At 57.9% G+C, this 56,449-nt stretch carries 56 protein-coding genes, 4 tRNA genes and 1 pseudogene (1 of these 61 cut by a window edge); 32 read left to right on the top strand and 29 right to left on the bottom strand.

The annotated features are described in order from the left end of the window. The 4 genes in view from hypD to hypA are tightly spaced (at most 3 nt apart) and all read right to left on the bottom strand, a layout consistent with a single transcriptional unit that may run on beyond the window. Positions 1-933, bottom strand: partial view of a hydrogenase formation protein HypD gene (gene hypD / locus ACQG03_RS16670; RefSeq protein ID WP_038416594.1) — the 5' portion only. Its footprint begins 189 nt before the window's first position; the window shows 933 of its 1,122 coding nt (coding positions 1-933); its start codon is at positions 931-933; its stop codon lies off the left edge, out of view. Positions 934-936: 3 nt separating this feature from the next. Then, complete coding sequence (locus tag ACQG03_RS16665; protein ID WP_045308750.1) at positions 937-1,209, bottom strand: HypC/HybG/HupF family hydrogenase formation chaperone; 273 nt, start codon at positions 1,207-1,209, stop codon at positions 937-939. Beyond that, positions 1,200-2,063: a hydrogenase nickel incorporation protein HypB gene (gene hypB / locus ACQG03_RS16660; RefSeq protein WP_023298470.1), complete on the bottom strand. Its 864-nt coding sequence runs from the start codon at positions 2,061-2,063 to the stop codon at positions 1,200-1,202. The genes ACQG03_RS16665 and hypB overlap by 10 nt, the downstream gene beginning before the upstream one ends. A 3-nt stretch (positions 2,064-2,066) precedes the next feature. Further along, positions 2,067-2,417 (bottom strand): hydrogenase maturation nickel metallochaperone HypA, encoded by a 351-nt coding sequence (hypA, locus tag ACQG03_RS16655; protein ID WP_022649168.1) that lies wholly within the window; start codon positions 2,415-2,417, stop codon positions 2,067-2,069. 210 nt (positions 2,418-2,627) lie between these two features. Between hypA and hycA the strand changes: the two genes are divergently transcribed. From hycA to hycI, 9 genes are all read left to right on the top strand, one after another. Further along, positions 2,628-3,092 (top strand): formate hydrogenlyase regulator HycA, encoded by a 465-nt coding sequence (gene hycA, locus ACQG03_RS16650; protein WP_022649167.1) that lies wholly within the window; start codon positions 2,628-2,630, stop codon positions 3,090-3,092. 73 nt (positions 3,093-3,165) lie between these two features. After that, positions 3,166-3,774 (top strand): 4Fe-4S dicluster domain-containing protein, encoded by a 609-nt coding sequence (locus ACQG03_RS16645; RefSeq protein ID WP_063163531.1) that lies wholly within the window; start codon positions 3,166-3,168, stop codon positions 3,772-3,774. Next, on the top strand, positions 3,771-5,585 hold the full coding sequence (gene hycC / locus ACQG03_RS16640) for a formate hydrogenlyase subunit 3 (RefSeq protein WP_038416592.1): 1,815 nt from the start codon (positions 3,771-3,773) through the stop codon (positions 5,583-5,585). Before ACQG03_RS16645 ends, hycC begins: the two co-directional genes overlap by 4 nt. A 1-nt stretch (position 5,586) precedes the next feature. Continuing rightward, on the top strand, positions 5,587-6,510 hold the full coding sequence (locus ACQG03_RS16635; protein WP_063163530.1) for a respiratory chain complex I subunit 1 family protein: 924 nt from the start codon (positions 5,587-5,589) through the stop codon (positions 6,508-6,510). 15 nt (positions 6,511-6,525) lie between these two features. Further along, complete coding sequence (gene hycE / locus ACQG03_RS16630; protein WP_063163529.1) at positions 6,526-8,235, top strand: formate hydrogenlyase subunit HycE; 1,710 nt, start codon at positions 6,526-6,528, stop codon at positions 8,233-8,235. Between the two features lie 9 nt (positions 8,236-8,244). After that, positions 8,245-8,787 carry a formate hydrogenlyase complex iron-sulfur subunit gene (locus ACQG03_RS16625; protein WP_022649162.1) on the top strand — a complete coding sequence of 181 codons (543 nt, stop codon included), beginning with the start codon at positions 8,245-8,247 and terminating at the stop codon, positions 8,785-8,787. Next, positions 8,787-9,554, top strand: coding sequence for an NADH-quinone oxidoreductase subunit B family protein (locus tag ACQG03_RS16620; protein WP_022649161.1), 768 nt, complete (start codon positions 8,787-8,789; stop codon positions 9,552-9,554). Before ACQG03_RS16625 ends, ACQG03_RS16620 begins: the two co-directional genes overlap by 1 nt. Then, a complete protein-coding gene (locus ACQG03_RS16615) occupies positions 9,551-9,961 on the top strand; it encodes a formate hydrogenlyase maturation HycH family protein (RefSeq protein ID WP_063163528.1) in 411 nt (136 codons plus the stop codon). The genes ACQG03_RS16620 and ACQG03_RS16615 overlap by 4 nt, the downstream gene beginning before the upstream one ends. Further along, positions 9,954-10,439, top strand: coding sequence for a hydrogenase maturation peptidase HycI (gene hycI, locus ACQG03_RS16610; RefSeq protein ID WP_022649159.1), 486 nt, complete (start codon positions 9,954-9,956; stop codon positions 10,437-10,439). The genes ACQG03_RS16615 and hycI overlap by 8 nt, the downstream gene beginning before the upstream one ends. A gap of 59 nt (positions 10,440-10,498) precedes the next feature. Here the strand turns inward: hycI and ACQG03_RS16605 are convergent, their stop codons facing one another. Both ACQG03_RS16605 and ascF read right to left on the bottom strand, forming a co-directional pair. Beyond that, positions 10,499-11,923 carry a 6-phospho-beta-glucosidase gene (locus tag ACQG03_RS16605; RefSeq protein WP_023298466.1) on the bottom strand — a complete coding sequence of 475 codons (1,425 nt, stop codon included), beginning with the start codon at positions 11,921-11,923 and terminating at the stop codon, positions 10,499-10,501. 18 nt (positions 11,924-11,941) lie between these two features. Further along, on the bottom strand, positions 11,942-13,393 hold the full coding sequence (ascF, locus tag ACQG03_RS16600) for a PTS cellobiose/arbutin/salicin transporter subunit IIBC (protein WP_022649157.1): 1,452 nt from the start codon (positions 13,391-13,393) through the stop codon (positions 11,942-11,944). A gap of 214 nt (positions 13,394-13,607) precedes the next feature. Here ascF and ACQG03_RS16595 point away from each other — a divergent pair, with 214 nt between their 5' ends. From ACQG03_RS16595 to ACQG03_RS16580, 4 genes are all read left to right on the top strand, one after another. Next, a complete protein-coding gene (locus ACQG03_RS16595; RefSeq protein ID WP_063163527.1) occupies positions 13,608-14,621 on the top strand; it encodes a LacI family DNA-binding transcriptional regulator in 1,014 nt (337 codons plus the stop codon). Between the two features lie 133 nt (positions 14,622-14,754). Then, positions 14,755-15,300, top strand: a complete 546-nt coding sequence (gene hydN / locus ACQG03_RS16590; protein WP_017382793.1) for an electron transport protein HydN — start codon at positions 14,755-14,757, stop codon at positions 15,298-15,300. 6 nt (positions 15,301-15,306) lie between these two features. After that, the gene (gene hypF, locus ACQG03_RS16585; RefSeq protein ID WP_063163526.1) at positions 15,307-17,523 is read left to right on the top strand and encodes a carbamoyltransferase HypF; all 2,217 of its coding nucleotides are present in this window, start codon (positions 15,307-15,309) and stop codon (positions 17,521-17,523) included. Between the two features lies 1 nt (position 17,524). Then, positions 17,525-18,547: a HoxN/HupN/NixA family nickel/cobalt transporter gene (locus tag ACQG03_RS16580; protein WP_063163525.1), complete on the top strand. Its 1,023-nt coding sequence runs from the start codon at positions 17,525-17,527 to the stop codon at positions 18,545-18,547. A gap of 113 nt (positions 18,548-18,660) precedes the next feature. Here ACQG03_RS16580 and norW read toward each other — a convergent pair whose 3' ends face one another. Together norW and norV are read right to left on the bottom strand one after the other, a co-directional pair. Continuing rightward, positions 18,661-19,794: an NADH:flavorubredoxin reductase NorW gene (norW, locus tag ACQG03_RS16575; protein ID WP_063163524.1), complete on the bottom strand. Its 1,134-nt coding sequence runs from the start codon at positions 19,792-19,794 to the stop codon at positions 18,661-18,663. Continuing rightward, on the bottom strand, positions 19,791-21,239 hold the full coding sequence (gene norV, locus ACQG03_RS16570; protein WP_022649152.1) for an anaerobic nitric oxide reductase flavorubredoxin: 1,449 nt from the start codon (positions 21,237-21,239) through the stop codon (positions 19,791-19,793). The genes norW and norV overlap by 4 nt, the downstream gene beginning before the upstream one ends. A gap of 187 nt (positions 21,240-21,426) precedes the next feature. Between norV and norR the strand changes: the two genes are divergently transcribed. Further along, a complete protein-coding gene (norR, locus tag ACQG03_RS16565; RefSeq protein ID WP_023306813.1) occupies positions 21,427-22,941 on the top strand; it encodes a nitric oxide reductase transcriptional regulator NorR in 1,515 nt (504 codons plus the stop codon). On the opposite strand, the gene gutQ is transcribed toward norR, so the two are convergent. From gutQ to srlA, 7 genes are all read right to left on the bottom strand, one after another. After that, positions 22,938-23,903 carry an arabinose-5-phosphate isomerase GutQ gene (gutQ, locus tag ACQG03_RS16560; RefSeq protein WP_023298458.1) on the bottom strand — a complete coding sequence of 322 codons (966 nt, stop codon included), beginning with the start codon at positions 23,901-23,903 and terminating at the stop codon, positions 22,938-22,940. The genes norR and gutQ overlap by 4 nt on opposite strands. Next, positions 23,896-24,669: a glucitol operon DNA-binding transcriptional repressor SrlR gene (gene srlR / locus ACQG03_RS16555; RefSeq protein WP_015571676.1), complete on the bottom strand. Its 774-nt coding sequence runs from the start codon at positions 24,667-24,669 to the stop codon at positions 23,896-23,898. The genes gutQ and srlR overlap by 8 nt, the downstream gene beginning before the upstream one ends. A 63-nt stretch (positions 24,670-24,732) precedes the next feature. Further along, on the bottom strand, positions 24,733-25,092 hold the full coding sequence (gutM, locus tag ACQG03_RS16550; RefSeq protein ID WP_023298457.1) for a transcriptional regulator GutM: 360 nt from the start codon (positions 25,090-25,092) through the stop codon (positions 24,733-24,735). Between the two features lie 91 nt (positions 25,093-25,183). Next, entirely contained in the window at positions 25,184-25,963 is a 780-nt protein-coding gene (gene srlD, locus ACQG03_RS16545; RefSeq protein ID WP_048966173.1) for a sorbitol-6-phosphate dehydrogenase, read from the bottom strand. A gap of 14 nt (positions 25,964-25,977) precedes the next feature. After that, positions 25,978-26,340 (bottom strand): PTS glucitol/sorbitol transporter subunit IIA, encoded by a 363-nt coding sequence (srlB, locus tag ACQG03_RS16540; protein WP_063163523.1) that lies wholly within the window; start codon positions 26,338-26,340, stop codon positions 25,978-25,980. 12 nt (positions 26,341-26,352) lie between these two features. Beyond that, positions 26,353-27,312 carry a PTS glucitol/sorbitol transporter subunit IIB gene (srlE, locus tag ACQG03_RS16535; protein WP_022649146.1) on the bottom strand — a complete coding sequence of 320 codons (960 nt, stop codon included), beginning with the start codon at positions 27,310-27,312 and terminating at the stop codon, positions 26,353-26,355. Continuing rightward, positions 27,309-27,872, bottom strand: a complete 564-nt coding sequence (gene srlA / locus ACQG03_RS16530; protein ID WP_003862164.1) for a PTS glucitol/sorbitol transporter subunit IIC — start codon at positions 27,870-27,872, stop codon at positions 27,309-27,311. Before srlA ends, srlE begins: the two co-directional genes overlap by 4 nt. Positions 27,873-28,123: 251 nt before the next feature. On the opposite strand from srlA, the gene mltB reads away from it, so the two are divergent. The 17 genes from mltB (at position 28,124) to luxS (ending at position 41,681) form a co-directional block, all read left to right on the top strand. Then, positions 28,124-29,224 carry a lytic murein transglycosylase B gene (mltB, locus tag ACQG03_RS16525; RefSeq protein ID WP_022649145.1) on the top strand — a complete coding sequence of 367 codons (1,101 nt, stop codon included), beginning with the start codon at positions 28,124-28,126 and terminating at the stop codon, positions 29,222-29,224. 310 nt (positions 29,225-29,534) lie between these two features. Beyond that, a complete protein-coding gene (locus ACQG03_RS16520) occupies positions 29,535-30,188 on the top strand; it encodes a metal ABC transporter ATP-binding protein (RefSeq protein ID WP_063163522.1) in 654 nt (217 codons plus the stop codon). Next, a complete protein-coding gene (locus ACQG03_RS16515) occupies positions 30,185-31,045 on the top strand; it encodes a metal ABC transporter permease (protein WP_022649142.1) in 861 nt (286 codons plus the stop codon). Before ACQG03_RS16520 ends, ACQG03_RS16515 begins: the two co-directional genes overlap by 4 nt. Positions 31,046-31,059: 14 nt before the next feature. Then, complete coding sequence (locus tag ACQG03_RS16510) at positions 31,060-31,938, top strand: metal ABC transporter substrate-binding protein (protein WP_063163521.1); 879 nt, start codon at positions 31,060-31,062, stop codon at positions 31,936-31,938. 130 nt (positions 31,939-32,068) lie between these two features. Next, positions 32,069-32,566, top strand: coding sequence for a nicotinamide-nucleotide amidase (gene pncC, locus ACQG03_RS16505; RefSeq protein WP_003862172.1), 498 nt, complete (start codon positions 32,069-32,071; stop codon positions 32,564-32,566). A gap of 89 nt (positions 32,567-32,655) precedes the next feature. Beyond that, complete coding sequence (recA, locus tag ACQG03_RS16500) at positions 32,656-33,714, top strand: recombinase RecA (protein WP_022649140.1); 1,059 nt, start codon at positions 32,656-32,658, stop codon at positions 33,712-33,714. Between the two features lie 68 nt (positions 33,715-33,782). Next, entirely contained in the window at positions 33,783-34,283 is a 501-nt protein-coding gene (recX, locus tag ACQG03_RS16495; protein ID WP_017382782.1) for a recombination regulator RecX, read from the top strand. Between the two features lie 131 nt (positions 34,284-34,414). Next, complete coding sequence (gene alaS / locus ACQG03_RS16490; RefSeq protein WP_063163520.1) at positions 34,415-37,042, top strand: alanine--tRNA ligase; 2,628 nt, start codon at positions 34,415-34,417, stop codon at positions 37,040-37,042. A 241-nt stretch (positions 37,043-37,283) separates the two neighbouring features. After that, on the top strand, positions 37,284-37,469 hold the full coding sequence (gene csrA, locus ACQG03_RS16485) for a carbon storage regulator CsrA (protein WP_000906486.1): 186 nt from the start codon (positions 37,284-37,286) through the stop codon (positions 37,467-37,469). A 342-nt stretch (positions 37,470-37,811) separates the two neighbouring features. After that, positions 37,812-37,904 (top strand) — tRNA-Ser (locus ACQG03_RS16480). A 4-nt stretch (positions 37,905-37,908) separates the two neighbouring features. Beyond that, a tRNA-Arg gene (locus ACQG03_RS16475) sits at positions 37,909-37,985 on the top strand. 64 nt (positions 37,986-38,049) lie between these two features. Then, positions 38,050-38,126, top strand: a tRNA-Arg gene (locus ACQG03_RS16470). 64 nt (positions 38,127-38,190) lie between these two features. Continuing rightward, positions 38,191-38,267, top strand: a tRNA-Arg gene (locus ACQG03_RS16465). A 126-nt stretch (positions 38,268-38,393) separates the two neighbouring features. Further along, complete coding sequence (gene yqaB, locus ACQG03_RS16460; protein WP_022649138.1) at positions 38,394-38,960, top strand: fructose-1-phosphate/6-phosphogluconate phosphatase; 567 nt, start codon at positions 38,394-38,396, stop codon at positions 38,958-38,960. Beyond that, positions 38,957-39,385 (top strand): YqaA family protein, encoded by a 429-nt coding sequence (locus ACQG03_RS16455; RefSeq protein ID WP_017692791.1) that lies wholly within the window; start codon positions 38,957-38,959, stop codon positions 39,383-39,385. The genes yqaB and ACQG03_RS16455 overlap by 4 nt, the downstream gene beginning before the upstream one ends. Positions 39,386-39,468: 83 nt before the next feature. Next, positions 39,469-41,013 (top strand): glutamate--cysteine ligase, encoded by a 1,545-nt coding sequence (gene gshA / locus ACQG03_RS16450; protein ID WP_022649137.1) that lies wholly within the window; start codon positions 39,469-39,471, stop codon positions 41,011-41,013. Positions 41,014-41,165: 152 nt separating this feature from the next. Then, the gene (luxS, locus tag ACQG03_RS16445; RefSeq protein WP_003862180.1) at positions 41,166-41,681 is read left to right on the top strand and encodes an S-ribosylhomocysteine lyase; all 516 of its coding nucleotides are present in this window, start codon (positions 41,166-41,168) and stop codon (positions 41,679-41,681) included. Between the two features lie 61 nt (positions 41,682-41,742). Here the strand turns inward: luxS and ACQG03_RS16440 are convergent. From ACQG03_RS16440 to ACQG03_RS16380, 13 genes and pseudogenes are all read right to left on the bottom strand, one after another. Continuing rightward, positions 41,743-41,886: pseudogene (locus tag ACQG03_RS16440) on the bottom strand (hypothetical protein); the annotation flags it as partial. A 229-nt stretch (positions 41,887-42,115) separates the two neighbouring features. Then, positions 42,116-43,663, bottom strand: a complete 1,548-nt coding sequence (gene emrB / locus ACQG03_RS16435; RefSeq protein WP_022649134.1) for a multidrug efflux MFS transporter permease subunit EmrB — start codon at positions 43,661-43,663, stop codon at positions 42,116-42,118. Between the two features lie 16 nt (positions 43,664-43,679). Next, positions 43,680-44,852 (bottom strand): multidrug efflux MFS transporter periplasmic adaptor subunit EmrA, encoded by a 1,173-nt coding sequence (gene emrA / locus ACQG03_RS16430; RefSeq protein WP_022649133.1) that lies wholly within the window; start codon positions 44,850-44,852, stop codon positions 43,680-43,682. A 128-nt stretch (positions 44,853-44,980) separates the two neighbouring features. Beyond that, positions 44,981-45,511, bottom strand: a complete 531-nt coding sequence (emrR, locus tag ACQG03_RS16425; protein ID WP_017694792.1) for a multidrug efflux transporter EmrAB transcriptional repressor EmrR — start codon at positions 45,509-45,511, stop codon at positions 44,981-44,983. Between the two features lie 314 nt (positions 45,512-45,825). Beyond that, complete coding sequence (locus tag ACQG03_RS16420) at positions 45,826-47,010, bottom strand: MFS transporter (RefSeq protein WP_063163982.1); 1,185 nt, start codon at positions 47,008-47,010, stop codon at positions 45,826-45,828. 209 nt (positions 47,011-47,219) lie between these two features. Further along, a complete protein-coding gene (gene proX, locus ACQG03_RS16415; protein ID WP_058676732.1) occupies positions 47,220-48,215 on the bottom strand; it encodes a glycine betaine/L-proline ABC transporter substrate-binding protein ProX in 996 nt (331 codons plus the stop codon). A 9-nt stretch (positions 48,216-48,224) separates the two neighbouring features. Beyond that, positions 48,225-49,289 carry a glycine betaine/L-proline ABC transporter permease ProW gene (proW, locus tag ACQG03_RS16410; protein ID WP_023298447.1) on the bottom strand — a complete coding sequence of 355 codons (1,065 nt, stop codon included), beginning with the start codon at positions 49,287-49,289 and terminating at the stop codon, positions 48,225-48,227. Next, the gene (proV, locus tag ACQG03_RS16405) at positions 49,282-50,484 is read right to left on the bottom strand and encodes a glycine betaine/L-proline ABC transporter ATP-binding protein ProV (protein ID WP_023298446.1); all 1,203 of its coding nucleotides are present in this window, start codon (positions 50,482-50,484) and stop codon (positions 49,282-49,284) included. The genes proW and proV overlap by 8 nt, the downstream gene beginning before the upstream one ends. Positions 50,485-50,817: 333 nt before the next feature. After that, the gene (gene nrdF, locus ACQG03_RS16400) at positions 50,818-51,777 is read right to left on the bottom strand and encodes a class 1b ribonucleoside-diphosphate reductase subunit beta (protein ID WP_022649130.1); all 960 of its coding nucleotides are present in this window, start codon (positions 51,775-51,777) and stop codon (positions 50,818-50,820) included. 9 nt (positions 51,778-51,786) lie between these two features. Next, positions 51,787-53,931 (bottom strand): class 1b ribonucleoside-diphosphate reductase subunit alpha, encoded by a 2,145-nt coding sequence (nrdE, locus tag ACQG03_RS16395; protein WP_023298445.1) that lies wholly within the window; start codon positions 53,929-53,931, stop codon positions 51,787-51,789. Beyond that, complete coding sequence (gene nrdI / locus ACQG03_RS16390) at positions 53,904-54,314, bottom strand: class Ib ribonucleoside-diphosphate reductase assembly flavoprotein NrdI (protein ID WP_022649128.1); 411 nt, start codon at positions 54,312-54,314, stop codon at positions 53,904-53,906. The genes nrdE and nrdI overlap by 28 nt, the downstream gene beginning before the upstream one ends. Then, a complete protein-coding gene (gene nrdH / locus ACQG03_RS16385; protein WP_017382770.1) occupies positions 54,311-54,550 on the bottom strand; it encodes a glutaredoxin-like protein NrdH in 240 nt (79 codons plus the stop codon). Before nrdH ends, nrdI begins: the two co-directional genes overlap by 4 nt. Positions 54,551-54,793: 243 nt before the next feature. After that, positions 54,794-55,120 (bottom strand): DUF883 domain-containing protein, encoded by a 327-nt coding sequence (locus tag ACQG03_RS16380; protein WP_017382769.1) that lies wholly within the window; start codon positions 55,118-55,120, stop codon positions 54,794-54,796. A 158-nt stretch (positions 55,121-55,278) separates the two neighbouring features. Between ACQG03_RS16380 and ACQG03_RS16375 the strand changes: the two genes are divergently transcribed. Then, positions 55,279-55,623 carry a DUF2002 family protein gene (locus ACQG03_RS16375; RefSeq protein WP_006811693.1) on the top strand — a complete coding sequence of 115 codons (345 nt, stop codon included), beginning with the start codon at positions 55,279-55,281 and terminating at the stop codon, positions 55,621-55,623. A 32-nt stretch (positions 55,624-55,655) separates the two neighbouring features. Here ACQG03_RS16375 and alaE read toward each other — a convergent pair whose 3' ends face one another. Beyond that, the gene (gene alaE, locus ACQG03_RS16370; RefSeq protein ID WP_022649127.1) at positions 55,656-56,105 is read right to left on the bottom strand and encodes an L-alanine exporter AlaE; all 450 of its coding nucleotides are present in this window, start codon (positions 56,103-56,105) and stop codon (positions 55,656-55,658) included. Between the last annotated feature and the right edge of the window lie 344 nt (positions 56,106-56,449).

Genomic DNA, 56,449 nt, shown 5'->3' with positions numbered 1-56,449 from the left:
CTGCGGGCGGAAATGCGCTTCGGCGTCGAAGGCGCGATACGCGGGCGTCAGGTGTACGCCGGATTCGGCAATCAGCCCCAGTCCGCGCCACTCGCTGTCGCCTTCGACGCTAAACACGTCGGCTATCGCCTGCTGTGCCCGTCTGTTACCTGCATCGGGCACCACGCGGCGATACTGATTTTCCACCACACTCAGGGCCGCTATTTTCTGCTCAACCAGCATGGTCACGCCTTGCAGTAGATCAAGTGGCTCGAAACCAGCCACCACTAACGGACGATTGTACTGTTCAGCGATAAAACTGTAGGCTTCTGTGCCGATCACCATGCTGACGTGTCCTGGTGCCAGGAAGGCGTCGATGCCGTTGTCCGGCGCTTCAAGCAGGCTACGCAGCGTGGGAATAAGCGTGATGTGCTGGCAGAAAAAGTAAAAGTTAGTGACGTTGCGGGCTTTCGCCTGCTGGAGAGTGATAGCGGTGGCGGGCATGGTGGTTTCAAAACCCAGCCCGAAAAAGACCACCTTACGCTCAGGATTAGCCATCGCCAGCGTCAGGGCATCCATCGGTGAGTAGACGATCCGCACGTCCGCGCCGCGCGCCTTCGCCTGGAGCAGCGAGCCATTTTTTCCCGGTACGCGCATGGCGTCGCCAAAGGTGCAAAAAATCACACCGGGGCGGCTGGCGATGTCGAGACAGCTGTCGATGCGCCCCATCGGCAGCACGCACACCGGGCAGCCGGGGCCGTGGATAAATTCGATGTTCTCCGGCAGCAGCTGGTCGAGGCCAAATTTGAAGATGGCGTGGGTGTGTCCGCCGCACACCTCCATGATCCGCAGCGGTTTTTCTTTCGTGTAGTCCAGCAGGGACGCGCGGGTTTTCAGGCGATCGATAAGCTGCAACACCTGCTCAGGCGCGCGATATTCATCAACGTAACGCATGTGTTATCGTTCCTCACCATACAGCAGGGCACCCACGTCCGGCTCAACGTCGAACATATTCTGTAGCGCGTCCAGCGTGTCACGGGCTTCTTCCTCATTAATCACGCTCATGGCAAACCCCACGTGGACCAGCACCCACTGGCCGAGACGCGTTGCGCCGGTCTCATCGTGGCTGCCCACCAGCGTCAGATCGACATCGCGCAGGATGCCGCAGATCTCCACTTTGGCCTGATTGCCGTCGATCGAATGAATTTGTCCGGGGACGCCTATGCACATCGTTCGCTCTCCAGCCAGTTCAGCCAGGCGTCCATCCCGTCGCCGCGCGTGGCGGAAACCAGCAGGATCTCAATGTCCGGGTTCACTTCCCGGGCGTAAGCCAGGCACTTATCCACGTCGAAATTCAGGTACGGCAGCAGGTCGACTTTGTTCAGCAGCATGAGGGAGGCGGCGGCAAACATATGTGGATACTTCAGCGGCTTGTCTTCCCCTTCGGTCACGGAGAGCACCGCCACTTTATGCCGCTCGCCGAGGTCGAAGCTTGCCGGGCAGACCAGGTTGCCGACGTTTTCAATAAACAGGATGCCGTTGTTCGCCAGCGGCAGGCGCGGGGCGGCGTCGGCAATCATCTGCGCATCCAGGTGGCAGCCCTTGCCGGTGTTGACCTGAATCGCGGGCGTACCGGTTTCGCGGATGCGCGCCGCGTCGTTTACCGTTTGCTGATCGCCTTCGATAACGGCGCAGGAGACTCGTTTATTCAGTCGTTTGAGGGTTTCGGTCAGCAGGGTGGTTTTACCGGAGCCGGGGCTGGAGACCAGGTTCAGTACCAGCTGTTGACGGGCGGCAAAGCGGGCGCGATTGCGGGCGGCGAGCTGGTTATTTTTGTCCAGCACATTGATCTCCACCTCCAGCATCTCGCGCTGGCTGATGCCCGGCGCGTGGGTGCCTGCTTCGCCGTGGCCGTAATGCAGGTCGCCCGCGTCTGAACGCTGCGGCGCAAAGGTGATGCCGGTCAGTGCCGCCGCGGGACGCGGTGCAGGAGAAAAGGGTGCGGAGCGAAACGCGGAGTGGGGACGGTGTTCATCCCCTTCTATATACAGGTTGCCTTCAGCGCAACCGCAGGTACTACACATACATTACTCCTTCTCGATTTCGAGGCGTTGGATCTGCATACCGTCATCCGCCACGATGCGCAGCCCGCTGCTCTGGCACTGCGGACAGCGCTGTACCTTCGATGACAGCAGCGTGACGTACTGCTGACACTGCTCGCACCAGCACTCCGCCTGCTGCTCCTCGATATGCAGTGCGCAACCCTCCGCCAGCGTGCCGCGGCACACCAGCTCAAAACAGAAGGTGAGGGCGCTGGTCTCGACGCAGGAAAACGCCCCGACCTTCAGCCAGACGCCGGTCACGCGCTTCGCATGGTTCTGCACAGCCTGCTGTTCGATAAGTTCCAGTGCCCGCTGGCAGAGGGTGATTTCGTGCATGACGCCTCCTTAATGAATTGCCCCTTTAATGCAATAACAGTGCCAGCTTGATTTGCGTTACGGCGTGACGATGTCAACGCTGTCGAAATGACACGTCGACACCGCAGCGGTGACAGTGCGCATCTCTTTAAAATCCATATAAATCAATAAATTAAAAACTGGCACGAAATCTGCTTAACAGCCGCTAACTCCATTAACCGGATACCTTTTATGACTATTTGGGAAATTAGCGAAAAAGCGGATTACATCGCGCAACGTCATCAGCAGCTTCAGGATCAGTGGCACCTCTACTGCAACTCTCTGATTCAGGGGATCACCCTCTCAAAAGCCCGTCTGCACCATGCCATGAGCTGCGCGGCGCAGGGGGATATGCGCTTTGTGTTGTTTGGACACTTCACGATTTTTGTCACCCTGGCGGAGAGCTTCAACAGCCACACCATTGAGTATTACGTTGAGACAAAAGAGGGTGAAAAACAGTGTATTGCGAAAGCCCAACTGATGGCCGACGGCATGGTGGACGGTCACGTCAGCACCCGCGATCGCCAGCAGGTGCTGGAGCACTATCTGGAGAAAATCGCGCCGGTTTATAACGGCCTCTACGCTGCCGTTGAGCACGATCAGCCGATCAACCTGAAACAGCTGATCGACGGAAAATCCTCCGCGAACGTAGCCTGAAAAGCGAGTGTCGAGAAGTGTCGATAAGACAGTTTTTTTTCGTCAAAAATGACCATCACCAGAGGATGACCCGGTGAACCGTTTTGTAATTGCTGACTCGACGGTCTGTATTGGCTGTCGAACCTGTGAGGCGGCGTGCTCGGAAACGCACCGCCTGCACGGGCTACAGTCCATGCCGCGCCTGCGCGTCATGCGTAATGAGAAAGAGTCTGCCCCGCAGCTCTGTCACCACTGTGAAGACGCGCCATGCGCGGGCGTCTGTCCCGTCAATGCCATCACCCGCGTTGACGGCGCGGTACTGCTGAACGAAAGCTTGTGCGTGAGCTGCAAGCTGTGCGGCATCGCCTGTCCGTTTGGCGCCATTGAGTTTTCCGGCAGCCGTCCGCTGCATATTCCGGCGAATGCCAACACCCCGAAAGCGCCGCCTGCGCCACCGGCTCCGGCACGCGTGAGCACGCTGCTCGACTGGGTGCCGGGCATTCGTGCCGTTGCTGTGAAGTGCGACCTGTGCAGCTTCGATGAACAAGGTCCGGCCTGCGTGCGCACCTGTCCGACCAAAGCGTTAATTCTGGTTAATATTCGCGACATCGCCCGCACCAGCAAACGCAAGCGCGAGCTGACCATCAATACTGACGTCGGCGATCTTTCGCTGCTGCGGGCGCTTAACGAGGGGGCGAAATGAACGCGATAGTTATGATGACCAGCGGCGTGGCCTGGTTTGCCGCCGCCGCTGTCCTGGCGCTGCTCCTCTCCTTCCATAAAACGCTGAGCGGCTGGATCGCCGGTATCGGCGGGGCGGTCGGCAGCCTGATGACGCTGGCGGCGGGCGGCGTTGTCCTGATCGACGGCCAATCCGTCGACACCCTCATCCCGCTGATTCACCACGCCGTTGAGCTTACGCCGCTAAATGCCATCTGGCTGGTCACCTTTGGTCTGTGTGGGTTGTTTATCAGCCTGTTTAATATCGACTGGCACCGCCATCAGCACACCAACGCCAACGGCCTGCTGGTTAACCTGTTGATGGCCGCCGCGGTCTGCACTGTTGTCGCCAGCAACCTCGGCGCGCTGGTGGTGATGGCTGAAATCATGGCCCTGTGCGGCGTGTTCCTGACCGGATGCAGCGCCTCCGGCAAGCTGTGGTTTGCGCTCGGACGACTCGGCACGCTGCTGCTGGCGCTGGCCTGCTGGCTGGTGTGGCAGCGTTTCGGCACGCTGGACTTTGCCGTGCTTAACGGCCAGCCGCTGGGGAATGACGTCTGGCTGTTGGGCGTAGTCGGTTTTGGCCTGCTGGCCGGGATTATCCCGCTGCACGGCTGGGTGCCGCAGGCGCATGCCAATGCCTCGGCCCCGGCTGCCGCGCTGTTCTCCACCGTGGTGATGAAGGTCGGTCTGTTCGGCATCCTGACGATAACCCTGACGGGCGGCCAGCCGCCGCTGTGGTGGGGCGTGGCGCTGCTGATTGCGGGAATGATCACCGCATTTGTCGGCGGGCTGTACGCCCTGATGGAGCATAACATCCAGCGCCTGCTGGCGTACCACACCCTGGAGAATATCGGCATCATCCTGCTCGGCATGGGCGCGGGTGTCAGCGGGCTGGCGCTCAACCAGCCGGCGCTGATTGCCGCCGGGTTTATTGGCGGTCTGTATCACCTTATCAACCACAGCCTGTTTAAAAGCACCTTGTTCCTCGGCGCGGGCAGCGTCTGGTTTCGCACCGGGCACCGCGATATTGAAAAGCTCGGCGGGATTGGCAAAAAAATGCCCGTCATTTCGCTGGCGATGCTGGTCGGGCTGATGGCGATGGCCGCGCTGCCGCCGCTGAACGGCTTTGCCGGGGAGTGGGTGATCTATCAGTCCTTCTTCGCGCTCGGCCAGAGCGACGCGTTTATCGCGCGGCTGCTCGGCCCGCTGCTGGCGGTTGGGCTGGCGATTACCGGGGCGCTGGCGGTGATGTGTATGGCGAAGGTTTACGGCGTCACCTTCCTGGGCGCGCCGCGCACCCGCGAAGCGGAAAACGCCTGTTGCGCCCCGGTGCTGATGGCCACCAGCGTGGTCGCGCTGGCGCTGTGCTGTATCGCAGGTGGGGTTGCCGCGCCGTGGCTGCTGCCGCTTCTGGGCCACGCCATTCCGCTGCCGCTGGCTACGGCGCATACCGTCGTGTCCCAGCCGATGATGGCGCTGCTGCTGATTGCCGCGCCGCTCCTGCCGTTCGTGCTGATGCTGTTCTTCAGACGCGACCGTCTCGCCTCCCGCTCGCGCGGCGCGGCGTGGGCCTGCGGCTACGAACACGAGCAGTCGATGGTCATCACCGCCCACGGTTTCGCCATGCCGGTGAAGGAGAACTTCGCCGCCGTGCTGAAGCTGCGCCACTGGCTGAACCCGGTGGGCTGGGTGCCGGGCTGGCAGAGTGCCGCCGTGCCCGTGCTGTTCCGCCGCCTGGCGCTGATCGAGCTGGCGGTGCTGGTGGTGATTGTCATTTCACGAGGAGCCTGACATGAGTTTGTTACTGGCAATTCTTCAGGCGCTGGCGCTGTTTGCCGCCGCGCCGCTGCTGTCGGGCATCACGCGCGTGGCGCGCGCCCGGCTACACAACCGTCGCGGGCCTGGCGTGCTCCAGGAGTACCGCGATCTCTTCAAGCTGCTCTCCCGTCAGAGCGTCGCGCCGGATGCCTCAGGTTGGGTGTTCCGCCTGACGCCGTTCGTGATGGTCGGCGTGATGCTGACCATCGCCACCGCGCTGCCGGTAGTGACGGTGGGCTCGCCGCTGCCCGTGCTTGGCGATCTGATTACGCTGATCTACCTCTTCGCCATCGCGCGTTTCTTCTTTGCGATTGCGGGCCTGGACACCGGCAGCCCGTTTACGGGTATCGGCGCCAGTCGTGAGGCGATGCTCGGCGTGCTGGTTGAGCCAATTCTGCTGCTGGGGCTGTGGGTCGCCGCGCAGGTTGCTGGCTCGACCCACATCAGTTTCATCACCGACACCGTTTACCACTGGCCGGTTTCACGTTCGCTCCCGCTGGTGCTGGCGCTCTGCGCCTGCGCGTTCGCCACCTTTATCGAGATGGGCAAGCTGCCGTTCGATCTCGCGGAAGCGGAGCAGGAATTGCAGGAGGGGCCACTCACCGAGTACAGCGGCTACGGCTTTGCGGTGCTGAAGTGGGGCATCAGCCTCAAGCAGCTGGTGGTGTTGCAGATGTTCGTCGGCGTTTTCTTCCCGTGGGGGCAGATGACGCACTTCTCTGCGGGCGGCCTGCTGCTGGCCGTTGTGGTGGCTGCGCTCAAGCTGCTTATCGGCGTGCTGGTGATTGCCCTGTTTGAAAACAGCATGGCGCGCCTGCGTTTTGTCGAAACGTCACGCATTACCTGGGCTGGTTTTGGTTTTGCATTTTTAGCGTTCGTCTCCTTGCTGGTGGCGTGATTAAAGAGAGTGTTTATGTCTGAAGAAAAGAAAGGTCAGCAGTATCTCGCCGCGTTGCATCAGGCTTTCCCGGGCGTGGTGCTGGAGGAGTCCTGGCAAACCAAAGACCAGGTAACCGTCACCATTAAGGTGAACTATCTGCCGGAAGTGGTGGAGTTTCTCTACTACCAGCAGGGCGGCTGGCTGTCGGTGCTGTTCGGCAACGACGAGCGTCAGCTGTGCGGCAACTATGCGGTGTACTACGTGATGTCGATGGAGCAGGGCGAGAAGTGCTGGCTCACCGTGCGCGTCGAAGTTGACCCGAACAAGCCGGAGTACCCGTCCGTCACGCCGCGCGTACCCGCCGCCGTCTGGGGCGAGCGCGAAGTGCGCGACATGTACGGCCTGGTGCCGGTTGGTCTGCCTGACGAGCGTCGCCTGGTGCTGCCGGACGACTGGCCGGATGAACTCTATCCGCTGCGCAAGGACAGCATGGACTACCGCCAGCGTCCGGCCCCGACAACCGACAGCGAAACCTACGAGTTCATCAACGAGCTGGGCAGCAAGAAGAATAATGTGGTGCCGATCGGCCCGCTGCACGTCACCTCTGACGAACCGGGCCACTTCCGCCTGTTCGTCGACGGCGAAAACATTATCGACGCCGACTACCGCCTGTTCTACGTCCACCGCGGCATGGAGAAGCTGGCGGAGACCCGCATGGGCTACAACGAAGTCACGTTTCTTTCTGACCGCGTGTGCGGCATCTGCGGCTTTGCCCACAGCACCGCCTACACCACCTCGGTGGAGAACGGCATGGGGATCGTGGTGCCGGAACGCGCGCAGATGATCCGCGCCATTCTGCTGGAGGTGGAACGCCTGCACTCACACCTGCTGAACCTCGGCCTGGCCTGCCACTTCGTCGGCTTTGACTCCGGGTTTATGCAGTTCTTCCGCGTGCGTGAGGCATCAATGAAGATGGCGGAGATCCTCACCGGGGCGCGTAAAACCTACGGCCTGAACCTGATCGGCGGGATCCGCCGCGACCTGCTGAAAGACGACATGATCCAGACCCGCCAGCTGGCGCAGCAGATGCGCCGCGACGTGCAGGAGCTGGTGGACATGCTGCTCAGCACGCCAAACATCGAGCAGCGCACCGTCGGGATTGGTCGTCTTGACCCGGAAATCGCCCGCGACTTCAGCAACGTCGGTCCAATGGTGCGCGCCAGCGGCCACGCCCGCGACACCCGCGCCGATCACCCGTTCGTCGGCTACGGCCTGCTGCCGATGACCGTGCACAGCGAGCAGGGCTGCGACGTCATCTCCCGCCTGAAGGTGCGCATCAACGAGGTGTTTACTGCGCTGAACATGATCGACTACGGCCTCGATAACCTGCCGGGCGGCCCGCTGATGGTGGAAGGCTTCACCTACATTCCAAACCGCTTTGCCCTCGGATTCGCCGAAGCGCCGCGCGGGGATGACATTCACTGGAGCATGACCGGCGACAACCAGAAGCTCTACCGCTGGCGCTGCCGTGCGGCGACCTACGCCAACTGGCCAACCCTGCGCTACATGCTGCGCGGTAACACCGTCTCTGACGCGCCGCTGATCATCGGCAGCCTCGACCCGTGCTACTCCTGCACCGACCGCATGACCGTCGTGGACGTGCGCAAGAAGAAAAGCCAGATGGTGCCCTACAAAGAGCTTGAGCGCTACAGCATCGAGCGTAAGAACTCGCCGCTGAAATAAGGACTCGTCATGTTTACCTTTATCAAAAAAGTGATCAAAACCGGCGCGCAGACCAGCAGTTATCCGCTGGAGCCGATGCCGGTGGATAAAAACTTTCGCGGCAAGCCGGAGCACAACCCGCAGCAGTGCATCGGCTGCGCGGCCTGCGTCAACGCCTGCCCGTCGAATGCCTTAACGGTGGAAACGGACCTGAAAACCGGCGAGCTGGCCTGGCAGTTTAACCTCGGGCGCTGCATCTTCTGCGGCCGCTGCGAGGAGGTCTGCCCGACGGTAGCCATTCGCCTGTCTCAGGAGTACGAGCTGGCGGTGTGGAAAAAAGAGGATTTCCTCCAGCAGTCGCGCTTTGCGCTGTGCAACTGCCGCGTCTGCAAGCGTCCGTTCGCCGTGCAAAAAGAGATCGACTACGCCATCGCGCTGCTGAAGCACAACGGCGACGTGCGTGCGGAGCATCACCGTGAAAGCTTCGAAACCTGCCCGGAGTGCAAACGTCAGAAATGCCTGCTGCCGTCTGACCGCATCGATTTAACCCGTCATATGAGAGAGGCCAGCTGATGGAAAACTTACTCGGCCCGCGCGACGCTAACGGCATTCCGGTGCCGCTGACGGTGGAGGAGTCCATCGCCAGCATGAAGGCGTCGTTGCTGAAAAAAATCAAACGCTCGGCCTACGTCTATCGCGTGGACTGCGGCGGCTGCAACGGCTGTGAGATCGAAATCTTCGCCACCCTGTCACCGCTGTTTGACGCCGAACGCTTCGGCATCAAAGTGGTGCCGTCCCCGCGCCACGCGGATATCCTGCTGTTCACCGGCGCGGTCACCCGCGCGATGCGCTCGCCTGCGCTGCGCGCCTGGCAGTCTGCGCCGGATCCGAAAATCTGCATCTCCTACGGCGCCTGCGGCAACAGCGGCGGCATCTTCCACGATCTTTACTGCGTCTGGGGCGGCACCGACAAAATCGTGCCGGTGGACGTCTACATTCCGGGCTGCCCGCCGACGCCCGCCGCCACGCTGTACGGTTTTGCCATGGCGCTCGGCCTGCTGGAGCAGAAGATCCACGCCCGCGAGCCGGGCGAGCTGGACAACCAGCCAGCCACTCTCCTGCACCCGGATATGGTGCAGCCGCTGCGGGTGAAGATCGACCGCACGGCGCGCAGGCTGGCGGGTTACCGCTATGGCCGTCAGATTGCAGACGATTATCTGCGTCTGCTGAGCCAGGGCGACCATCAGGTGGCGCGCTGGCTGGAGGCGGAAAACGATCCGCGTCTCAATGAGATCGTGGCAAACCTGAACAGTATTGTGGATGAGGCGCGTATCCGATGAGTGAAACGGTGGTGTTCAGCCAGCTGAGCCGTAAGTTTATTGATGAGAACGATGCCACGCCGGATGCGGCGCAGCAGGTGGTCTATTACAGCCTGGCTATTGGGCACCACCTCGGGGTGATCGACTGCCTTGAAACGGCGCTAAGCTGCCCGTGGCCCGAGTACCTGGCGTGGATCGCCACGCTGGAGGAGGGCAGCACGGCGCGGCGCAAAATGGAGGGCGTGCCGAAGTACGGTGAGATCGTTATCGACGCCAACCACATTGCGATGCTCGCCAACGCCTTTGACGCGGCGCTGAGCGTACAAACCCCGGCGCAGCAGGCGTGGAGCAAAACGCTGCTCGGCATGCTGCACGATATTCATCAGGAGAGCGCCATCTACCTGATGGTGAGGAGATTACGTGACTGACGTTTTACTGTGTGTCGGCAACAGCATGATGGGCGACGACGGCGCGGGCCCGCTGCTGGCGGAGATGTGCGCCGCGAACCCGCCGGGCAACTGGGTGGTGATTGACGGCGGCAGCGCGCCGGAAAACGACGTGGTGGCCATTCGCGAGCTGCGCCCGGACAGGTTGTTAATCGTCGATGCCACCGATATGGGGCTCAACCCCGGCGAGATCCGCCTGATTGACCCGGACGACATCGCCGAGATGTTTATGATGACCACCCACAACATGCCGCTGAACTACCTGGTGGATCAGATTAAAGACGACGTGGGTGAGGTGCTGTTTCTGGGCATTCAGCCGGACATCGTCGGGTTTTATTATCCGATGACGCCGCCGGTGAAAGAGGCGGTGGACGTGGTGTATTCACGGCTTGCCGGGTGGGTTGGGGACGGGGGTTTTCAGCCCCTCACCCCGGCCCTCTCCCCAGAGGGGAGAGGGTGAAAACCGCATCGAGCAGTTTGTAGGCCGGGTAAGGCAACGCCGCCACCCGGCAAAACAGGCTACGCCAGATCCGCCCCGTTACTCGCAATCACCTTCTTATACCACCAGAACGATTTCTTGCGCTTGCGGTCCAGCGTGCCGTTCCCGGCGTCGTCGCGGTCGACGTAGACAAACCCGTAGCGCTTACTCATCTCCCCGGTTGAGGCCGAGACCAGGTCAATGCAGCCCCAGGTGGTGTAGCCCATCAGCGGGACGCCGTCCTCAATCGCGTCACCCATCGCACGGATATGCTCGCGCAGGTAGCTGATGCGGTAGTCGTCGTTGATCTCGCCGTTTTCATCAATGACGTCCTTCGCCCCGAGGCCGTTTTCCACCAGGAACAGCGGCTTCTGGTAGCGGTCATACATCATGTTCATGGTGATGCGCAGCCCGAGCGGGTCGATGCCCCAGCCCCACTCGCTCACCTGAATATGCGGGTTGCGCAGGGACTTCACGATGTTCGCCGCGCTGGTGTTGCCCGCGTTCATATCCGCCGACGCGCAGCGCGAGGCGTAATAACTGAACGAGACAAAGTCGACGGTGTTTTTCAGCAGGTCGTCGTCGCCGGGGTCTTTCACAATCACCACCCCTTTCTCGCGGAACACGCGGGCGGAGTAGGCCGGATAGCTGCCGCGCGCCTGCACGTCGATAAAGAACAGGTTCTCGCGATCTTTCTCCAGTGCCATCCACACGTCTTCCGGCTTGCAGGAGTAGGGGTAGAAGTTACCGCCCGCCAGCATGCAGCCGACCTGGTTTTCCGGGTTCACCTCGTGGGCGATTTTGGTCGCCAGCGCGCTCGCCACCAGCTCGTGGTGCGCGGCCTGGTATTTCACCTGGTCTTCGTTTTCCCCTTCCTCAAACACCAGCCCCGCGCCGGAGAACGGGCTGTGCAGCATAATGTTGATTTCGTTGAAGGTCAGCCAGTATTTCACCAGCCCGTTAAACGCCTCGAAGCAGGTGCGGGCGTAGCGGGCGAAGAAATCCACCATCTTACGGTTGCGCCAGGAGCCGTACTCCGTCACCAGGTGCATCGGCACGTCGAAATGGCAGAGCGTCACCAGCGGCTCGATGTTGTACTTTTTGCACTCCTCGAACACCGCGCGGTAGAAGGCAATGCCCTCCTGATTTGGCAACGGTTCGTCGCCATTCGGGTAGAGGCGGCTCCAGGCAATCGAGGTGCGGAACACCGTAAAGCCCATCTCCGCCATCAGGGCAATGTCTTCTTTGTAACGATGGTAAAAATCAATCGCCTCGTGGCTCGGGTAAAATTCGTCGTCACGCAACGAAAACCGTTTTTCCTTGCCGACTTTTACCGCCAGACGGTTTGCGCCGTGGGGGATCATATCGACCGTTGTCAGTCCTTTGCCGCCTTCACGGTAAGCCCCTTCACTCTGGTTGGCGGCAAGCGCGCCGCCCCATAAAAATCCTTGTGGAAAAACAGACATTCTTACCTCGCTTTCAGTTTATGCTTCTGCTGCTTTGTTCTGTACCGGTGCGGTTTGCAGGGCGCGTGCTTTTTCGGCTTCGTCTTCTACCGGGATATCTTCAAACCCTAACAGCAGGGTCAGCACGAACGACAGCACCACAGCCAGACCCATCACGCCAAACACCCAGACGATGGTCATCGGGTTGGCCGGGTCGAAGAACTGCACGCTGGTGAACAGCCCCGGCGCCGCCATGGAGTGGCTGGCAAGACCGGCCATGCCGGCCACCGCGCCGCAGATAAAGCCGCTGATCAGGCTCGCAATCAGCGGACGCTTCAGGCGTACCGCCACGCCGTACAGCGCCGGTTCAGAGATCCCCGCCATGATGGCGGAGGCCGCAGCCGCCAGCGCCGTCTGGCGCAGCTCCGGGTTTTTGGTTTTCCACGCCACCGCCAGCGATGAACCGCCGAGTGACAGGTTGGCGCCGATTTCCGACGGCATCACCATCCCTTCTTTGCCCGTTTCGGCAATGGTCTGGATGATGGTCGGCGTAAACACGCGGTGCATCCCGGTCATTACCAGCAGCGGCCACAGCGCGCCCATAATGGCAACGGAGAGCCAGCCCAGATAGCCGTGAATGGTGTAGACCAGCGCGGAGATGGCGCTACCGATCCAGATCCCAAGCGGGCCAATCAGCACGATGGCGAGCGGGGCGGCAATCAGCACGATCAGCATCGGCTTGAGGAAGTTTTTGGTCACCGCCGGGGTGATGCGATCCACCCAGCGTTCGATATACGACAGGCACCAGGTCATCACCAGGGCCGGGATAACGGTATAGGTGTATTTCACCGCCGTCACCGGAATTAAGGCAAATTCTACATGCTCGCCCTGCGCCGCTTTCGCCATCAGCTCGATAAAGCTCGGGTGAACCAGTACGCCCGCAATGGCTATCGCCAGGGACATGTTGGTTTTGAACTTCACCGCTGCGGAAGCCGCCACCATCAGCGGCAGGAAGAAGAACGCGCCGTCGCCAATAACGGTCAGGATCGTCAGCGTCGGGTCACCTTTGCCCAGCACGCCGGTCATCTCAAGGATCATCGCCAGCAGCTTGACCATCGACCCGCCGATGATCGCCGGGATCAGCGGAGACATGGTGCCGATCAGCGCGTCGAGGATCCCGGCGCCAATCCGGCGCAGCGTAAGCTTCTGTGGACCTTCCGCTACGGCAGGTTGCAGGTTGGCGGGCAGCAGGCTCACCACTTCACGGTATGCCTGGGACACGGTGTTGCCGATGATCACCTGGCACTGATTGTCGTTGCGCACCACGCCGAGCACGCCGCTGATGCTTTTCAGACGCGCGGCGTCGGTAAGGCTTTCGTCTTTCAGAACGAAGCGCAGGCGCGTCATGCAGTGGGTGACGGCGACGATGTTCTCTTTACCGCCCAGCGCGCTAACCACGTCATTTGCCAGCGCAGCGTAATTTTTTGCCATCGGATGTGATCCTGTTATCGTTGTGAGAAGTGTAGGAAACCGGTTTCACATAATCATCATGAGTTTCTTTTAATGAAACAAGACCACTTTTTATGCATTTTTTCGTTTCGTGATGACGATCACTCGTGGCCGTAAAAAGCGTGATAACGCCGCTGCGACAATTTTTCTGCGGTGAAGTACACTGCGGCTCATCAGATTTGAATGGAATAACACTATGACCACGATGCTGGAAGTGGCGAAGCGGGCAGGCGTGTCGAAAGCGACGGTCTCCCGGGTACTGTCGGGGAACGGTTACGTCAGCCAGGAGACGAAAGACCGCGTGTTTCAGGCCATCGAAGAGAGCGGGTATCGCCCCAATCTGCTGGCGCGAAACCTGGCGACCAAACGCACCCAGACCCTGGGGCTGGTGGTGACAAACACCCTGTACCATGGGGTCTACTTTAGCGAGCTGCTGTTTAACGCCGCGCGGATGACGGAAGAGAAGGGGCGTCAGCTGATCCTGGCGGACGGCAAGCACAGCGCCGAAGAGGAGCGCGAGGCGATCCAGTACCTGCTCGACATGCGCTGCGACGCGGTGATCATCTACCCGCGTTTTCTGAGCGTGGAAGCGCTGGACGAAATTATTGAGAAATGCGAGCAGCCGATTATGGTGCTCAACCGCCGTTTGCGGAAAAACAGCAGCCACAGCATCTGGTCCGATCATAAAGCGTCGTGTCAGGACGCAGTATCGCAGTTGATCGCGAAAGGCCACCGGGAGATTGCGTTTATCACCGGTTCGCTGGATTCCCCCACCGGCGTGGAGCGTCTTTCCGGCTACAAGGACGCGCTGGCGCAGCACGGCATTGCCCTGCGTGACCCGCTGATCGCCGAAGGGAAGTGGAGCCCGGCCAGCGGCGCGGCGGCGGTCTCTCAGCTGCTCACCCGCGGCGAAACGTTTACCGCGCTGGTGGCGAGTAACGACGATATGGCGATTGGTGCCATCAGGCAGTTGCACGAGAGCGGCGTCGCCACGCCGGGCGCGGTGTCCGTCATCGGCTTTGACGACGTGGCAATCGCGCCCTATATCGTGCCGTCCCTCTCCAGCGTGCGTATTCCGGTAACGGAGATGATCCAGGAGACCATCAGCCGCCTGATCTTCATGCTCGACGGCGGTGAGTTTAAGCCTCAGCAAACTTTTTCCGGCGAGCTTATCCTGCGCGGCTCCGTCATTGACGGCCCGCATCGCTGACGTCGACATCTGTCATCGTCACAAATGACGATGACAGATCCTCTTCTTTTTTATTTCTCTTTAAAATCAATGTATTAAATATTGGCACGGTTTATGAATAGCTTCGCGCATAACAGTTATGCCGGAGAAGCAGATGAACCGTTTTATTATGGCCGATGCCAGCAAATGCATTGGTTGCCGTACCTGTGAAGTGGCGTGCGTGGTGTCCCATCAGGCGGAGCAGGATTGCGCCTCCCTGACCCCCGACACCTTCCTGCCGCGCATCCACGTCATTAAAGGCGTGAATATTTCCACCGCCGCTATCTGTCGCCAGTGCGAAGACGCGCCGTGCGCCAACGTCTGTCCGAACGGGGCGATTAAGCGCGAGAAAGGCTTCGTGCATGTGATGCAGGAGCGCTGCATCGGGTGCAAAACCTGTGTGGTGGCGTGTCCGTATGGCGCGATGGAGGTGGTCGTTCGCCCGGTGGTGCGCAACAGCGGTATCGGGCTGAGCGTGCGCGCGGAGAAAGCCGAAGCCAATAAATGTGACCTCTGCTACCACCGCGACGCCGGTCCGGCGTGTATGGAAGCCTGTCCGACGCATGCGCTGGTCTGCGTCGATCGCGACAAGCTCGAACAGATGAGTGCCGAAAAACGCCGCCGTGCGGCGTTCGACACCTCGTCATCGCTGCTGTTTTAAGCTGCAATGCGCGTTAACGGCGTACAGCTTCGGGTGCGCGGCAAGGTGCAGGGGGTAGGATTTCGTCCCTTCGTCTGGCAGCTTGCACACCAGCTGGGGCTGGCGGGCGACGTGTGCAACGACGGAGAGGGTGTCCTGGTGCGTCTCGCGGGTAGTGGGGGTGACTTTACCGCGAGACTGCGCCAGGACTGCCCACCGCTGGCGCGCATCGATCGCGTTGAAACGCAGCCGTACAGCTGGAATACGCTGCCGGACGAGTTTGTCATCCGCCACAGCGAGAGCGGGGCGATGGATACGCAAATCGTCCCGGATGCCGCCACCTGTCCCGCATGCCTGGCGGAGATGCGCGATCCGCGCGAGCGCCGTTATCGCTACCCGTTTATCAACTGCACCCACTGCGGACCGCGGTTTACCATTATCCGCGCCATGCCCTATGACCGCCCGGCCACGTCAATGGCGCCTTTCCCGCTCTGTGTGCCCTGTGAAACGGAGTACCGCAACCCGGCTGACCGGCGTTTTCACGCTCAGCCGGTGGCCTGCCCGGACTGCGGGCCGCAGCTGGAGTGGCAAGCCGGGGATGCTGCCACCACCCGCGAATCGGCGTTAAGCGCGGCGGTGGAGAGATTGAAAAACGGCGGGATTGTGGCGGTCAAAGGGCTGGGCGGATTTCACCTGGTCTGCGACGCGCTTAACCCACAGGCGATTCGGAAATTGCGGGCACGCAAGCAGCGCCCGACCAAGCCGCTGGCGGTGATGATCCCGCATGCGAACGATCTGCCGGAGGCCATCCAGACGCTGTTAGGTTCACCCGCTGCGCCGATTGTGCTGACGCCAAAAGCCTGCCTTCCTGCGTTTCCTGAGGAGATTGCGCCGGGGCTGAATACAATTGGCGTGATGTTGCCTGCGAACCCGCTCCAGCATTTGCTGATGTTGGACTGCCAGCGCCCGCTGGTGATGACCTCCGGCAACCTCAGCGGCCATCCACCCGCCATAAGCAACCAGCAGGCGCTGGAAGAACTCAGTGACGTCGCTGACGGCTTCCTGCTGCACAACCGCGATATTCTTCAACGGATGGATGATTCAGTAATGGATCGGGAGGGCACGATGCTGCGTCGCGCACGCGGTTTTGTGCCGGATGCCATCACATTGCCCGCCGGATTCCGCGACATCCCGCCCATGTTATGCACCGGCGCGGAGATGAAAAATACCTTCTGCCTGGTACGTGGCAACCAGGCGGTGCTGAGCCAGCATTTTGGCGATCTGAGCGACGAGGGCGTAGAGGCGCAGTGGCGCAGTGCGCTCTCGACGATGCAGGACATCTACGCCTTCCAGCCAGAGCGCGTGGTGTGCGATGCCCATCCGGGATATCACGCCCGACAGTGGGCCCGGGCGCAGGCGCTGCCCGTTGAGACCGTGCTGCATCATCATGCGCATGCGGCAGCGTGTCTGGCGGAGAATGGCTGGCCGCTCGACGGCGGGGATGTTATTGCCCTGACGCTGGATGGGATCGGTATGGGTGAGAACGGCGCGATGTGGGGCGGCGAGTGCCTGCGGGTGAACTATCGCGACTGCGAACGGCTGGGCGGTCTGCCAGCCGTTGCGCTGCCGGGGGGCGATCTGGCGGCAAAACAGCCGTGGCGCAATTTGCTCGCCCACTGTCTGGCGTTCGTACCTGACTGGCAGCAGTACCCGGAAACAGAGGCGGTACAGCGTCAAAACTGGCCGCTGCTGGCAACGGCAGTGTCGCGCGGTATCAATGCGCCGCGGGCCTCCTCCTGTGGTCGTCTGTTTGACGCCGTGGCCTGTGCGCTGGGCATTGAAACGCAACGCTATGAGGGCGAAGCCGCATGCCGGCTGGAGGCGCTGGCCGAACGCTGTGCAGGGGTTGATCATCCGGTGACGCTCAAGACGGATAACCTTGCGCTGTTCTGGCAGCAGTGGCTGGCCTGGCGGGCGGAGCCCGGAGAGCGCGCCTGGGCCTTTCACGATGCGCTGGCAAAAGGGCTGAGCGAACTGGCGGCAACGCATGCGCGCCGACGGTCGCTCTCTACGGTGTGCTTCAGCGGAGGTGTCCTTCACAACCGCCTGCTACGCGCGCGCTTTCGTCATTACCTTTCTGATTTCACGCTTCTTTTTCCTTCGCGCCTGCCCGCAGGCGACGGAGCGATCTCCTTCGGGCAGGCGGTGGTTGCTGCCGCCCGATCATGTTCACAAAGGATTTAAAATGTTACGACTTTTACGCAATGAACCTCGTGCAGCGTGCCTGCTGCTGGCTCTGGTGATGGCTAACCTGCTGGCCTGGGGGCTGGCGTGGCACACCTTTAGCGGCAGTACGGCGCTGATGGCGGCCAGCCTGCTGGCCTGGTGTTACGGACTGCGTCATGCGGTGGATGCCGACCATATCGCCGCGATTGATACCGTGACGCGTAAGATGATGCAGCAGGGCAAGCGCCCGTCCGGCGTGGGCGCATGGTTTTCCCTCGGACACTCCACCATCGTGGTGCTGGCCTCCATTGCCATCGCCGCCACCGCCACGGCGTTTCAGAAAAATATGGCATGGTTCCACGAAACCGGCAGCCTGATTGGCACCGCCGTCTCCGCCACCTTCCTGCTGGCGATGGCGCTGGTGAATATGGTGATCCTGCGCGGCGTCTGGCGCAGTTTTCAGGCACTGAAACACGGCAGGCCCGTGCAGGGCGACATCACGCTGCCTGCCCAGGGTGGCGTCATGAACTGGCTGTTCGGCAAAACCTTCCGCCTCGTCAATAAAAGCTGGCAGATGTATCTGGTGGGCTTCCTGTTTGGCCTCGGCTTTGACACGGCCACCGAAATCGGCGTGCTGGGGATCTCCGCCGCCAGCGCCTCCAGCGGGATGTCGGTGTGGTCGATCATGATCTTCCCGGCGCTCTTCGCCAGCGGCATGGCGCTGGTGGATACGCTCGATAACCTGCTGATGGTGGGTGCCTATGGCTGGGCGTTTAACAAGCCACAGCGCAAGCTGTACTACAACATGACCATCACCGGCACTTCGGTGGTGGTGGCGCTGTTTATCGGCGGGCTGGAAGCGCTGGGTCTGCTGATGGACAAGTTCGCCCTCAGCGGCGGCGTGTGGGATCTGATTGGCGCGGTGAACGATAACCTGGGCGACGCCGGGTTTGTGGTGGTCGGGCTGTTTGTCGCCTGCTGGCTGATCTCAATGGCGAACTACCGCTGGCGCGGTTATGACGCGCTGGTGGTGCGGTCCTGAACCACGCAGCCCTGTTTTTACCCGGCGGCGCTACGCTTGCGCGGGCCTACAAGGTTTACCGTTATGGTGTTAAGTAGGCCGGGTAAGCGGAGCGCCACCCGGCATGACGAGGGTTAAGCAGGTAACGATTTCAGCAGCGCGAAGGCCTCCTTCATTCTGTCTTCGCTGACCACAAAGGCGCGCATCTGACCGACAGTATCGGTGCCGCGCGCCACCATGCCCTGAGGCGAAAGGACAATCTCCCAGTTCAGATCCTGACGCTGCGTTTCACCTGCGAGATGCAGCGGTAGTTCCGGCGTTTTTACCTTCACCAGCATGGCGGGTAATTTCACCGGGGCGTTGCCGCCGAGCAGGTTTTTCGCCAGGAACATGGCGCTTAACTGAATCGGTTGCAGGAACGGCAGCACCTGGCCGTTAATTTCCGCGCAGTCGCCCAGGGCATAAATGTCCGGCTGGGTGGTTTGCAGGTAGCTGTCTACCTTCACGCCGCGATTGATCTCTGCGCCTGCGCGGTGCGCCAGCGCGGTTTCCGGGCGCAGCCCCGTCGCCGCAATAACCACATCCACTTCCACCCTGCGGGTGCGGTCGAGCGTCGCACAAATGCCGGTTTCGGTTTTACTCAGGCTCTGCAACTGCGATTTCAGCAGCAGATGCACGCCCATGTCGGTCAGACGATGCTGTAAGCGACTGCTTACTTCTGCTGGCATCAGCGCTGACAGAATGCTGGCCGCGTGGTCAACCAGGGTGACGGATTTTCCCGCCCGGCAGAAGTCCATCGCCAGCTCGGTGCCAATCAGCCCGCCGCCGACAATCATCACCCGTGTGGCGTCGCGTAACAGGGTCTCGCTGGCCTGATACTCCTGCTGACTGTTGAGCGTGACCATCAACTCGCGGCCCTCAACCGGCGGCACAAACGCCGATGCCCCCGTCGCCAGCACTAGCTTGTCGTACTGCCAGGTTTTATCTTTCGCGTTCACCACGTGGGCGTCGGCGTCGATATCGGTGACCCAGGTGTACGGAAACAGACGCAGATTAAATTGTTCTGCAAACTCCCCCGCCGTCTGGCGGGTGAGATCGTCGGCGCGCTGATTTTGGCTAATGACGTGGCTTAAATCAGGCTTGTTGTACTCATCCATGCTGTCGGCGGCGATCACCGTCAACGGCACGTTAGCATCCTGTTTGCGGATATTTTTCACCAGCTGGCGGGCGGCAAAGCCCGAGCCGATAATGACGATGCCGTGGCTCATTTTGCCTCCGTTGCCAGTTCATCAAAGACGTCTTTTCCGAGGGAACATTCCGGGCAGAGGAAGTTGTCCGGCACCTCGCTCCACGGTGTACCCGGCGCGACATCCTGCAACGGCTCGCCCAGCTCGGGATCGTAAATCCACTGGCAGACGCTGCACTGCATGCAGGGGCCGAGGTCGGCAGCGGCAGGAGCGGCTTCTGCTACGGCTTCCGGCGCAGCAGCCGCGGCGGGTGCGGTTTCCGGCAGCGGCGCAAGCGCCCACTGGCGGGCAATGTCGCGACCGTGCTGGCGACAGATTTCCAGCGCGTCGAGATCCGGACGCCATTTCGCCTTCAGGCTCAGGGACATCTCAAAACCGGCATCCTGTAAACGGGTGGAGAGACGGTCTACCGCGCCGCCGCTCCAGCCGTGTGAACCAAAGGCGCTGGCGCGTTTGTTACGGAAGCGCAGGCCGGTCATCTCTTCCACCAGTCCGGCAATTTTCGGCATCATCACGTTATTCATGGTGGAGGTACCCACCAGCACGCCTTTGGAGCGGAAGACGTTGGTCAATACCTCATTCTTATCGCTGCGCGCCACGTTGAAGATTTTCACTGCCACGTTCGGATCCACTTCGTTGATGCCCTGGGCAATGGCGTCCGCCATCATGCGGGTGTTGTTGGACATGGTGTCGTAGAAGATGGTGATGCGGTCTTCCTGATAGTCCGCCGCCCACTTCAGGTACAGCTCGACGATCTGGGTTGGATTTTCACGCCATACCACGCCGTGGGAGGTGGCAATCATATCCACCGGCAGGTTGAAGCCGAGGATCTCGGTGATTTTTGGCGTGACCAGACGGCTGAACGGCGTCAGGATGTTGGCGTAGTAGCGCTGGCACTGTTCGAACAGCTCGGTCTGATCCACTTCGTCGTTGAACAGACGTTCGTCGCAGTAGTGCTGGCCGAAGGCGTCGTTGCTGAACAGCACCGCGTCACCGGTCATGTAGGTCATCATACTGTCCGGCCAGTGCAGCATTGGGGTTTCCACGAAGATCAGCTGTTTGCCGTTGCCGATATCCAGCGTGTCGCCGGTTTTTACGGTGTGGAAGTTCCACTCCGGGTGGTGGTGGTGGCCGTTGATGGAGTCAATGGCGTTGGTGGTGCAGTAGATCGGGGTATCCGGGATGTGGGACATCAGCTCGGTCAGCGCCCCGGCGTGATCCTCTTCCGCGTGGTTGATGATGATGTAGTCGATGTCATTCAAATCGATTTCGCTGCGCAGGTTCTGCACGAACTCGCGGCTGAATTTGTGATCGACGGTATCGATCAGGACGTTTTTACCTTCGCGAATGAGATAGCTGTTGTAGCTGCTGCCGCGCAGCGTTTTGTATTCCGTCCCGTGAAAATCACGTACTTCCCAGTCACGTTGACCCACCCAATGAATGTTATTTTTAACCAGAATAGACATAGCAACCTCAACTTAATACGGCGTTTTCAAATAAGATGACTGTCATATATCAAGTTGCGTGCCAGTTTTTTAACTCATTGAAAATAATGTATTTATATTTTTATTCTCCCTAATAGGTAGTCATTTTGACTATCTTAAAAATTGTCAATATGACACTATGTGTTGTCAAATTGACAGTGAGGCAGAGATGAGCTTTTCCGTAGATGTGCTGGCGAAGATCGCCATAGAACTGCAAACCGGTATCGGTCATCAGGACCGCTTTCAGCGGCTGATCTCCACGTTGCGCCACGTGCTGGATTGCGATGCCTCGGCGCTGCTGCGTTACGAAGGGCGGCAGTTTATTCCGCTGGCTATCGACGGTCTAGCGAAGGACGTACTCGGGCGGCGCTTTACCCTGGAGGGCCACCCGCGTCTGGAAACCATCGCCCGTGCGGGTGATGTGGTGCGTTTCCCGGCAGACAGCGATCTGCCCGATCCGTACGACGGCCTGATCCCCGGCCAGGAGAGCCTGAAGGTGCACGCCTGTATCGGCCTGCCGCTGTTTGCCGGGCAGAACCTGATTGGCGCGTTAACCCTCGATGGCATGTCGCCGGATCAGTTCGATACCTTCAGCGACGAAGAGCTACGGCTGATTGCCGCGCTGGCGGCCGGGGCGCTGAACAACGCCCTGCTGATAGAACAGCTGGAGAGCCAGAATATTCTTCCGGGTAGCCCGACGGCGTTTGAGCAGGTGGCGCACACCGAAATGATCGGACTTTCGCCGGGCATGGCGCAGCTTAAAAAAGAGATTGAGATTGTCGCCGCGTCTGATTTGAACGTGCTGATCTTCGGGGAGACCGGCACCGGTAAAGAGCTGGTGGCGAAAGCGATCCACGAAGCCTCGCCCCGTGCGGTGAACCCGCTGGTGTATCTCAACTGCGCGGCGCTGCCGGAAAGCGTGGCGGAAAGCGAGCTGTTCGGACACGTCAAAGGGGCCTTTACCGGGGCGATCAGCAACCGCAGCGGCAAGTTCGAAATGGCTGATAACGGCACGCTGTTCCTCGATGAAATTGGCGAACTCTCCCTTTCGCTCCAGGCCAAACTGCTGCGGGTGTTGCAGTATGGCGATATTCAACGCGTGGGTGACGATCGCAGCTTACGCGTGGATGTGCGCGTGCTGGCGGCGACGAACCGCGATCTGCGCGAAGAGGTGCTGGCGGGCAATTTCCGCGCCGATCTGTTCCACCGTCTGAGCGTGTTCCCGCTCACGGTGCCGCCGCTGCGCGAGCGGGGCGATGATGTGGTGCTGCTGGCGGGCTTTTTCTGCGAACAGTGTCGGCTCAAAATGGGGCTTTCCCGCGTGGTGCTAAGCCCCGGCGCGAGGACGCACCTGCTGTGCTACGGCTGGCCGGGTAACGTGCGTGAACTGGAACATGCGATTCACCGCGCGGTGGTGCTGGCGCGGGCTACGCGTTCGGGGGATGAAGTGGTGATTCATGCGCGCCATTTCGCGCTGCATGAGGAAACGACGCCGTCCGTGAAGCCGGTGATACCTGAGAGCGTGAACGAAAACCTGCGCGAGGCGACGGATGCGTTCCAGCGTCAGATGATCACCCGCGCCCTGGAGCAGAATAACCGCAGCTGGGCGGCATGCGCGCGGGCGCTGGAGATGGACGTCGCCAACCTTCACAGGCTGGCGAAACGTCTGGGGCTTAAGGGTTAAATAATCCCCGCCTGGTAGAAGTCTTGCAGGTTGATCGCGCCGCACAGCCTGCCGTGCTCGTCCACCACCGGCGCAGCGGTGATTTTGCGCTTCATCAGCACCTCTTTGGCTTCAATGGCGCGGCTGTCGGCATTCAGCGTCAGCCCGCCCCGGGTCATTGCTTCGGATACCCGCGCCTCCAGCTTGCCGCCGCCCACCAGCCAGCGGCGCAGGTCGCCGTCGGTGAAGACGCCCTTCACCTGGCGGTCGTTGTCGCATACCGCAACCAGCCCCAGCCCGGTGCGGCTCAGCTCCAGCATGGCGTCCATCACGCTGGTGTCGAGTTTGACCTGAGGAATGGCATCGTCCGTGCGCATCAGATGGTGAACCTTGTTGAGCAGACGTGCCCCAAGCGCGCCAGCAGGATGGGAACGGGCGAAATCCTCTTCGTTAAAGCCGCGGGCCTGCATAACCGCCATCGCCAGCGCGTCGCCCATCATCAGCGTGTTGACGGTGCTGGAGGTCGGTGCCAGGTGCATCGGGCAGGCTTCGCGCTCAACGGAAATATCCAGCGTTGCTTTCGCGGCCAGCGCCAGCGGCGAACGGGATTTGCCGGTCATCGCTAACAGGGCTACCGATTTTTCTTGCAGGCGAGGGATGATGAGATCCAGCTCTTTGGCTGAACCGGAGTAGGAGATAAACAGCATCACGTCGCGGCTTTCGATCATCCCCAGATCGCCGTGCAGCGCTTCGGCAGGATGCACGAAGAACGCCGGTGTGCCGGTGCTGGCAAGCGTCGCGGCAATCTTCTTGCCGATATGACCGGATTTACCGATACCCGCCACGATCACTTTGCCCTCGCAGTGGATAATGGTGTTGGCTGCACGAACAAAATCCTCACCCAGACGCTCCGGCAGGCGGCTGGCTTCCTGTAGCTCCAGCAGCAGAGTCTGGCGGCCTGCGTTTAACAGAAAATCACTCATTTTTCTCTCCGGTTACGATCACGTCGATGCCCTTCGCTTCCAGCGCTTTTTTAAATGCCGGATCGATACCTGCGTCGGTAATCAGCTTATCGACGCTTTCAAGGCTACAGACAATGTTGGGGCTTTTACGGCCAAACTTCGACGAGTCCGCCATCAAAATCACTTCCCGCGCGGCGTTGCACATCGCTTTGCTGACGCTGAACACCTCGTTGAAGGTGGTCACGCCCGCGTTGAGGTCGATGCCGTCCGTGCCCATAAACAGCTTATCGAAGCTGAAGTGGTCGAAGGCATTCTCCGCCAGCTGCCCGTGAAACGACGCGGATTTTTTACGGAAGGTGCCACCGGGCATCAGGATGGTCTGCTCGCTGTCGAACTCTGACAGGGCATTGACGATGTGCAGGCTGTTGGTCATCACGGTGATGTTATTAAAGCGGCTGAGCAGCGGGATCATCTGCAGGACGGTACTGCCAGCGTCGAGGATGATGGAATCGCCGTCCTGGATAAATTTGACCGCAGCTTCGGCAATCAGCGCTTTCTGGTGCGTATTAATCAGCGTCTTGTGATCGATAGGCGGGTCGGCTTCGTCTTTATTGAGCACCACGCCGCCGTAGGTACGAATGACGGCGCCGGAGTTTTCGAGCAACACCAGGTCCTTGCGTATTGTCGTGCCGGTGGTGTCAAAGTAGTGGGCCAGATCCTCTACCGAGCACTTTCCCTGCTTTTGCAGATGCTCAAGTATGGCCGCCTGCCGCTGACGTGGTTTCATAGGCGCTTCGTTCCTTACGTTGCGAAATGATAATTCCGCAAGTTTATAACTTTCACAACGAAATTATCCATGTTTCAGATTAAGCGCTAATGATAGTGCATTCTGACAGAGTGAATCATGGGGGAAGATCACATCAGGTTGTAATTCATGCAGCAAAATGCCGTTGATCGCCTGGATTTTCACCGGGCGGGCAAAGACGGTCATGCCGCGCATGATGAGGGAATCGCAGACCTTATTGTTTTCATCCAGCGCAACAGCGACGACAACCCGCGGTTTGAAGCGTCCGCCGGAACGCCCGACGCCCACACGGCCTTTCTGGCACAGGGCGTCAAAGGCGCGGTTAAACTGATGGATCTGCCAGCCGCCAAACGCCATCTGGCAGATCCAGGCGAGGGCGGCGAAGGTGATTAATGCGGTTACCATATCGGCTCCTTAATTGCCGGGTGGCGGCTGCGCCTTACCCGGCCTACGGGGGTTGTAGCCCCGGTAAGTGCAGCGCCACCGGGGATTAAACTCAGAACATCACCTGCCCACCGGTGACGTTAATCGACTGCCCGGTGCAGTACGAGGCTTTCGGGCTGGCGTAAAACAGCAGCATGTTCAGCACGTCCTGATAATCACACCCGCGCTTGAGCGGCACTTTGTCGATGTAGTACTGCTCCACTTCTTCAGCTTTGATGCCGAGCTTGGAGGCGTACTGCGGAAGCAGGGACTGGAACATCGGCGATTTCAACAGGTTACCCAGCATCAGCGAGTGAACGGTGATGCCGTATTCGGCCAGATCCAGCGCCAGAGACTGCGTCAGCCCCACGCCGCCAAACTTCGCCGCGCTGTAGCCGGAGTTGTGCTTGCTGCCCACTTTCCCGGATTTCGAGTTGATCTGAATGATGCGCCCCTGAATACCATCGCGGATCATCAGCCGGGAAAACTCACGGGCGCAGAGGAAATAGCCCACCAGATTCACCTGCAACGAGCGATCAAAATCCCCCAGTTCGAAATCGCTGATAAAGGCCGCTTTCGCAATCCCCGCGCTGTAGACCAGCAGATCGGTGCGACCAAAAATCTCATCCACGCCGCGGGCCAGCGCCATCACGCTCTGCTCGCTGGTGGCGTCGGCACCAAATCCGTACGCCATCCCTTCGCCAAACTCGGTGTTGATGGCGTCCGCCACGCGGGCGGCTTTTTCACTCTGAATGTCCACAACCGCCACGCGGTAACCCTCTGCGGCAAGCCCACGGCAGAGGAACTCGCCTAAGGTTTGTCCCCCACCAATGACAACGGCAACCTGACTCATGTGTTTCTCCTTAATTACGCAACAAATTTTAACGTACAGCCTGGTGTGACAGCCTGCGGAACCGGCCCCTCAACGTGAACCGTGCCGGGATACTCCGCCTGCGGTTGCCCGTCAAAACGCAGGGTAATGTGCCCCAGCTCGCGCAGGTTTTGTTCAGCGACGTCGCCGACGGCGGTCACGGCATAGCGCGCCTCGCCCAGCTCAAGCTGGCTCCCGGCCTTCAGCTCGCCGTTTAGCTCGCCGTGGCAGTGGATAAAGCAAAACTCTTCGATATCCGCAGGCGCCCCTTCGCGGAAGGTGATCAGCATCTGGTCGCTCAGCGCATCGGCCGCGCTCAGGCCGATGCGGGTAATGGTGGTCTGGTAAATCACGGTCATGGCAGGAACCTCTTATTGATAAATAAAGCCGGAGACAAACCAGGCAATCAGCACCGTGGGCGCGCCCGTCAGGAAGCGGCTCACCAGCACGGAGGGGACGCCCACGCGCACGGTGTCCTGACGTGCTTCCGCCAGCGACAGCCCGACGGGGATGAAGTCGCACGCCGCCTGAGCGTTAATGGCGAAAAGGGCTGGCAGAGCGAGGTGCGGGGGAATGTTGCCCAGACCAATCTGTACGCCAATCAGCACGCCGATGACTTGGGCAATCACCGCGCCCGGGCCGAGAAACGGCGACAGCAGCGGGAAGGAGCAGATCAGCGCCAGCGTCACCAGGCCGAGCGGGTGGCTGGCGAGCGGGGCGAGGCCGTGGGCAATCCAGTCGCCGAGGCCGGAGGCCATGATGATACCGATCAGCGCCGAGACGAACGCCATAAACGGCAGAATGGTTTTCAGCACCGTGTCGATGGTGTCGCGCCCGGACTGGAACAGCACCGCCACGGCGGACCCCATCCCCATCCCGACCTTCGCCAGCAGGCCATCGCTCTGCTCGGTGATTTTTTTGCTGGTGTCGTACTCGCGCGGGGCCGCTTTTTGCGGCGCGGATGTGCCATTCACCAGCGTGATGTTGTCCTCCTTCACCCCAGAGACATAAATATCCTCAAGGATGTACTGCGCCAGCGGGCCGGATTTCCCGGTGGAGTGAATATTTACCGTCGGAATGCGGCGCTTCGGATAGATGCCGCAGCGCAGCGTGCCGCCGCAGTCGATCACCGCCACGCCGATTTCCGCTTCCGGCGGTTCGCCTTCCTTGAAGCCGTCGACCGCTTCCCAGCCCGTCAGCTCGTGCAGCCTGTCGACGATCGCCGGGCGCGTGCCCGCGGTGATGTACACAATCTTTTTGCCTTCGGTGGCGTCGAACTCCAGCGGGCCGCCCCAGCCGCCCGTGCCTTTCTCAATGCGGATCCGGTTCATGCTGTAGCTCCTGAAAGATGGACTTTCTGTTCAAGCTGGATGCCCATTTTTTTCTCAAAAATGGCGGTGGTGAGATCCGTCACCCAGCCGCGGAAGAAGTTGGTGACCAGACCGACCAGCAGGTAGCTCACCGCCAGCGGGCCGAGCGGCAGGCCAAGCGTGGTAAGGCCGCTGGCGATCCCGAGATAAACGAACAGCTCGCCGGGGTTGATGTGCGGGAACAGGCCGTTCATGGAATGGCAGCTGTAGGAGGCGGCGGCGTAATAGCTCGGCTTGTACTTCTCTGGCATAAAGCGGCCGAGGCTTAAGGTCATCGGGTTGCAGAACACAAAGGTGCCGATGAAGGGCAGGATCAGGTAGCGGGACAGCGGGTTTCCGGCGCAGCGCTGGGCGAAGCGTTCAATACGCTGCTGGCCGATAAAGTTAATCAGCGCGTTCATGATTACCAGCAGGCTGATCAGCAGGGGCAGGATCCCGGTCACCATGCCGGTGAATACCTCGCCGCCTTTTTGAAAAAGCCCGATGAACCACTCGGCGCCGTGGGTGATGGTTTCTATCATTCTTCTCTCCTGTAGGGCGTTTGTTTTTGTCTGTTCGGGGCTAATAATAATCAAATTGAAAGCTTTTAAAGTGTTAATTAGATCTCACAATGAAAGAAAAATGGATTAATTTGAAAGATAATTGGTGGGGCGAATGATTTTCGATGGAAAAAAGCGCGGATTTGCGTTGGGGAGGTGTGTACCGCTTCCTTGAGGTGTTGCGGATGCTTTACCATACTGGGTTCTTACCGAACTCGTTAAATGGATGCCACATGTTCAAGCGTCGTTATGCAGCGCTGTTACCTGCGCTTATTCTCCTGTCCGCCTGTAGTAGCAAACCCAGGACTGAAGCTGTTCAACAAACGGCGGGCGCGCCTTCCGGCGGGTTCCTGCTTGAGCCGCAGCACAATATGATGCAGATGGGCGGCGACTTCGCGAATAACCCTGCGGCCGAACAGTTCATCGATAAAATGGTGAGCAAGCACGGTTTTGATCGCCAGCAGCTGCATGCCATTTTGTCTCAGGCGAAGCGTCTGGACTACGTGCTGCGCCTGATGGACAGGCAGGCGCCGACGGCCCAGGTGCCGACCGGGCCAAACGGGGCGTGGCTGCGCTATCGCAAACAGTTTATTACCCCGGACAACGTGCAAAATGGCGTGGTGTTCTGGAATCAGTATGAAGACGCCCTGAATCGTGCGTGGCAGGTCTATGGCGTGCCGCCGGAGATCATCGTCGGTATTATTGGGGTCGAGACTCGCTGGGGACGCATTATGGGTAAAACCCGCATCCTCGATGCGCTGGCGACGCTCTCCTTCAACTACCCGCGCCGCGCCGAGTATTTCTCCTCTGAACTGGAAACCTTCCTGCTGATGGCGCGAGACGAACAGGATGATCCGTTAGATCTGAAAGGGTCGTTCGCCGGTGCGATGGGCTACGGCCAGTTTATGCCGTCCTCCTATAAGCAGTACGCGGTAGATTTTAACGGGGATGGTCACATCAACCTGTGGGATCCCGAAGACGCCATTGGCAGCGTGGCCAACTACTTCAAAGCGCACGGCTGGACGCCGGGCGGCCAGGTGGCGGTGCAGGCGAACGGTGAGGCGTTTGGTCTGGAAAACGGATTTAAAACCAAATACAGCGTTGCGCAGCTTGCAGCGGCAGGCTTAACGCCGTCGCAGCCGCTGGGCAATGTTGACCAGGTGAGCCTGCTGCGCCTGGATGTCGGAACCGGTTATCAGTACTGGTTCGGGCTGCCGAACTTCTACACAATTACCCGCTACAACCACAGCACGCACTATGCGATGGCGGTGTGGCAGCTGGGGCTGGCGGTGTCTCAGGCGCGTGTGCCGGCAGCGTCACCGTTTAGCCAGTAAGTTACCCCGACGGGTAGGCCGGGTAAGGCAACGCCGCCACCCGGCATGGCTGCCCGCACGGTGCGGCCTGATGCCCTCACCCTGACCCTCTCTCACGGGAGAGGGAAGTTTGCAGAAACATTTCGCCACATTCCCATTTCACTCCCGCCGTTTACATCTTAATCGTCTTTCATTATTGTTATGTTATAACATAATTTTGAATTGAGATGCCCATGTCCCTGTTTTCTCTCTCATCCCCGGTTCGGCTGCTGCTGGCGCTGGTGCTCATTCTGTTTCTCGGCCTGGCCGTGCGCTGGGCGGTGGCGTTGCCATGATCGTGATGAACGATCTGGTGGCGGGTTACGATCGCCAGCCCGTTACGCGCGCACTGTCCGGCGTGATTGAACGAGGGAGCATGACCGCCATCGTCGGGGCCAACGGCTGCGGCAAATCCACGCTGCTGAAAACGCTCGCTGGCTTTCTTCCGCCCGTCAGCGGTACGTTTCGCTGGCAGGGGAGACGTCCGGTGGTGGGCTGGCTGGCGCAGCGTCACGCGCTGGAGGCGCAATTTCCTCTGACCGTGCAGGACGTGGTGAGCATGGGCTGCTGGCCAGAAATCTCGCTATTTGCCGGTTTTCGTCGGGATACCCGCATGCGCATTGCCGGCGCGCTTGAGCGCGTGGGGCTGGCGTCCATGGCGTTATCCACCATCGATGAACTCTCCGGCGGGCAATTTCAGCGCATGCTGTTTGCCCGCGTTTTAGTGCAGCAGGCACCGCTGGTGATGCTGGACGAACCCTTCTCCGGCGTCGATGAAGCGACCTGCAACGTGCTGATGGATCTGATGCTGGAGATGTATATGCAGGGGCAGACCCTGCTGGCGGTACTACATGACAGCGAGCGCGTAGCACGTCACTTCCCGCAGACGTTACGTCTGGACGCTGATAGTCCCCAATGGAAAACCGAGCGGGTGAGGGTGGCATGATCTGGCATACATTCTTCCAGCCGTTTATTGAGTACGGCTTTATGCGCCGTGCGCTGGTGGTTTGCCTGGCGCTCTCCGTCAGCACCACGGCGCTGGGCGTATTCCTTCAGCTGCGTCGGATGAGCCTGATGGGGGACGCCCTTTCTCATGCCATTTTGCCGGGTGTCGCGGTGGGCTATCTGCTCAGCGGTATGTCGCTGCTGGCAATGACTGTCGGCGGGTTTATTGCCGGGATCGCCGTTGCGCTGGTGGCCGGGCTGGTCAGCCGCCGCACGCCCCTTAAAGAGGATGCCAGCTTCGCGGGGTTTTACCTGGGTTCCCTGGCGCTGGGCGTCACGCTGGTGTCGCTGCGCGGTTCAAATGTCGATCTGCTTCATCTTCTGTTTGGCTCCATTCTCGCCGTGGATAGCGCGTCAGCCCTGTTCGTGACGGGCGTTTGCATGTTCACGCTCCTCACGCTGGCGATGTTTTATCGTGGGCTGGTCAGCGAAGCGTTCGATACCGCGTGGTTGCAGGTGAACGCGCGCTGGCTGCCCGGGATGTTACACGGTCTGTTTCTGGCGCTGCTGGTGCTCAACCTGGTGGCCGGTTTTCAGGTGCTCGGCACGTTGATGGCCGTCGGGCTGATGATGTTACCCGCCGTGGCGGCACGCTGCTGGGTGCGCACCCTGCCAGGGTTACTTCTGATGGCGGGTATCAGCGGTATTTTTTGCGCGTGGCTGGGCTTAAGCCTTTCCTGGGCAGTGAGTCTGCCCGCCGGGCCCTCCATTGTGCTGACCGCCAGCGCATTGTTCTTTATTTCCGTTTTATTTGGCACGCGCAGCAGGCTGGCGGATAGCCTGCGGGCGCTTTTTTAACGCAAGGGGAAACGATGAAACGTACAGGGTTAGCCGTGGCGCTCGCGCTCGGCATGATGACGCACGGCGTAATGGCGAAAACGCTTAATGTGGTGACCAGCTTTTCCATCCTGGGAGACATCACGCAGCAGGTTGGCGGCGATCGTGTGAACGTGACGACGCTGGTGGGGCCGGACGGTGATCCCCATACTTTCGAACCCTCGCCCAAAGACAGCGCGGCGTTGAGTACAGCTGATGTGGTGGTGGTCAATGGGCTGGGGCTGGAGGGCTGGCTCGATCGTCTGGTGAAAGCCTCCGGATTCAAAGGCCAGCTGGTGGTTGCTTCGGACGGCGTGAAAACGCACACGCTGGAAGAGGACGGTAAAACCGTGACCGATCCGCACGCGTGGAACAGCGCGGCGAACGGCGCGCTGTATGCGCAAAATATTCTCTCTGGGCTGGTGAAGGCCGATCCTGAAGATACGGCGGCGCTTGAAGCTACCGGTAAACCCTATATTGCGCAGCTCTCTCAGCTGGACGGTTGGGCTAAAAAGCGTTTCAGCGACATCCCACAGGCGAAGCGCAAAGTGCTGACCAGCCACGACGCCTTCGGCTATTTCAGCCGCGCCTACGGCGTGACGTTTATGGCGCCGCAGGGGCTGTCGTCTGAGAGTGAAGCCAGCGCGGCGCAGGTAGCGGAGATCATCAATCAGATTAAAGCTGACGGTGTGAAAACCTGGTTTATGGAAAACCAGCTTGATCCGCGCCTGGTGAAGCAGATTGCGACCGCCACGGGCGCCCAGCCGGGCGGTGAACTTTACCCGGAAGCGCTGTCCGCGAAGGGCGGCGTGGCGGACACCTACGTCAAGGCGTTTCGCCACAATGTGGATACCCTCGCTAACAGCATGAAATAAGCGTCTCTCTGGCCGGTGCGCCCGCATCGGCTTTTTTCTGAAGCCCCCTCGTAAAACCCGACGCGCATCCCCATATTTGATGAGAAAGTGCTATCTTGTGCTGCATGTTTTTCTAAGGCCTGGAGCGAGAATGACTGACCATGAATTGATGCAGCTAAGCGAAGTGGTGGGGCTGGCGCTGAAACAGCGCGGCGCGACTCTTACGACCGCAGAATCCTGCACCGGCGGCTGGGTGGCGAAAGCAATTACCGATATTGCTGGCAGTTCCGCCTGGTTTGAACGCGGCTTTGTGACCTACAGTAACGAGGCTAAAGCGCAGATGATTGGCGTGCGTGAAGCCACGCTTGAGCAGCATGGCGCGGTCAGCGAGCCGGTGGTGATCGAAATGGCGATTGGCGCGCTGAAAGAGGCGCGCGCAGATTACGCTATCTCCATCAGCGGTATCGCGGGGCCGGACGGCGGCAGCGACGTGAAGCCTGTCGGCACCGTCTGGTTTGGCTTTGCCACCTCAAAAGGTGAAGGGATCACCCGCCGGGAATGCTTCAGCGGCGATCGCGAAAGCGTGCGTCGTCAGGCAACGGAATACGCGTTAAAAACGCTCTGGCAACAATTTCTACAAAATACTTGATACTGTATGACTATACAGTATAATTGCCTCAACAGAACAGAAGTCCATGGTGAAGCGCAGTTGCTTCTCCCGGCATGACAGGAGTAATAATGGCTATCGACGAAAACAAACAGAAAGCGTTGGCGGCAGCACTGGGCCAGATCGAAAAGCAATTCGGTAAAGGCTCCATCATGCGCCTGGGTGAAGACCGTTCCATGGATGTGGAAACTATCTCCACTGGTTCGCTTTCTCTTGATATCGCACTGGGCGCTGGCGGTTTGCCGATGGGCCGTATCGTAGAAATCTACGGTCCGGAATCCTCGGGTAAAACCACCCTGACGTTGCAGGTTGTTGCGGCGGCACAGCGCGAAGGAAAAACCTGTGCGTTTATCGATGCCGAGCACGCGCTGGACCCGGTCTATGCCCGTAAACTGGGCGTTGATATCGACAACCTGCTGTGCTCCCAGCCGGACACCGGCGAGCAGGCACTGGAAATTTGTGACGCGCTGGCGCGCTCAGGTGCGGTTGACGTGATCATCGTCGACTCCGTTGCGGCGCTGACGCCAAAAGCGGAAATTGAAGGTGAAATCGGTGACTCTCACATGGGCCTCGCGGCACGTATGATGAGCCAGGCGATGCGTAAGCTGGCGGGTAACCTGAAGCAGTCCAATACGCTGCTGATCTTCATCAACCAGATCCGTATGAAAATTGGTGTAATGTTCGGTAACCCGGAAACCACCACCGGCGGTAACGCTCTGAAATTCTATGCTTCTGTCCGTCTGGATATCCGCCGTATCGGCGCGGTGAAAGAAGGGGATAACGTCGTCGGTAGCGAAACCCGCGTGAAGGTTGTGAAGAACAAAATCGCAGCACCGTTCAAACAGGCTGAATTCCAGATCCTCTACGGCGAAGGTATCAACTTCCTCGGCGAGCTGGTTGACCTGGGCGTGAAAGAGAAGCTGATTGAAAAAGCGGGCGCATGGTACAGCTACAACGGTGACAAGATTGGTCAGGGTAAAGCGAATGCTATCTCCTGGCTGAAAGAGAACCCGGCGGCGGCGAAAGAGATTGAGAAGAAGGTGCGTGAACTCCTGCTGAGCAACCAGGACTCTAAACCTGATTTCGTGGTCGACGGCGCGGATGCTGAAGAAACCAACGAAGACTTTTAATCCTCTCGGATAAAAATGAAGGGCTGCTGATGCGGCCCTTTTTGCATTTCTGAATCGACAGGTTTTTTATGAGTGAACCGACATCACGCCGACCAGCCTACTCACGCTTGCTGGATCGGGCCGTGCGTATTCTTGCCGTGCGTGACCATAGTGAACAGGAGCTGCGGCGGAAACTGTCAGCGCCCGTCATGAGCAAAAACGGTCCGGAAGACATTGATGCCACCGCGGAAGATTATGACCGCGTGGTTGCCTGGTGCTACGAGCATCACTATCTGGATGACGGCCGTTTTGCCGCTCGCTTTCTTGCCAGCCGTGGTCGTAAAGGCTATGGGCCAGCGCGTATCCGCCAGGAGCTGAACCAGAAAGGTGTAGCCCGTGAATCGATTGAAAAAGCCATGCGCGAAAGTGAAATCGACTGGTGCGAACTGGCGCGTGAGCAGGCGGTACGAAAGTACGGTGAGCCGCTGCCGCGTGAATTTTCAGAAAAAGTTAAAATCCAGCGCTTTTTGCTCTACCGCGGCTTCCTGATGGAAGATATTCAGGATATCTGGCGTAATTTTACCGATTGAACGCATGCGGGATTTTACTTCCCACTAAAGAAAACTTATCTTATTCCCACTTTTTCCAGTAGCTGGTCCGTCCAACTGTTTACAGATACAGATCTGCTGCGACATTTCGTTAGCTTGATTTCAGGATAATTATGAGCAAGAGCACCGCTGAGATCCGTCAGGCGTTTCTCGATTTTTTCCATAGTAAGGGACACCAGGTTGTTGCCAGCAGCTCCCTGGTACCGAACAATGACCCGACTCTGCTGTTTACCAACGCCGGGATGAACCAGTTCAAGGATGTGTTCCTTGGTCTCGACAAGCGTAATTATTCCCGCGCCACAACCTCACAGCGTTGCGTGCGTGCGGGCGGTAAACACAACGATCTGGAAAACGTCGGTTACACCGCGCGGCACCACACTTTCTTCGAAATGCTGGGTAACTTCAGCTTCGGCGACTACTTCAAACACGACGCCATTCAATATGCGTGGGAACTGCTGACCGGTGAAAACTGGTTTAATCTGCCGAAAGAGCGTCTGTGGGTGACCGTGTATGAGACCGATGACGAAGCGTTCGACATCTGGGAAAAAGAAGTGGGTATCCCTCGCGAACGTATCATCCGTATCGGTGACAACAAAGGCGCGCCTTACGCGTCTGATAACTTCTGGCAGATGGGTGACACCGGCCCTTGCGGTCCGTGCACCGAGATCTTCTACGATCATGGTGACCACATCTGGGGCGGCCCTCCGGGAAGCGAGGAAGAAGATGGCGATCGCTACATTGAGATCTGGAACATCGTCTTCATGCAGTTCAACCGTCAGGCCGACGGCACCATGGAGCCGCTGCCAAAACCGTCCGTAGATACCGGTATGGGTCTTGAGCGTATCGCGGCCGTTCTGCAACACGTTAACTCCAACTATGAGATTGACCTGTTCAGCACCCTGATCAAAGCCGTTGCCGAAGTGACGGGCGCAACCGATCTGAACAACAAATCACTGCGCGTTATCGCAGACCATATTCGTTCCTGTGCGTTCCTGATTGCTGACGGCGTTATCCCGTCGAATGAAAACCGTGGCTATGTGCTGCGTCGTATCATTCGTCGTGCGATCCGTCATGGCAACATGCTGGGCGCGAAGGACACCTTCTTCTATAAACTCGTTGGTCCACTGATTGGCGTGATGGGCTCTGCCGGTGACGAGCTGAAACGCCAGCAGGCGCAGGTTGAACAGGTTCTGAAAACCGAAGAAGAGCAGTTTGCCCGTACGCTGGAGCGCGGACTGGCGCTGCTGGACGACGAGCTGGCGCAACTCAAGGGCGACACGCTGGATGGCGAAACCGCTTTCCGCCTGTACGACACCTACGGCTTCCCGGTTGACCTGACGGCGGACGTTTGCCGCGAGCGCAACATCAAAGTTGACGAAGCAGGCTTTGAAGCCGCAATGGAAGAGCAGCGTCGTCGTGCGCGTGAATCCAGCGGTTTTGGCGCGGACTACAACGCGATGATCCGCGTTGATAGCGCGTCTGAATTTAAAGGCTACGAAGAGCTGGCTCTGACCAGCAACGTGACCGCGCTGTTTGTTGACGGTAAAGCCGTAGACAGCATTAGCGCAGGTCAGGAAGCGGTTGTTATCCTGGATAAAACACCGTTCTATGCGGAATCCGGCGGCCAGGTTGGCGATAAAGGCGAACTGAAAGGCAATGGCTTCAGCTTCAGCGTAAGCGATACCCAGAAATACGGTCAGGCAATTGGTCACCAGGGCAAACTGGTTTCCGGTTCTCTGAAAGTGGGCGAGGGCGTTCAGGCCAACGTTGACGAAGCTCGCCGCGCGCGCATCCGTCTGAACCACTCGGCAACCCACCTGATGCACGCAGCCCTGCGCGAAGTGCTGGGTACGCACGTTGCACAGAAAGGTTCTCTGGTTAACGACAAAGTGCTGCGTTTCGACTTCTCGCATTTTGAAGCGATGAAGCCGTCTGAAATTCGTGCGGTGGAAGACCTGGTGAATGCCCAGATCCGCCGCAACCTGCCAATCGAAACCCACATCATGGATCTTGAGGCAGCGAAGAAGAAAGGTGCGATGGCGCTGTTTGGCGAGAAATATGACGACCGCGTTCGCGTGCTGAGCATGGGCGACTTCTCTACCGAACTGTGTGGCGGTACTCACGCATCCCGCACCGGTGACATCGGCTTGTTCCGCATCGTTTCCGAGTCGGGTACGGCGGCAGGCGTGCGTCGTATTGAGGCGGTGACCGGGGAAGGTGCAATTGCCAGCCTGCATGCGCAGAGCGACCAGCTGCACGAGATCGCGCAGCTGCTGAAAGGCGATAGCCAGAACCTGGGCGAGAAAGTGCGTGTCGCGCTGGATCGTACCCGTCAGCTGGAAAAAGAACTCCAGCAGCTGAAAGAACAGGCTGCGGCGCAGGAGAGCGCAAACCTCTCCAGCAAAGCGGTAGACATTAAGGGCGTCAAACTGCTGGTCAGCGACCTGGCGGGCGTTGAGCCTAAGATGCTGCGTACCATGGTCGACGATCTGAAGAACCAGCTTGGTTCGACGGTTATCGTGCTGGCAACGGTCGCAGAGGGTAAGGTTTCTCTGATTGCGGGCGTCTCTAAGGATGTGACGGATCGTGTCAAAGCAGGGGAACTGATTGGCATGGTCGCCCAGCAGGTGGGTGGCAAAGGTGGCGGTCGTCCGGACATGGCGCAAGCCGGTGGTACGGATGCGGCGGCACTTCCCGCGGCATTAGCCAGCGTTGAAAGCTGGGTAAGCGCGAAACTGTAATAACTACAAAGCACAAGCAGACGCCATAGCGGTAACGTTATGGCGTCTTGCTCACTGCGCTATCGATAACGATAAAGTCAGGTTGAGTTTGTGTATATCGGCTAAACTTACGTTTAACAGAATGTGATGCCGTGACTGCTTACACTTTACGTGTTTGTCATCGCTTACTTTTTGGCGTTATATGATGGATAATGCCGGGATACAAGAGACCCGACTCTTTTAATCTTTCAAGGAGCAAAGAATGCTGATTCTGACTCGTCGAGTTGGTGAGACCCTCATGATTGGGGATGAGGTCACCGTGACAGTTTTAGGGGTAAAGGGTAACCAGGTACGTATTGGTGTTAACGCTCCTAAAGAAGTATCTGTCCACCGTGAAGAGATCTACCAGCGTATCCAGGCTGAAAAATCCCAGCAGTCCAGTTACTGATATTGTCGCGTCTCGCTGTCGGGCGAGACGCAACCCTCCCGCTATTTTTCCTGCATAAAGTTACCGTTCTATTTCAAACGCTTCGTTTTTGACCACTCTCATAATCTTATCTCATCCAAATGACGCGCTTCTCTCAACACAATTCTGTGAAGATGCCTGCAAAATCCGCTTATAAAACACTCTCTTTGCGGCTTTTACATGCGAATTGCGTGCGAATTGTGCAAACGAAAAAAGCATGTGGAAAATTGTTTGACTTATAAGTCCCAGAAAGTAATATATGCGCCACGCAGCGACGAGAAGCTCTTAACGAGTTACTCGAAGCACTCGAAAGAGGCGTTGTGTGGTGAGGTGGCCGAGAGGCTGAAGGCGCTCCCCTGCTAAGGGAGTATGCGGTCAAAAGCTGCATCCGGGGTTCGAATCCCCGCCTCACCGCCATTTTGCATCCGTAGCTCAGCTGGATAGAGTACTCGGCTACGAACCGAGCGGTCGGAGGTTCGAATCCTCCCGGATGCACCATCTATTACTTCATATTGCTTTCGAAGTGATATGAATATCGAGCAGTACAGTAGTAAATCCCGATGCATCCGTAGCTCAGCTGGATAGAGTACTCGGCTACGAACCGAGCGGTCGGAGGTTCGAATCCTCCCGGATGCACCATTTTTTACTTCATATTGCTTTTGAAGTGATATGAGTATCGAGAAGTACAGCAGTAAATCCCGATGCATCCGTAGCTCAGCTGGATAGAGTACTCGGCTACGAACCGAGCGGTCGGAGGTTCGAATCCTCCCGGATGCACCATCTCTTCTTGTGATCCCCTTCGATGTTTAGTTCTTAATCACTCTCATTGTTATCACTTCGCAATCAGCGACAAAAATCCCCTTTTACGATAAAGTAATGCTTTGTTAATCGTTTAGCGAGAGCACGATGTACGCACAGTATGACGGTTTGATCTTCGACATGGACGGCACCCTCCTGGATACCGAACCCACGCATCGTCAGGCCTGGACCGAAGTCCTGGGCCGTTACGGTATGCGCTTCGATTTACAGGCGATGATTGCCCTCAACGGATCGCCCACCTGGCGTATCGCACAGGCCGTGATTGAGCTGAATCAGGCCGATCTCGACCCGCACCAGCTCGCGCGTGAAAAAACCGACGCGGTAAAAGCCATACTGTTAGACACCGTGCAGCCTTTACCACTCATTGACGTCGTCAAGGAGTGGCACGGCCGTCGTCCTATGTCTGTCGGTACGGGCAGTGAGAGCGCGATTGCTGAAGCGCTACTCAAACACCTTGGCCTGCGCCACTATTTTTCTGCCGTCGTTGCCGCCGATCATGTTAAACATCACAAACCCGCACCGGATACCTTCCTGCGCTGTGCAGAATTAATGGGTGTACCACCTGCAAAATGCGTGGTGTTTGAAGATGCTGATTTTGGCATTCAGGCCGCGCGTGATGCCGGAATGGCGGCGGTGGATGTTCGCTTACTGTGAGTGACGCGCTGTCACTCGCTTCATTATTCGCCAGCAGTTTTTTAAGCTCCACCCTCTTACCGGGGAATTCGGAAGTGGTGCTGGTGGCGATGCTGTTGTCCGGCGTGAGTCAGCCCTGGTTGCTGGTCTTAATAGCAACAATGGGTAATAGCCTTGGAGGGCTGACTAACGTTATTCTTGGACGTTTCTTTCCGCTACGCGAAAAATCTCGCTGGCAGGAAAAGGCAGTGGGCTGGCTAAAACGCTATGGCGCTGCCACGCTGTTATTAAGCTGGATGCCTGTAATAGGCGATTTACTGTGTCTGCTGGCGGGATGGATGCGCATCTCCTGGGGACCGGTGCTCTTTTTTTTGTGCCTTGGCAAGGCGTTACGCTATGTTTTACTGGCATGGGTAACACTACAGGGTATGACGTGGTGGCACTAATTGGTGGAATGAATTCGCGACCTTCAATCGTCAACCATTACAATTATGCTGAGTGACAATTTTTTGACAGGCGGGAGGTCAAATTGATCCCGGACGTATCACAGGCGCTGGCCTGGCTGGAAAATCACCCTCAGGCACTGAAGGGGATTCAGCGTGGGCTTGAGCGCGAAACGCTGCGCGTAAATGCGGATGGTAGCTTAGCGACTACGGGACACCCGAAGGCGTTAGGCTCGGCGCTGACACATAAATGGATCACAACCGATTTCGCCGAAGCGCTGCTGGAGTTCATTACGCCAGTAGACGGTGATATTGATCATATGCTGACGATCATGCGCGACGTGCATCGCTTCACCGCCCGCAACCTCGGCGACGAGCGTATGTGGCCGCTCAGCATGCCGTGCTATATCGAGCAGGGGCAGGATATCGAGCTGGCTCAGTACGGCACCTCGAATATTGGACGGCTGAAAACGCTGTATCGCGAAGGACTGAAAAACCGCTACGGCGCACTGATGCAGACGATCTCTGGCGTGCACTACAATTTCTCTCTGCCGATGGCGTTCTGGCAGGCGAAGTGCGGTGAAACGGATAAAGAAGCGATCTCCGCGGGCTACTTCCGCCTGATCCGCAACTACTACCGTTTTGGCTGGGTTATTCCGTATCTGTTCGGCGCGTCCCCGGCCATTTGTTCATCGTTCCTGCAAGGGAAACCGACCACGCTGCCGTTCGAGAAGACCGAGTGTGGCATGTACTATCTGCCGTACGCGACCTCGCTGCGCCTGAGCGACCTTGGCTATACCAATAAGTCGCAAAGCAATCTCGGAATTACGTTTAACGATCTGCACGAATATGTGGCAGGCCTGAAGCGGGCGATAAAAACCCCGTCGGAAGAGTACGAAAAAATCGGCCTCGAAAAAGACGGCAAGCGCCTGCAAATTAACACCAACGTATTGCAGATTGAAAATGAACTGTATGCGCCGATTCGTCCGAAGCGCGTGACGCGCAGCGGTGAAACGCCGTCTGATGCGCTACAGCGCGGCGGGATCGAATACATTGAAGTACGCTCGCTGGATATCAACCCGTTCTCACCGATTGGCGTTGACGAGCAGCAGGTTCGCTTCCTTGACCTGTTTATGGTCTGGTGCGTACTGGCGGATGCGCCGGAAATGAGTTCCGACGAACTGCTGTGTACTCGTGCCAACTGGAATCGCGTGATTCTGGAAGGGCGCAAGCCGGGTCTGACGTTAGGTATTGGCTGTGAAACGGCCCAGTTCCCACTGTCTAAGGTAGGGAAGGATCTGTTCCATGACCTGAAGCGCGTAGCCCAGACGCTGGATAGCGTGTACGGCGGCGAAGCTTACCAGAAGGTCTGCGACGAACTGGTTGAAAGCTTCGATAACCCGGAACTGACATTCTCAGCACGTATTCTGCGTTCTATGATTGAACAGGGAATTGGTGGCACAGGGCGTTCACTCTCAGCGGAGTACCGTGAGATGCTGATGCAGGAGCCGTTAGAGATCCTGAGCGAAGCGGATTTTGTGGCAGAGCGCGATGCGTCCGTTGTGCGTCAGAAAGAGGTCGAAGCGGCGGATACGGAGTCGTTTGAGGCGTTTCTGGCGAAGCAGGCCTGAACCAAAAGAAAAAGGCCACATCGCTGTGGCCAAAATATACATCTCTGAATTCAGGGATGATGATAACAAATGCGCGTCTTTCATATACTCAGACGCGCATTCTGTAGAAGAGTTCAGTTTATTTTAAAAAAAATCACTATCGGAGGTGACGTATGCCGTTATTAGATAGCTTTACTGTCGACCATACCCGTATGGAAGCACCAGCAGTCCGCGTGGCGAAGACCATGAACACGCCGCACGGCGACACGATCACCGTTTTCGACCTGCGCTTCTGCGTGCCGAATAAAGAAGTGATGCCAGAGAAAGGCATTCACACGCTGGAACACCTTTTCGCCGGATTCATGCGCGACCACCTGAACGGCAACGGCGTGGAGATCATCGATATCTCTCCGATGGGCTGCCGCACCGGTTTCTACATGAGCCTGATTGGTCAGCCTGAAGAGAAACGCGTCGCGGATGCGTGGAAAGCGGCCATGGAAGACGTGCTGAAGGTGAAAGAGCAGAACCAGATCCCAGAGCTGAACGTTTACCAGTGCGGCACTTACCAGATGCACTCTCTGGAAGAAGCTCAGGAGATTGCCCGCCATATCATCGAACGTGATGTTCGTGTAAACAGCAACGACGAGCTGGCCCTGCCAAAAGAAAAACTTCAGGAACTGCACATTTAGTATTGTGCCTGTGGATGCCCGGTGGCGCTTCGCTGACCGGGCCTACAATACTGATGACGACAACCACGGCCAGCTCCGCGCTGGCGAGGCCGGTATCGCGATCGTTTTGCGGATGCACGCTGATACAGACGTCGCTGCGGCAGCTGAAGTGGTGGCAGAAATATTCGATCTGGTCGAGATAGACGTTCGGCGTGCTCACTTCGACGTAAGTCTGTCGAGAGCCAGCGCGTGGCGCGGGTGTGTTCAGCATGGTACGCTCCTGTTGTCTTTTCACTCTCGTGAATCAATTTCAGGCGCGCTGCTTTATCGGAACTGACAATCGCTGTCGCGTTTTGGACACGGTGCGGTGTTTTGCCGGATGGCGGCTACGCCTTATCCGGCCTACGTTCGTAGGCCCGGTAAGCGTAGCGCCACCGGGCAACCCGTGCACAGGGCTAGTGCGCTCCACCGCCCCCGCTACCGGCACCAAACGGTGGTTTGGCAAACCACACCAGCCCCAGCAGGACGATGAAGATCCCCGCCGATATCCAGAAAATCTCGTTTGCCGAGATAATCAGCCCCTGGTTGGTGATCTGCTGGGCAAGCCAGCCGGACGCCTGCTGCTCCGTCATCCCCATCCCCTCAAGCTGGCTATACATCTGCTGAGCGTTAGGGTTGAACGGGTTCACCGCTTCGGTCAACTGGGCGTGGTGCATCGCTTCCCGGTTGGTCCACAGCGTGGTGGTGATCGATGTCCCGATGGAGCCCGCCAGCGTACGGGTGAAGTTCGACAGGCTCGATGCCGCCGCCATCCGCTCAGGCGGCAAGCCGGAAAGCGTAATGGTGGTCAGTGGCATAAAGAAGCACGCCACAGCAAAGCCCTGAATAAACTGCGGCCACGCGGAGGCGCCAAAGTCCATTCCCGGTTCAAACGTATACGCGCGCCAGTAGAAGCACACGGCGTACATGATGAAGCTGAACGTCACCAGCCTGCGCATGTCGAGCTTATGGGCGAAACGGCCAATAATCGGCGACAGCAGAACCGGAATTAACCCCACCGGCGCGGAGGCCAGCCCCGCCCAGGTTGCGGTATAGCCGTACACCTCCTGCAACAGCTGCGGCAGCAGAACAATCGCGCCGAAGTAGAGCATATAGGCGAGGCTGATACAGAGGCAGCCGATGGTGAAGTTTCGCGATTTAAACAGCGAGAGGTCGACTATCGGATTTTCGTCCGTCAGCTCCCAGACAATCAGGAAGCTAATGGCAACCACGGCGACCACCGTCAGCACGATGATTTCCGTAGAGGCGAACCAGTCCAGCTCTTTGCCGCGGTCGAGCATGATTTGCAGGCTGCCGATGCCGACAACCAGCAGTGCCAGCCCGATGCCGTCGATCCGCCGCTGTTCGGTCCGCGTTTCGCGACCACGCAGAGACTGTAGCGTCATCAGCACCACCAGCGCACCGATGGGTACGTTGATGAAGAAGATCCAGCCCCAGTGATAGTTATCGCTGATATAGCCGCCGAGGATTGGCCCGCAAATTGGGGCGACAATCACCGTCATCGACCACAGCGCGAGCGCGATGGAGCGCTTGGCGGGCGGATAGTTGTTCAGCAGCAAACTCTGCGATAGCGGAATCAACGGCCCGGCGACAATCCCCTGGATGACGCGGAAGAAAATCAGCATCGTCAGGCTGCTGGACATGCCGCAAGCCCAGGAGGCCAGCACGAACAGGATCGTCGACCAGAGGAACAGCTTCACTTCACCGACGCGCTTCGCCAGCCAGCCGGTGATGGGAATAGAGATGGCGTTCGCCACCCCGAACGAGGTAATGACCCAGGTCCCCTGGCTCAGCGATGAGCCAAGGTTCCCGGCGATCGTAGGGATCGCCACGTTTGCGATGGTGGAGTCCAGCACCTGCATGAATGTCGCCAGCGACAGCGCAATGGTCATAATGACCAGCTGCGCCCCCTCAAGCGGTTTTTGCGGCTTTTGCTGTTGCATAACGCTCACCTTCGGCTTAACCGGCGTTTGCTTTCACGATGTCATCGATCAGCTTATTGACCGGATCGAGGCTAATTTCACGGGCGTTACTTTCATAAGCTGGCGTGCTGCGCACCTGGCTTGCGAGGATCTGACCGTCGCGGTTGGCGGTATCGACCGTCACCAGCGTGGAAAGGCCAATTCGCAGCGGATGGTCTGCCAGCTGCTTAGGATCCAGCTCGATACGTACAGGCAAGCGCTGTACCACTTTGATCCAGTTGCCGGTGGCGTTCTGTGCAGGCAGCAGGCTGAACGCGCTGCCGGTCCCCATGTCCAGACCGACTACTTTACCGGTGTACTTCACGTCATCACCGTAGATATCGCTGACCACGGTTGCGGTCTGGCCGATACGCATATGCGCCAGCTGGGTCTCTTTGAAGTTCGCGTCCACCCACAGGTTGTTCGCCGGAACGACCGCCATCAGCGGCGTGGTGGTGCTAATTTGCGCACCCGGCTGCACGGAACGACGGGAAACGTAACCGGTCATCGGGCTGACGATTTTGGTACGTTGCAGGGCAAGCCATGCGTTACGCACTTCGGTCGCCGCCTGTTTCACCGCCGGCTGGTTTTCCAGAGAGGTGCCCAGCACCATCGCCTGGTTGGCGTTGTACTGTTGGATCGCCACGTCCAGCTGCGCCTGTGCGCTCGCCACCGCATCGCGGGCGTGCTGCAACTCTTCACGGCCAATCAGGTTGGCGGTGCCGAGAGGAACACGACGCTTGAGGTCGCTCTGCGCCTGGGCCAGGGCCGTTTTCTGCACGTCGATATTGGCCTGAAGCTGTTTGCTGTTGATCATCAGCTGGCGGGTCTGGCGAACGCTGGAGGCCAGCGCCGTCTGTGCTTTTTCAAAAGCCTGTTGGGCGTCGGTCGGGTCGAGCGTGACCAGCACATCCCCTTTTTTCACAAAGTCGGTGTTGTCAGCCCAGACTTTCGTCACGCTGCCTGACACCTGCGCCATGATTTGAACCTGATTCCCTGCCACGTATGCATCGTCTGTCTCTTCAACATGACGCAAGACTAAAAACCAATAGATCCCATATGCCACGGCAATAATAATAAAGAGCAAGGTCAGCAGAATAAGGGCGCTCTTACGTTTGCCCTTCTTGTTGACCGGTTGCTGCGGGGGGGTGTTCTCCGCATTTGCGCTCATTGTTGTTCTCCACGATCTTTTTATTTTCACATCGGCTGAGCCGACCTGTTGTCAGAAAGGCCAGCAGTTTCACGTGCTGGCCTGTCAGTTTTTCTTTTGCAATCTGGAATGTTGAGCGGATCGTCGCGTTAGCGCAGCGCCTCAAGAATGACGCCATCTTCATCCATCTGGTCCAGACGGGTGAGCAGCTTGCGAGTAATGTGCTCAAGCTGGTCGCGCTCGGCGGTGCTGAGGGCAGACCAAAGCTGGTGCAGGCAGTTATGCTGCGGTGGCAGCACTTCGCGCAGGAATTCGTGACCTTTCTCGGTCAGTTGCAGATGCAGGCAGCGGCGATCGTTATCGCTCTCACGGCGCTCGATCCAGCCGCGCTTCTCCAGCTCATCAGCAATACGGGTTGCATTGGTACGGGATGAACCCAGCGCGCAGCTCAGTTCAGACGGCTGAATGCTGTGGTTTTCCTGAGACTCAAGCGTAATCAACGCCATAAACAACGTCTCGTTAATCCCTTGCGCTTTCAGCATCTTGTTACGATTTTCCAGCAGCTTACCCTGCATGTGCATGCACAGGCGCGTCAGCAGGATCTCCTGATACGGGAAGTCCTCATGACGACTGGCGCGGAACTTAAGCATTTGTTCAATGGGCGTAAACGAACTATCCATTTTGGGCATAACCTCATTAATTACAGCCGATATAGTAACGATAGTGACAAATAATGTAAATGAATTATTTGTGCGGTTATATCCGCCAAACGTATGTCACCATCAGAAAGCGCCGGGTAAATCCGTGACCCGGTGAGCACAGAAAGTGTGGGGTGTGTACCCGCGAAAGAGGGGATGTGAGGACAGGGGTCTGAACTATTCATGCCGGTAGTAAATATGTCACCCACAGTAAAATTTCTGGGATAAATGATTACCGTTACCTTAACAGATGCAGGCCCCCTTTACACCCCAGGGGGCCCAAAGCAATGTAAAACTTAGTGAATTGCTTCCTGGCGGTGATAGCCGCGCCACCATACCAGCAGATTTATCGCCGCCACGATGGCGCCGATTGCGCACACGCCCGTCCAGCCCGCATGCTGCCAGGCGGAGGCTGAGATTAGCGAGCCCGCCGCGCCGCCGATAAAGTAGCTGGTCATGTACCCGGCCGTCAGACGGTTACGGGCGTCTGGTTTCACGCGGTAAATCACGGTCTGGTTGGTGATATGTACGCCCTGCACGGTGAGGTCGAGTACCAGAATACCGACAATTAGCGCCAGCACTGAGATGTGTCCGTACCAGATAGCCGCCCATGAGAGCAGGAGTAAAACCAGCCCTGCGGAGGTGGTCATATGAGATTTACCTTTGTCGGCCAGGCCACCCGCCGGGCGCGCGCCCAGTGCGCCAGCCGCGCCTGCCAGCCCGAACAGGCCAATCACGCCTTCTGAGTAGTTAAACGGCGGCGCGGCGAGCAGAAACGCCATCGACGTCCATAAGATGCTGAAGTTGGCGAAGGTGAGACACCCCAGAACGGCGCGTGTGCGCAGGAGTTTATCCCGGGTGAAGAGGCTGAAAACGGAGGCGAGGAGCTGCGGATAGTTCAGGTGATTCTCCTGCTTCACCTTTGGCAGGCCGCGCCACAGGGCCAGCGCCATGATAACCATCAGCACGCTTGCCACCCAGTAAACGGTGCGCCAGCCGCCGAGGCTCGCCAGCAGCCCGGCAACGGTTCGCGCCAGCAGGATGCCCAGCAGCAGGCCGCTCATAATAGTGCCAACCACTTTGCCGCGTTTTTCCGGGGAAGCCAACGTCGCCGCGAGGGGAACCAGAATTTGTGCCACCACCGAGAACAGCCCCGTCAGCGCGGTACCGATAATCATCATCGTTAACGACTGGCTGCTGGCGGTGATCAACATCCCGCCTGCGGCCAGCAGCGTCATGGAGACGATAAGCATCCGGCGCTCAAACATATCGCCTAATGGCACCAGGAACAGCAGCCCGGCCGCATAGCCGAGCTGCGCAGCGGTGACGATAAAGCCGGCGGAGCTGGCTGAAAGATCGAAAGCACGCGCGATAGTATCAAGCAGAGGTTGCGCGTAATAGTTGCTGGCGACGGCCAGTCCCGTTGCCACGGACATTAAAAGGATGAGTGCGGGGCTAAGCCCTTGAGTTGTTTTTGTCATTTGTTTCAGGAATCGTAAGTTAAGTGATTATTTTTCCGGAAACATAATAACCAATGATTGTGAATGTTGGGGGATTGTTACGTGGTGGATTGTGCGGTTTAGGTTGGGTGCGGTTTGATCCCCTCACCCTATCCCTCTCCCCAAAGGGGAGAGGGGATTTTATACACCCTCTCCCCTTTGGGGAGAGGGCAGGGTGAGGGGTAGTATTTTTACTTCTGCGCCGCAAGCGCCTCTTTCACCCAGCCGTCAAACAGCTGCTGGTGGGCTTTGATCCAGCCATCCACGTGGCCTTTGATATCAGCTTCGGATGATTTACCCGCATGCATCATCGCGTTCTGGGCGTTAATGTCTGCCAGCGGCAGTTTCATTACCGAGAACAGCTTCGCCGCCGCCGGGTTTTTCTCGGCCCAGGCTTTGTTCGCCACGATATGCATGGTATTCACCGGGAAGCCATAGTTCATGCCGTTTGGCAGTTTGGTGTCGATATCTTTCTGCTCGCCCGGCAGGGAGGAGAAGGGCACCTGCAACCACACCACGTCTTTGCCCGGCTTCAGCACGTCGCTCACCCAGTACGGCGTCCAGGTGTAGTAGATCACCGGCTTGCCTTCTTTAAAGCGGGCGATGGTATCGGCCATCATCGCAGAGTAATTACCGTGGCTCACGTCGACGGTCTTCGCCAGATCGAAGGCTTTGTTCTGGTGGTTAATCACCGCTTCACAGCCCCAGCCCGGCGAGCAGCCCATCATGTCGGCTTTGCCGTCACCGTTGGTATCAAAGAGTTTGGCGATCTTCGGATCTTTCAACTGTTCAATATTGGTGATGTGATACTTATCCGCGGTTTTCTTGTCGATCAAATATCCCTGCGCAGCGCCGGTCACAAAGGTGCCTTCGCGGTAGAATTTCTTGTCACCGCCTGCGGCGGCATACATATCGTCGTGCAGCGGCTGCCAGTTCACGGCGGTAAAGGTGGCATCGCCGGAGGCAATAGAGGTATAGCCCACGTTGTAATCCACTTCACTGGCGGTATTCACCGTATAGCCCAGTTTCTCCAGCGCACGGCTGACAATCTGGGTCTGGAAGGACTCTTCCGAAATGGTGCTCTGCACCGGCTGCACGGTAATGCCTTTGCCCGGCAGGTCAGCGGCAACTGCGCTGGTGGAGACAAGGGTCGCAAACGCTGTGGCAAAAAGTACGTTATGTCGCATCGTTGTTCCTTATTTTGTGAATGGGCGGGTGAGTAACCCGACAGGGCCGGTGGTATACCAGCGACGGTTGCCGCGACTGCGTGAATCACGACCGACAGCCTGGGTCAGGCGGTCAAGAATGATGGCGAGGATCACAATCCCGACGCCGCCGACGGTCGCCAGCCCCATATCGAGACGGCCAATGCCGCGCAGTACCATCTGACCTAACCCGCCAACGGCAATCATTGAGGCGATCACCACCATCGACAGCGCCAGCATCAGCGTCTGGTTAACACCTGCCATAATGGTCGGCATCGCCAGCGGAAGCTGAACCTTAAACAGCATCTGACGCGGGCTGGCGCCAAACGAGCGTGATGCCTCTATCAGATCCGCAGGCACCTGGTTAATGCCCAGAATGGTCAGGCGAATAATCGGCGGCAGGGCAAAGATAATGGTCACGACCACCCCCGGTACGTTACCGATGCCGAACAGCATCACGATAGGCACCAGGTAAACGAACGCTGGCGTGGTCTGCATCGCATCCAGCAGCGGGCGGATAATTTTTGCGGCCCGGGGGCTGCGCGCCAGCCAGATCCCCATCGGCAGGCCGATCGCCACGCAGAACAGCAGGGCGGTCAGCACCAGCGCCAGGGTGATCATCGCCTGAGACCACGCGCCAATCGCGCCGATGGCAACCAGGGAGATCAGCGTGGCGATCCCCATACCCGCGCTGCCGAACTGCCATGCGATCAGCGAGAACAGGATAATCGCCACCGGCGCGGGCATGCCCAGCATCAGCTGCTGGAAGCCGTTCAGGATGTAATCCACCGGGATACGGATCCCCTGGAACACCGGACGGAAGTGGGTAACGACCCAGTCGATCCCCTCCGTTACCCAGCTATCCAGCGGGATCAGCGTCTTGTGGAACGGATCCATAATATTGAAATGCTCTGGGGCAGGCGCCGGTGCGCTGTTGAGCCAGTCTGCCGCGCCGCCGCCATCGGCAGGCGCAGGCGTCGACCCCCACGCATCGGCAGATTGCGCCGCGCTGTCCGCTGCTTCAGTGGTGCCCCATGGGTTTGATTGATCAGCCATTGTTTGTCCCCTCGCGATCTAAAGCCTGTAGCAGCATCCGTTTTGAGATGATGCCAATGTACTGTTGTTCTTCACCGACAACCGGCACGGCGCACGGCGCCTGACCCACGTGAGAGAGCAACTCGCTGAGCGGCGTTTCGGCGTCCACGGCAAGCGGAGCGTCAATCAACGCCGCATCGATTCCCTGGTTTTCGCTCAGGGCGGTTTTCAGGGAGTCGATGGAGACAACGCCGACAAATTTATTGCCGCGTTCAACCAGATAACCGTATTCACGGTCTTCGTCCTGCAACAGCTTCAGCGCGGAGCGCGGACCAAAACCTGGCGTTTTTCGAATAATGCCGTTTGGTGTTCGGCGGGCAATATCTTTCGCACTGAATACGTGGCTAATATCCACGCCGCGGAAGAAGGTGCGCACATAATCATTCGCCGGATTATTGAGAATTTCATCCGGTGTGCCGACCTGCACCACTTCACCATTTTGCATAATGGCGATACGGTCGCCAATACGCATGGCTTCATCCAGATCGTGAGAAATAAAAACAATGGTGCGCTGATGTTTGGCCTGTAATTTTACCAACTCATCCTGCATCTCGGTGCGAATTAAGGGATCGAGCGCCGAGAAGGCTTCGTCCATTAATAAAATATCCGGATTAATCGCTAATGCGCGCGCTAATCCTACGCGCTGACGCATACCGCCGGAGAGCTCATCCGGATACGCATGAGCATAATTTTCCAGCCCGACCTGACGCAGTGCATCAAGGGCTTTTTCCTGACGTTCCTGAGCGGGCGTGCCGGCTAACTCCATGCCAAAGGCGGTATTATCGAGTACCGTCATGTGCGGCATCAGTGCAAATGACTGAAACACCATCGCAATTTTCTTTCTGCGCACCTCGCGGAGTTCCGCGTCTGATATTCTGGCGATATCAACGCCGTCAATCAGCACCTGTCCGCGGGTGGGTTCAATCAGGCGATTGAGAAGGCGAACCATAGTGGATTTACCCGAACCGGATAATCCCATGATGACAAAAATCTCGCCTTCTTCAATGGCCAGACTGGCGTCTTTAACGCCAAGCGATAGCCCGGTTTTTTCCAGAATTTGCTCTTTCGAAAGGCCTTTCTCAATATATTTGAAAGCACGCTGCGGGTGCTCGCCAAATACTTTATAAAGATTTTTCACTTCTAATTTAATTGCCATGCAATAGAGAGTGTCCTGTTATTTGTTTATGTCGATATGATTACCATGGTAAATAGTTAACTGGCATTACCCTAACATACTCAGAATCTGAGACAACCCTGGACCTGCCTGAGGTCGGAATTTTACCGCAAGCGAAACGGCTGAATTTCCCATGAATAAAGGGCTGAGGGCGCTTTGAATTTTTCTCAATTTTTTGCTACTGCATGGGAGAATTTCGCCTGAATCGGTGTGATTCAGGCGAATATGAAGGAGAAATTACAGTGTAGTACGTAGTGGAATATTCGGCTGAAAATAATGAAATGTAGAGTTAATTAATGAACGTTAATTCATTCATTAAAAATCCCAGTCCTCGTCTTGCGTCTCCACCGCTTTACCCATCACGTACGACGAGCCGGACCCGGAAAAGAAGTCGTGGTTTTCATCGGCGTTGGGCGACAGCGCCGCGAGGATCGCCGGGTTCACTTCCGCCATTTCCGGTGGGAATAACGCTTCGTAGCCCAGGTTCATCAGCGCCTTGTTGGCGTTGTAGCAGAGGAAGGCTTTTACGTCCTCTTCCCAGCCCGTTCCGGCGTACAGCTCCTCGGTATAGCTCAGCTCGTTGTCATACAGATCCATCAGTAAATCGAGGGCAAAACCTTTGAGTTCCTCGCGTTTTTCCGGGGTGACTTTCTCCAGTCCTTTCTGGTACTTATAGCCGATGTAATACCCGTGTACCGCTTCATCGCGGATGATGAGGCGAATCAAATCGGCGGTATTAGTGAGCTTGCCCCGGCTCGACCAGTACATGGGCAGCCAGAAGCCGGAATAGAAGAGAAAAGATTCCAGGAACACGCTGGCGATCTTCTTCTTCAGCGGCTCGTCGGCCCGGTAATATTCCAGCACCAGATCTGCCTTGCGCTGCAATGACGCGCTCTCTTCGCTCCAGGCGTAGGCCGCGTCCACGTCTCTGGTCTGGCACAGGGTGGAGAAAATCGAGCTGTAAGAGCGGGCATGGACCGCCTCCATAAAGCTGATATTCGACATTACCGCCTCTTCGTGCGGGGTCAGCGCATCACTCATCAGCGCGGGCGCACCCACGGTATTCTGAATGGTGTCCAGCAGCGTCAGGCCGGTAAAGACGCGGATTGTCAGCTGCTGCTCGGCATGGCTCAGGGTTTGCCAGGCCGGAATATCGTTGGAGAGCGGCACCTTTTCCGGCAGCCAGAAGTTGCTGGTCAGGCGGTTCCAGACCTCCAGGTCTTTATCATCCTGAATTTTGTTCCAGTTAACGGCACTTACGCGTGACAGTTTCATCCTTTCTCCTTACAGCGCGCAGGACACGCAGCCTTCAATTTCGGTACCTTCCAGCGCGAGCTGGCGCAGGCGAATGTAGTACAGCGTTTTGATGCCTCTCTTCCAGGCGTAGATCTGCGCTTTATTGATATCCCGCGTGGTGGCGGTGTCCGGGAAGAAGAGCGTCAGCGACAGCCCCTGGTCCACATGTCTGGTCGCCTCGGCGTAGGTATCAATGATCTTTTCCGGGCCGATCTCATAGGCGTCCTGGTACAGAGCCAGATTCTCGTTAGTCATAAACGGGGCAGGGTAGTAGACGCGTCCGGTTTTGCCTTCCTTGCGGATTTCAATCTTCGACACGATCGGATGGATGCTCGACGTGGCATGATTTATATAGGAAATGGAGCCGGTTGGCGGAACCGCCTGAAGGTTCTGGTTATAGATGCCGTAGTGCATCACATCCTCACGCAGCTGTTGCCACATCTCACGCGTCGGCAGGGTGATGCCGGCGCGGTCGAAAAGCGCGCGTACTTTTTCGGTTTTCGGCTGCCAGTCGCCTTCCAGATACTGGCTGAAATACTCTCCGCTGGCGTAGCGGGACTGCTCAAAGCCTGCGAACCGCTGGTTGCGTTCGCGCGCCAGCAGCATCGAGGTATGCAGCGCATGCCAGGTGATGGTATAGAAATAAAGGTTGGTGAAATCCAGCCCTTCCGGGCTGCCGTAGGCGATACCCTCCCGCGCCAGATAGCCGTGCAGGTTCATCTGCCCAAGGCCGATGGCATGCGACGCGGCGTTGCCCGCCTCAATGGACGGTACGCTGCGGATGTGGCTCATGTCCGATACCGCCGTCAGCCCGCGAATGGCGGTCTCTACCGTGCGGCCAAAATCGGGGGAATCCATGGTGTGGGCAATATTCAGCGAACCGAGATTGCAGGAGATATCTTTGCCGATATCCGCGTAGTCGAGGTTCTCGTCGTAACTGGACGCGCTGTTGACCTGCAAAATCTCCGAGCACAGATTGCTCATGTTGATGCGCCCGGCAATCGGGTTGGCGCGGTTCACCGTATCCTCGTACATGATGTACGGGTACCCGGACTCAAACTGAATTTCGGCCAGCGTCTGGAAAAAGTCGCGGGCGTTAATGTATTTCTTACGAATGCGCTCGTCCGCCACCAGTTCGTCATACAGTTCGCTGATGGCCACATCGCCAAAGGCTTTGCCGTAGATACGCTCGACGTCATACGGCGAGAAAAGCGCCATGTCGGCATTTTCTTTGGCCAGCTTAAACGTGATATCCGGGATCACCACGCCGAGCGACAGGGTTTTAATGCGGATCTTTTCGTCGGCGTTTTCACGTTTGGTATCCAGAAAACGCAGAATGTCCGGATGATGCGCGTGCAGATAAACCGCGCCCGCGCCCTGACGTGCGCCAAGCTGGTTGGCGTATGAGAAGGCATCTTCCAGCATCTTCATCACCGGCATGACGCCGGAGGACTGATTTTCGATGCGCTTGATCGGCGCGCCCGCTTCCCGCAGGTTCGAAAGCAGAAATGCCACGCCGCCGCCGCGTTTCGACAGCTGTAGCGCCGAATTCACCGCACGGCCAATCGACTCCATATTGTCTTCAATACGCAGCAGGAAGCAGGAGACCAGCTCGCCGCGCTGGGCTTTGCCGCAGTTAAGGAAGGTTGGCGTGGCAGGCTGGAAGCGGCCTGAGAGGATCTCCTCCGTCAGCCTTTCGGCCAGGGCTTCATCGCCCTGCGCCAGCGTCAGGGCTACCATCACCACCCGATCTTCAAAGCTTTCTAAATAGCGTTTGCCGTCGAAGGTTTTCAGGGTGTAGCTGGTGTAATACTTCCACGCGCCGAGAAACGTCTGGAAGCGAAAACCGCTGGCGTGCGCCCGTTCAAACAATGCCACCGCGAAGGCGCGGTCGTAGCGGGTCAGGACGTGCTCTTCGTAATAACCCTTTTTTACCAGCCAGTCGAGACGTTCCTGCTGGCTGCCAAAGACGACGCTGTTTGGGCGTACATGAGCGGCAAAAAAGGCGTCCACCGCCTCACGATCTTTGCCAAACTGAATGCGCCCCTCCCGGTCATAGAGGTTTAGCATGGCGTTTAATGCATGGTAATCCGGCGTCGCCTGAATCACGCGCTCTGCGGTTGTCGTTGCCAAAATTCGTTCACTCCTTTACGCACGTTCTCTACGTCCTGCTGTGTCCCCATCAGTTCAAAACGATAGAGATACGGCACGCCGCATTTTTGAGAGATGACATCCCCGGCGCGAGCAAAGGCCTCGCCGAAGTTGCGATTGCCTGCCGCGATCACGCCGCGAATCAGCTGCCGGTTATGGGGATCGTTCAGAAAGCGGATCACCTGACGAGGCACAGCCCCCGCGGTGCCGCCACCGCCATAGCTGGGCACTACCAGAATGTAGGGTTCGTCTACCTGAATACGCTCCCGCTCGTTCAGCGGAATGCGAATCGCGGGCAGCCCGAGACGCTCCATAAACCGAAGCGTGTTTTCCGAGCTGCTGGAAAAGTAGACCAGCCTGCTCATGCACTGACGCCCTGAGCGGCAAGGCGGTTGATCATGTCCGGACGAAAGCCAGACCAGCTGGTGTCGCCAGCAACCACGACCGGAAGCTGACGGAAACCCTGCGCCCGCAGGGTGTCTGCCGCGTCAGGCACCTGATCTATATTGACCATCTCAAATGCCACGCCGCGGCTCTCCATCGCCCGTTTCGTGGCGTGGCACTGAACACAATCGTTACGAGTGTAAATAATAATGCTCATGATTCGTATTTCCATTTAGAATGAGAGAACGGCGCGAGTAAACGCGTCATGTTGTGTCTGTCTTGCTAAAAGGAATACTAGATGTAGTTGAGATAACTTTCAACCACACAAGATATGGGAAATTCAGATTGATAAGGCCCCAATGATGAGCCTGGCGGGGCAGGGCGAACTGCGCGGGTTTTTCAGGCTTTCAGGCAAAGAAAAGCCCCGGCGCCTGAGGCTACCGGGGCTGAGAACGCGTGCTTACTTACGCAGGCTAAGCAGGGCGCCGACAAAAATCCCGACTGCCGCGACCGTTCCCAACGTACACAGCGGTTTTTCACGTACGAAGGTGGTGGCGCAGCTTGCCATATCGCAGGCCGCCTGAGTGGTACGTGAGCGGCCATTCATCCTTGCTCGCGTTTCACGCAGCAGAGACTGAGCCTTACGTTTCGCGGCATCTGCTTCGTCCTTCGCGTCAGAGCCCCAGGATTTCAATACGGCTTCCAGCGTGTCCGCTAATTGGCTGACATCGTTACGGATATCCTGGGTGTCGTCGTTAATATCGTTTCGGTTCGGTCTGTTAAACATACGATCCTCCATAATTTGTGTTCCCGTTTAGTTTAGTCCAGAAATGTAATATCTGAAGCGAGTCACGGCTTATCGGGCAGTTTATGGAATATTCTGAAAGCCCTGCTAATGCTGAATACTGTAAGGTTGCCCGGCAGGTATGATAATGAGGAAAAGATATGTATTTACGACCCGATGAGGTGGCGCGCGTTCTTGAAAAAGAAGGGTTCACCATGGATGAGGTAACATCAAAAGCGTACGGATATCGCCGTGGTGAGAATTATGTTTACGTCAATCGTGAAGCAAGAATGGGGCGTACTGCTCTCATTATTCACCCGACACTCAAAGACAGAAGCCTGTCATTTGCTGAGCCCGCCTCGGATATTAAAACCTGCGATCATTATCAGCAATTTCCGCTCTATTTAGGCGGCGAGACGCATGAACATTATGGTATTCCGCACGGTTTCAGCTCGCGTATGGCGCTGGAGCGTTTCCTGAAAGGGCTGTTTGGCGACGTACAATAAATCAGCGACTGGCATGAGCCAGTCGCCTTATCTTACGCTTTTGCCTGGCTGTAAGGGCTGACTTTAAACAGGCGGCGGCAGTAGTCAAGGAAGTAACCGTACACCGCACCCATCAGCATAGATACCACGATATTTGAACTTACCGCGGCGGCGATTTGATGCCAGTCTGCGCCCACCGTCAGCAAAATAACCACATACACCGGGGACTGGAACGTCACGTAAGCCAGCACGTCCGCCAGGTTTTTTACCCAACCTGCCGGGCTAATACGCCGGGCGAAACGCATCACCGCATCGCGATACATTCCGTACGGCCAGGCAATCATGATATTCACCGGAATGGCCACCAGGCGCGATGAGAGGGACTGCTCAAAGGTCATTCCGGACAGGAAAATTTCAATCAGCATGTTTACGACGGAACAGTAAACGACCATCGCGAACGTATCCGCTACCGCATGGCGCAGGCGAGACTGCGGTGAGAACATGTCTGAACTCCTCGAACAGGACAAAAAAGTGGCGTTTTTACCTGCGGCGTTTAGTGCTTTAGGTTGGTTTGTTTTGAGTGTATAGCGTATCCCTCTGGCTTTTAACTAACAAGTAGTGATTAATTTTTATTTATGGGCGCTTTGTCCATAAAATTCTCTAAAGTTGGCTGTTTTTTGTGCGAGTCGTTATTTTCTTTCCCATTCACCGTTTTATTAAACGAAATCAAACTATTAGCTTATCTGAGCAAGCGTGTAACGTTTTTTATTCGGAGGATGCCGGGCGGTTTTTTGAACGGTATTAAACAGGGGTTTTTGACCAGGTGCAGGACGGAATATTACGCATT

Source organism: Enterobacter cloacae complex sp. 342H5, from assembly GCF_050030905.1.
Lineage (GTDB): Bacteria > Pseudomonadota > Gammaproteobacteria > Enterobacterales > Enterobacteriaceae > Enterobacter > Enterobacter intestinihominis.
Note: the sequence above shows the minus strand (reverse complement) of the source record. Positions and strands in the feature narration are given on the sequence as shown.

Coding starts and splice junctions, on each gene's coding strand:
- ACQG03_RS16665 (WP_045308750.1), bottom strand. CDS start 1,209: ATGTGCATAGGCGTCCCCGGACAAATTCATTCGATCGACGGCAATCAG.
- hypB (WP_023298470.1), bottom strand. CDS start 2,063: ATGTGTAGTACCTGCGGTTGCGCTGAAGGCAACCTGTATATAGAAGGG.
- hypA (WP_022649168.1), bottom strand. CDS start 2,417: ATGCACGAAATCACCCTCTGCCAGCGGGCACTGGAACTTATCGAACAG.
- hycA (WP_022649167.1), top strand. CDS start 2,628: ATGACTATTTGGGAAATTAGCGAAAAAGCGGATTACATCGCGCAACGT.
- hycC (WP_038416592.1), top strand. CDS start 3,771: ATGAACGCGATAGTTATGATGACCAGCGGCGTGGCCTGGTTTGCCGCC.
- ACQG03_RS16635 (WP_063163530.1), top strand. CDS start 5,587: ATGAGTTTGTTACTGGCAATTCTTCAGGCGCTGGCGCTGTTTGCCGCC.
- hycE (WP_063163529.1), top strand. CDS start 6,526: ATGTCTGAAGAAAAGAAAGGTCAGCAGTATCTCGCCGCGTTGCATCAG.
- ACQG03_RS16625 (WP_022649162.1), top strand. CDS start 8,245: ATGTTTACCTTTATCAAAAAAGTGATCAAAACCGGCGCGCAGACCAGC.
- ACQG03_RS16620 (WP_022649161.1), top strand. CDS start 8,787: ATGGAAAACTTACTCGGCCCGCGCGACGCTAACGGCATTCCGGTGCCG.
- ACQG03_RS16615 (WP_063163528.1), top strand. CDS start 9,551: ATGAGTGAAACGGTGGTGTTCAGCCAGCTGAGCCGTAAGTTTATTGAT.
- ACQG03_RS16605 (WP_023298466.1), bottom strand. CDS start 11,923: ATGTCTGTTTTTCCACAAGGATTTTTATGGGGCGGCGCGCTTGCCGCC.
- ascF (WP_022649157.1), bottom strand. CDS start 13,393: ATGGCAAAAAATTACGCTGCGCTGGCAAATGACGTGGTTAGCGCGCTG.
- ACQG03_RS16595 (WP_063163527.1), top strand. CDS start 13,608: ATGACCACGATGCTGGAAGTGGCGAAGCGGGCAGGCGTGTCGAAAGCG.
- hydN (WP_017382793.1), top strand. CDS start 14,755: ATGAACCGTTTTATTATGGCCGATGCCAGCAAATGCATTGGTTGCCGT.
- hypF (WP_063163526.1), top strand. CDS start 15,307: ATGCGCGTTAACGGCGTACAGCTTCGGGTGCGCGGCAAGGTGCAGGGG.
- ACQG03_RS16580 (WP_063163525.1), top strand. CDS start 17,525: ATGTTACGACTTTTACGCAATGAACCTCGTGCAGCGTGCCTGCTGCTG.
- norW (WP_063163524.1), bottom strand. CDS start 19,794: ATGAGCCACGGCATCGTCATTATCGGCTCGGGCTTTGCCGCCCGCCAG.
- norV (WP_022649152.1), bottom strand. CDS start 21,239: ATGTCTATTCTGGTTAAAAATAACATTCATTGGGTGGGTCAACGTGAC.
- norR (WP_023306813.1), top strand. CDS start 21,427: ATGAGCTTTTCCGTAGATGTGCTGGCGAAGATCGCCATAGAACTGCAA.
- gutQ (WP_023298458.1), bottom strand. CDS start 23,903: ATGAGTGATTTTCTGTTAAACGCAGGCCGCCAGACTCTGCTGCTGGAG.
- srlR (WP_015571676.1), bottom strand. CDS start 24,669: ATGAAACCACGTCAGCGGCAGGCGGCCATACTTGAGCATCTGCAAAAG.
- gutM (WP_023298457.1), bottom strand. CDS start 25,092: ATGGTAACCGCATTAATCACCTTCGCCGCCCTCGCCTGGATCTGCCAG.
- srlD (WP_048966173.1), bottom strand. CDS start 25,963: ATGAGTCAGGTTGCCGTTGTCATTGGTGGGGGACAAACCTTAGGCGAG.
- srlB (WP_063163523.1), bottom strand. CDS start 26,340: ATGACCGTGATTTACCAGACCACCATTACCCGCATCGGCCTGAGCGCG.
- srlE (WP_022649146.1), bottom strand. CDS start 27,312: ATGAACCGGATCCGCATTGAGAAAGGCACGGGCGGCTGGGGCGGCCCG.
- srlA (WP_003862164.1), bottom strand. CDS start 27,872: ATGATAGAAACCATCACCCACGGCGCCGAGTGGTTCATCGGGCTTTTT.
- mltB (WP_022649145.1), top strand. CDS start 28,124: ATGTTCAAGCGTCGTTATGCAGCGCTGTTACCTGCGCTTATTCTCCTG.
- ACQG03_RS16520 (WP_063163522.1), top strand. CDS start 29,535: ATGATCGTGATGAACGATCTGGTGGCGGGTTACGATCGCCAGCCCGTT.
- ACQG03_RS16515 (WP_022649142.1), top strand. CDS start 30,185: ATGATCTGGCATACATTCTTCCAGCCGTTTATTGAGTACGGCTTTATG.
- ACQG03_RS16510 (WP_063163521.1), top strand. CDS start 31,060: ATGAAACGTACAGGGTTAGCCGTGGCGCTCGCGCTCGGCATGATGACG.
- pncC (WP_003862172.1), top strand. CDS start 32,069: ATGACTGACCATGAATTGATGCAGCTAAGCGAAGTGGTGGGGCTGGCG.
- recA (WP_022649140.1), top strand. CDS start 32,656: ATGGCTATCGACGAAAACAAACAGAAAGCGTTGGCGGCAGCACTGGGC.
- recX (WP_017382782.1), top strand. CDS start 33,783: ATGAGTGAACCGACATCACGCCGACCAGCCTACTCACGCTTGCTGGAT.
- alaS (WP_063163520.1), top strand. CDS start 34,415: ATGAGCAAGAGCACCGCTGAGATCCGTCAGGCGTTTCTCGATTTTTTC.
- csrA (WP_000906486.1), top strand. CDS start 37,284: ATGCTGATTCTGACTCGTCGAGTTGGTGAGACCCTCATGATTGGGGAT.
- yqaB (WP_022649138.1), top strand. CDS start 38,394: ATGTACGCACAGTATGACGGTTTGATCTTCGACATGGACGGCACCCTC.
- luxS (WP_003862180.1), top strand. CDS start 41,166: ATGCCGTTATTAGATAGCTTTACTGTCGACCATACCCGTATGGAAGCA.
- emrB (WP_022649134.1), bottom strand. CDS start 43,663: ATGCAACAGCAAAAGCCGCAAAAACCGCTTGAGGGGGCGCAGCTGGTC.
- emrA (WP_022649133.1), bottom strand. CDS start 44,852: ATGAGCGCAAATGCGGAGAACACCCCCCCGCAGCAACCGGTCAACAAG.
- emrR (WP_017694792.1), bottom strand. CDS start 45,511: ATGGATAGTTCGTTTACGCCCATTGAACAAATGCTTAAGTTCCGCGCC.
- ACQG03_RS16420 (WP_063163982.1), bottom strand. CDS start 47,010: ATGACAAAAACAACTCAAGGGCTTAGCCCCGCACTCATCCTTTTAATG.
- proX (WP_058676732.1), bottom strand. CDS start 48,215: ATGCGACATAACGTACTTTTTGCCACAGCGTTTGCGACCCTTGTCTCC.
- proW (WP_023298447.1), bottom strand. CDS start 49,289: ATGGCTGATCAATCAAACCCATGGGGCACCACTGAAGCAGCGGACAGC.
- proV (WP_023298446.1), bottom strand. CDS start 50,484: ATGGCAATTAAATTAGAAGTGAAAAATCTTTATAAAGTATTTGGCGAG.
- nrdF (WP_022649130.1), bottom strand. CDS start 51,777: ATGAAACTGTCACGCGTAAGTGCCGTTAACTGGAACAAAATTCAGGAT.
- nrdI (WP_022649128.1), bottom strand. CDS start 54,314: ATGAGCAGGCTGGTCTACTTTTCCAGCAGCTCGGAAAACACGCTTCGG.
- nrdH (WP_017382770.1), bottom strand. CDS start 54,550: ATGAGCATTATTATTTACACTCGTAACGATTGTGTTCAGTGCCACGCC.
- ACQG03_RS16380 (WP_017382769.1), bottom strand. CDS start 55,120: ATGTTTAACAGACCGAACCGAAACGATATTAACGACGACACCCAGGAT.
- ACQG03_RS16375 (WP_006811693.1), top strand. CDS start 55,279: ATGTATTTACGACCCGATGAGGTGGCGCGCGTTCTTGAAAAAGAAGGG.
- alaE (WP_022649127.1), bottom strand. CDS start 56,105: ATGTTCTCACCGCAGTCTCGCCTGCGCCATGCGGTAGCGGATACGTTC.